Source organism: Mycobacterium sp. 1274756.6, assembly GCF_001668625.1.
Taxonomy (GTDB): Bacteria; Actinomycetota; Actinomycetes; order Mycobacteriales; family Mycobacteriaceae; genus Mycobacterium.
Genome location: NZ_LZLJ01000018.1, coordinates 1 through 56,860 on the forward strand (window position 1 = coordinate 1; position 56,860 = coordinate 56,860).

Annotated in this window: 52 protein-coding genes, 1 tRNA gene, 1 other RNA gene and 1 pseudogene (1 of these 55 cut by a window edge); 30 read left to right on the forward strand and 25 right to left on the reverse strand. The window is 70.5% G+C overall.

The window, feature by feature from the left end; all coding sequences use genetic code 11:
• On the reverse strand, positions 1-985 hold a 985-nt coding region (locus tag A5643_RS02525; protein ID WP_066851634.1), incomplete at its 3' end, for a PPE family protein.
• Positions 986-1,244: 259 nt separating this feature from the next.
• On the opposite strand from A5643_RS02525, the gene sucB reads away from it, so the two are divergent.
• Genes sucB through A5643_RS02550 form a run of 5 tightly spaced genes read left to right on the forward strand, consistent with a single transcriptional unit; the run spans position 1,245 to position 6,430 of the window.
• Positions 1,245-3,059: a 2-oxoglutarate dehydrogenase, E2 component, dihydrolipoamide succinyltransferase gene (sucB, locus tag A5643_RS02530; RefSeq protein WP_066851635.1), complete on the forward strand. Its 1,815-nt coding sequence runs from the start codon at positions 1,245-1,247 to the stop codon at positions 3,057-3,059.
• Between the two features lie 4 nt (positions 3,060-3,063).
• Positions 3,064-3,966 carry a TIGR01777 family oxidoreductase gene (locus A5643_RS02535; RefSeq protein WP_066851636.1) on the forward strand — a complete coding sequence of 301 codons (903 nt, stop codon included), beginning with the start codon at positions 3,064-3,066 and terminating at the stop codon, positions 3,964-3,966.
• A gap of 20 nt (positions 3,967-3,986) precedes the next feature.
• Positions 3,987-4,691 carry a lipoyl(octanoyl) transferase LipB gene (lipB, locus tag A5643_RS02540; protein WP_066851736.1) on the forward strand — a complete coding sequence of 235 codons (705 nt, stop codon included), beginning with the start codon at positions 3,987-3,989 and terminating at the stop codon, positions 4,689-4,691.
• Complete coding sequence (gene lipA, locus A5643_RS02545; RefSeq protein ID WP_066851637.1) at positions 4,688-5,623, forward strand: lipoyl synthase; 936 nt, start codon at positions 4,688-4,690, stop codon at positions 5,621-5,623. The genes lipB and lipA overlap by 4 nt, the downstream gene beginning before the upstream one ends.
• A 54-nt stretch (positions 5,624-5,677) precedes the next feature.
• Complete coding sequence (locus tag A5643_RS02550; protein WP_066851638.1) at positions 5,678-6,430, forward strand: DUF4191 domain-containing protein; 753 nt, start codon at positions 5,678-5,680, stop codon at positions 6,428-6,430.
• Positions 6,431-6,437: 7 nt separating this feature from the next.
• Here the strand turns inward: A5643_RS02550 and A5643_RS02555 are convergent, their stop codons facing one another.
• Entirely contained in the window at positions 6,438-6,896 is a 459-nt protein-coding gene (locus A5643_RS02555) for an RDD family protein (RefSeq protein WP_066851639.1), read from the reverse strand.
• 168 nt (positions 6,897-7,064) lie between these two features.
• Here A5643_RS02555 and glnA (A5643_RS02560) point away from each other — a divergent pair, with 168 nt between their 5' ends.
• On the forward strand, positions 7,065-8,501 hold the full coding sequence (gene glnA, locus A5643_RS02560) for a type I glutamate--ammonia ligase (protein ID WP_066851640.1): 1,437 nt from the start codon (positions 7,065-7,067) through the stop codon (positions 8,499-8,501).
• Between the two features lie 9 nt (positions 8,502-8,510).
• Here glnA (A5643_RS02560) and A5643_RS02565 read toward each other — a convergent pair whose 3' ends face one another.
• Positions 8,511-8,912, reverse strand: coding sequence for a hypothetical protein (locus A5643_RS02565; protein ID WP_156628464.1), 402 nt, complete (start codon positions 8,910-8,912; stop codon positions 8,511-8,513).
• A gap of 88 nt (positions 8,913-9,000) precedes the next feature.
• Between A5643_RS02565 and A5643_RS02570 the strand changes: the two genes are divergently transcribed.
• The 4 genes from A5643_RS02570 (at position 9,001) to A5643_RS02585 (ending at position 11,342) form a co-directional block, all read left to right on the forward strand.
• Positions 9,001-9,213, forward strand: coding sequence for a hypothetical protein (locus A5643_RS02570; protein ID WP_066851642.1), 213 nt, complete (start codon positions 9,001-9,003; stop codon positions 9,211-9,213).
• A gap of 82 nt (positions 9,214-9,295) precedes the next feature.
• Entirely contained in the window at positions 9,296-9,727 is a 432-nt protein-coding gene (dtd, locus tag A5643_RS02575) for a D-aminoacyl-tRNA deacylase (protein WP_066851643.1), read from the forward strand.
• 30 nt (positions 9,728-9,757) lie between these two features.
• A complete protein-coding gene (locus A5643_RS02580; protein WP_066851645.1) occupies positions 9,758-10,180 on the forward strand; it encodes a DoxX family protein in 423 nt (140 codons plus the stop codon).
• 10 nt (positions 10,181-10,190) lie between these two features.
• Positions 10,191-11,342: an acyl-CoA dehydrogenase family protein gene (locus A5643_RS02585; RefSeq protein WP_066851747.1), complete on the forward strand. Its 1,152-nt coding sequence runs from the start codon at positions 10,191-10,193 to the stop codon at positions 11,340-11,342.
• Between the two features lie 5 nt (positions 11,343-11,347).
• Here A5643_RS02585 and A5643_RS02590 read toward each other — a convergent pair whose 3' ends face one another.
• Genes A5643_RS02590 through A5643_RS02600 form a run of 3 tightly spaced genes read right to left on the reverse strand, consistent with a single transcriptional unit; the run spans position 11,348 to position 15,900 of the window.
• Positions 11,348-12,208: a TIGR03619 family F420-dependent LLM class oxidoreductase gene (locus A5643_RS02590; protein ID WP_066851654.1), complete on the reverse strand. Its 861-nt coding sequence runs from the start codon at positions 12,206-12,208 to the stop codon at positions 11,348-11,350.
• Positions 12,205-12,831 (reverse strand): hotdog domain-containing protein, encoded by a 627-nt coding sequence (locus A5643_RS02595; RefSeq protein WP_066851656.1) that lies wholly within the window; start codon positions 12,829-12,831, stop codon positions 12,205-12,207. Before A5643_RS02595 ends, A5643_RS02590 begins: the two co-directional genes overlap by 4 nt.
• Positions 12,832-12,879: 48 nt before the next feature.
• Positions 12,880-15,900, reverse strand: coding sequence for a bifunctional [glutamine synthetase] adenylyltransferase/[glutamine synthetase]-adenylyl-L-tyrosine phosphorylase (locus A5643_RS02600; RefSeq protein ID WP_231995422.1), 3,021 nt, complete (start codon positions 15,898-15,900; stop codon positions 12,880-12,882).
• Between the two features lie 93 nt (positions 15,901-15,993).
• Here A5643_RS02600 and A5643_RS02605 point away from each other — a divergent pair, with 93 nt between their 5' ends.
• Complete coding sequence (locus A5643_RS02605) at positions 15,994-16,344, forward strand: ectoine synthase (protein WP_066851749.1); 351 nt, start codon at positions 15,994-15,996, stop codon at positions 16,342-16,344.
• Between the two features lie 10 nt (positions 16,345-16,354).
• Here the strand turns inward: A5643_RS02605 and glnA (A5643_RS02610) are convergent, their stop codons facing one another.
• From glnA (A5643_RS02610) to A5643_RS02625, 4 genes are all read right to left on the reverse strand, one after another.
• Entirely contained in the window at positions 16,355-17,695 is a 1,341-nt protein-coding gene (gene glnA, locus A5643_RS02610) for a type I glutamate--ammonia ligase (RefSeq protein WP_066851660.1), read from the reverse strand.
• Between the two features lie 47 nt (positions 17,696-17,742).
• On the reverse strand, positions 17,743-19,269 hold the full coding sequence (locus tag A5643_RS02615; protein WP_066851662.1) for an alpha/beta hydrolase: 1,527 nt from the start codon (positions 19,267-19,269) through the stop codon (positions 17,743-17,745).
• Between the two features lie 68 nt (positions 19,270-19,337).
• Positions 19,338-20,882 (reverse strand): alpha/beta hydrolase, encoded by a 1,545-nt coding sequence (locus A5643_RS02620; RefSeq protein ID WP_066851664.1) that lies wholly within the window; start codon positions 20,880-20,882, stop codon positions 19,338-19,340.
• 49 nt (positions 20,883-20,931) lie between these two features.
• Positions 20,932-22,323, reverse strand: a complete 1,392-nt coding sequence (locus tag A5643_RS02625; protein WP_066851666.1) for a WS/DGAT/MGAT family O-acyltransferase — start codon at positions 22,321-22,323, stop codon at positions 20,932-20,934.
• A gap of 139 nt (positions 22,324-22,462) precedes the next feature.
• On the opposite strand from A5643_RS02625, the gene panB reads away from it, so the two are divergent.
• Both panB and A5643_RS02635 read left to right on the forward strand, forming a co-directional pair.
• Positions 22,463-23,293: a 3-methyl-2-oxobutanoate hydroxymethyltransferase gene (gene panB / locus A5643_RS02630; protein ID WP_066851668.1), complete on the forward strand. Its 831-nt coding sequence runs from the start codon at positions 22,463-22,465 to the stop codon at positions 23,291-23,293.
• Between the two features lie 12 nt (positions 23,294-23,305).
• A pseudogene (locus A5643_RS02635) lies at positions 23,306-24,745 on the forward strand (CYTH and CHAD domain-containing protein); the annotation flags it as partial.
• A gap of 2 nt (positions 24,746-24,747) precedes the next feature.
• Here A5643_RS02635 and rnpB read toward each other — a convergent pair.
• An RNA gene (rnpB, locus tag A5643_RS02640) (RNase P RNA component class A) lies at positions 24,748-25,146 on the reverse strand.
• 54 nt (positions 25,147-25,200) lie between these two features.
• Positions 25,201-26,487: an HNH endonuclease gene (locus tag A5643_RS02645; RefSeq protein WP_502686196.1), complete on the reverse strand. Its 1,287-nt coding sequence runs from the start codon at positions 26,485-26,487 to the stop codon at positions 25,201-25,203.
• Between the two features lie 99 nt (positions 26,488-26,586).
• Here A5643_RS02645 and A5643_RS02650 point away from each other — a divergent pair, with 99 nt between their 5' ends.
• The gene (locus A5643_RS02650; protein WP_197497621.1) at positions 26,587-27,303 is read left to right on the forward strand and encodes a 2OG-Fe(II) oxygenase; all 717 of its coding nucleotides are present in this window, start codon (positions 26,587-26,589) and stop codon (positions 27,301-27,303) included.
• 14 nt (positions 27,304-27,317) lie between these two features.
• On the opposite strand, the gene A5643_RS02655 is transcribed toward A5643_RS02650, so the two are convergent.
• Genes A5643_RS02655 through cobC form a run of 4 tightly spaced genes read right to left on the reverse strand, consistent with a single transcriptional unit; the run spans position 27,318 to position 31,309 of the window.
• Positions 27,318-28,406, reverse strand: coding sequence for a bifunctional RNase H/acid phosphatase (locus A5643_RS02655; RefSeq protein ID WP_066851670.1), 1,089 nt, complete (start codon positions 28,404-28,406; stop codon positions 27,318-27,320).
• Positions 28,403-29,140, reverse strand: a complete 738-nt coding sequence (locus A5643_RS02660; RefSeq protein WP_066851672.1) for a zinc ribbon domain-containing protein — start codon at positions 29,138-29,140, stop codon at positions 28,403-28,405. The genes A5643_RS02655 and A5643_RS02660 overlap by 4 nt, the downstream gene beginning before the upstream one ends.
• On the reverse strand, positions 29,130-30,275 hold the full coding sequence (locus A5643_RS02665; RefSeq protein ID WP_066851674.1) for a Nif3-like dinuclear metal center hexameric protein: 1,146 nt from the start codon (positions 30,273-30,275) through the stop codon (positions 29,130-29,132). Before A5643_RS02665 ends, A5643_RS02660 begins: the two co-directional genes overlap by 11 nt.
• Positions 30,272-31,309, reverse strand: coding sequence for an Rv2231c family histidinol phosphate aminotransferase CobC (gene cobC / locus A5643_RS17595; RefSeq protein WP_197497622.1), 1,038 nt, complete (start codon positions 31,307-31,309; stop codon positions 30,272-30,274). The genes A5643_RS02665 and cobC overlap by 4 nt, the downstream gene beginning before the upstream one ends.
• Positions 31,310-31,369: 60 nt before the next feature.
• Here cobC and A5643_RS18375 point away from each other — a divergent pair, with 60 nt between their 5' ends.
• Genes A5643_RS18375 through A5643_RS02685 form a run of 3 tightly spaced genes read left to right on the forward strand, consistent with a single transcriptional unit; the run spans position 31,370 to position 33,322 of the window.
• Positions 31,370-32,026 carry an HAD hydrolase-like protein gene (locus A5643_RS18375; protein WP_286143629.1) on the forward strand — a complete coding sequence of 219 codons (657 nt, stop codon included), beginning with the start codon at positions 31,370-31,372 and terminating at the stop codon, positions 32,024-32,026.
• A complete protein-coding gene (locus tag A5643_RS02680; RefSeq protein WP_066851678.1) occupies positions 32,010-32,513 on the forward strand; it encodes a low molecular weight protein-tyrosine-phosphatase in 504 nt (167 codons plus the stop codon). The genes A5643_RS18375 and A5643_RS02680 overlap by 17 nt, the downstream gene beginning before the upstream one ends.
• Positions 32,513-33,322, forward strand: a complete 810-nt coding sequence (locus A5643_RS02685) for an SURF1 family cytochrome oxidase biogenesis protein (RefSeq protein WP_066851681.1) — start codon at positions 32,513-32,515, stop codon at positions 33,320-33,322. The genes A5643_RS02680 and A5643_RS02685 overlap by 1 nt, the downstream gene beginning before the upstream one ends.
• On the opposite strand, the gene A5643_RS02690 is transcribed toward A5643_RS02685, so the two are convergent.
• The gene (locus tag A5643_RS02690; RefSeq protein WP_066851682.1) at positions 33,304-34,251 is read right to left on the reverse strand and encodes a cobalamin biosynthesis protein; all 948 of its coding nucleotides are present in this window, start codon (positions 34,249-34,251) and stop codon (positions 33,304-33,306) included. The genes A5643_RS02685 and A5643_RS02690 overlap by 19 nt on opposite strands.
• A gap of 49 nt (positions 34,252-34,300) precedes the next feature.
• Between A5643_RS02690 and A5643_RS02695 the strand changes: the two genes are divergently transcribed.
• Positions 34,301-35,113, forward strand: coding sequence for an oxygenase MpaB family protein (locus A5643_RS02695; protein ID WP_066851683.1), 813 nt, complete (start codon positions 34,301-34,303; stop codon positions 35,111-35,113).
• Between the two features lie 7 nt (positions 35,114-35,120).
• On the opposite strand, the gene A5643_RS02700 is transcribed toward A5643_RS02695, so the two are convergent.
• Complete coding sequence (locus tag A5643_RS02700; protein WP_066851684.1) at positions 35,121-36,284, reverse strand: hypothetical protein; 1,164 nt, start codon at positions 36,282-36,284, stop codon at positions 35,121-35,123.
• Between the two features lie 284 nt (positions 36,285-36,568).
• Between A5643_RS02700 and A5643_RS02705 the strand changes: the two genes are divergently transcribed.
• Genes A5643_RS02705 through ureC form a run of 3 tightly spaced genes read left to right on the forward strand, consistent with a single transcriptional unit; the run spans position 36,569 to position 39,036 of the window.
• Positions 36,569-36,871: an urease subunit gamma gene (locus tag A5643_RS02705; protein ID WP_066851756.1), complete on the forward strand. Its 303-nt coding sequence runs from the start codon at positions 36,569-36,571 to the stop codon at positions 36,869-36,871.
• A 42-nt stretch (positions 36,872-36,913) separates the two neighbouring features.
• Positions 36,914-37,321 (forward strand): urease subunit beta, encoded by a 408-nt coding sequence (locus tag A5643_RS02710; protein WP_066851686.1) that lies wholly within the window; start codon positions 36,914-36,916, stop codon positions 37,319-37,321.
• Positions 37,318-39,036: an urease subunit alpha gene (gene ureC, locus A5643_RS02715; protein ID WP_066851689.1), complete on the forward strand. Its 1,719-nt coding sequence runs from the start codon at positions 37,318-37,320 to the stop codon at positions 39,034-39,036. Before A5643_RS02710 ends, ureC begins: the two co-directional genes overlap by 4 nt.
• A gap of 13 nt (positions 39,037-39,049) precedes the next feature.
• On the opposite strand, the gene A5643_RS02720 is transcribed toward ureC, so the two are convergent.
• The 4 genes from A5643_RS02720 to A5643_RS02735 form a co-directional block, all read right to left on the reverse strand.
• On the reverse strand, positions 39,050-39,808 hold the full coding sequence (locus A5643_RS02720) for an MBL fold metallo-hydrolase (protein WP_066851691.1): 759 nt from the start codon (positions 39,806-39,808) through the stop codon (positions 39,050-39,052).
• Positions 39,809-39,886: 78 nt separating this feature from the next.
• A tRNA-Val gene (locus tag A5643_RS02725) sits at positions 39,887-39,958 on the reverse strand.
• A 49-nt stretch (positions 39,959-40,007) separates the two neighbouring features.
• On the reverse strand, positions 40,008-40,469 hold the full coding sequence (locus A5643_RS02730; protein ID WP_066851693.1) for a peroxiredoxin: 462 nt from the start codon (positions 40,467-40,469) through the stop codon (positions 40,008-40,010).
• Entirely contained in the window at positions 40,469-40,891 is a 423-nt protein-coding gene (locus tag A5643_RS02735) for a DUF3052 domain-containing protein (RefSeq protein ID WP_066851695.1), read from the reverse strand. Before A5643_RS02735 ends, A5643_RS02730 begins: the two co-directional genes overlap by 1 nt.
• 189 nt (positions 40,892-41,080) lie before the next feature.
• Here A5643_RS02735 and aceE point away from each other — a divergent pair, with 189 nt between their 5' ends.
• The 7 genes from aceE (at position 41,081) to A5643_RS02770 (ending at position 50,619) form a co-directional block, all read left to right on the forward strand.
• On the forward strand, positions 41,081-43,870 hold the full coding sequence (gene aceE, locus A5643_RS02740; protein WP_066851696.1) for a pyruvate dehydrogenase (acetyl-transferring), homodimeric type: 2,790 nt from the start codon (positions 41,081-41,083) through the stop codon (positions 43,868-43,870).
• 66 nt (positions 43,871-43,936) lie between these two features.
• On the forward strand, positions 43,937-45,181 hold the full coding sequence (locus A5643_RS02745) for a PucR family transcriptional regulator (protein WP_066851697.1): 1,245 nt from the start codon (positions 43,937-43,939) through the stop codon (positions 45,179-45,181).
• Positions 45,182-45,329: 148 nt separating this feature from the next.
• Entirely contained in the window at positions 45,330-46,238 is a 909-nt protein-coding gene (locus A5643_RS02750) for an ACP S-malonyltransferase (protein ID WP_082948688.1), read from the forward strand.
• Positions 46,239-46,315: 77 nt separating this feature from the next.
• A complete protein-coding gene (gene acpM, locus A5643_RS02755) occupies positions 46,316-46,618 on the forward strand; it encodes a meromycolate extension acyl carrier protein AcpM (RefSeq protein WP_066851699.1) in 303 nt (100 codons plus the stop codon).
• Positions 46,615-47,865 (forward strand): 3-oxoacyl-ACP synthase KasA, encoded by a 1,251-nt coding sequence (gene kasA, locus A5643_RS02760; protein WP_066851700.1) that lies wholly within the window; start codon positions 46,615-46,617, stop codon positions 47,863-47,865. Before acpM ends, kasA begins: the two co-directional genes overlap by 4 nt.
• A 14-nt stretch (positions 47,866-47,879) precedes the next feature.
• Positions 47,880-49,133, forward strand: a complete 1,254-nt coding sequence (gene kasB, locus A5643_RS02765; protein WP_066851705.1) for a 3-oxoacyl-ACP synthase KasB — start codon at positions 47,880-47,882, stop codon at positions 49,131-49,133.
• A 64-nt stretch (positions 49,134-49,197) separates the two neighbouring features.
• The gene (locus A5643_RS02770) at positions 49,198-50,619 is read left to right on the forward strand and encodes an acyl-CoA carboxylase subunit beta (RefSeq protein ID WP_066851706.1); all 1,422 of its coding nucleotides are present in this window, start codon (positions 49,198-49,200) and stop codon (positions 50,617-50,619) included.
• Between the two features lie 184 nt (positions 50,620-50,803).
• Here A5643_RS02770 and A5643_RS02775 read toward each other — a convergent pair whose 3' ends face one another.
• On the reverse strand, positions 50,804-51,553 hold the full coding sequence (locus tag A5643_RS02775; RefSeq protein WP_066851707.1) for an SDR family oxidoreductase: 750 nt from the start codon (positions 51,551-51,553) through the stop codon (positions 50,804-50,806).
• A 140-nt stretch (positions 51,554-51,693) separates the two neighbouring features.
• On the opposite strand from A5643_RS02775, the gene A5643_RS02780 reads away from it, so the two are divergent.
• The gene (locus A5643_RS02780) at positions 51,694-52,605 is read left to right on the forward strand and encodes a LysR family transcriptional regulator (protein ID WP_066851708.1); all 912 of its coding nucleotides are present in this window, start codon (positions 51,694-51,696) and stop codon (positions 52,603-52,605) included.
• Between the two features lie 25 nt (positions 52,606-52,630).
• Here A5643_RS02780 and A5643_RS02785 read toward each other — a convergent pair whose 3' ends face one another.
• Positions 52,631-54,232: an FAD-dependent monooxygenase gene (locus A5643_RS02785; protein ID WP_066851710.1), complete on the reverse strand. Its 1,602-nt coding sequence runs from the start codon at positions 54,230-54,232 to the stop codon at positions 52,631-52,633.
• Between the two features lie 143 nt (positions 54,233-54,375).
• Entirely contained in the window at positions 54,376-55,893 is a 1,518-nt protein-coding gene (locus A5643_RS02790; protein ID WP_156628467.1) for a glycerol-3-phosphate dehydrogenase/oxidase, read from the reverse strand.
• Between the two features lie 81 nt (positions 55,894-55,974).
• On the opposite strand from A5643_RS02790, the gene A5643_RS02795 reads away from it, so the two are divergent.
• Positions 55,975-56,860, forward strand: partial view of an FAD-binding oxidoreductase gene (locus A5643_RS02795; protein WP_066851758.1) — the 5' portion only. 695 nt of this gene lie beyond the right edge of the window; the window shows 886 of its 1,581 coding nt (coding positions 1-886); the start codon lies at positions 55,975-55,977; its stop codon lies off the right edge, out of view.

Below are 56,860 nucleotides of genomic sequence, written 5' to 3' on the forward strand. Positions count from 1 at the left end.
GTGCCACGGCCGCCGAGCAGGGCGCCGGGGGCGCTGCCGCGCCCGGTGCGCCGGCGGCCACCGGCGCGGGAACCCGGAGCGGTGCGGGCTCGACGGCCGGCGGGCCCCCGGGTGCGGGGGTGGGGGCCGGCGCCGCGGTGACGCCGGCCAGCCCGGCGAGCCCGGCCAGCCCGCCCAGGCTCGCGATCGACAGCATCAGCGCCGGCTGCAGCAGCGCGGGCGCGAACTGCAGTGCGGTGGAAAGCAATTGGGTGGCGTGGAAGGTCAGGTCCGCCATCACCATCGGCAGGTCGGTCAGCAGCGCCGCGGGGTTGGTGAACAGGTCGGTGAGCAGCAACTGGAAGTTCTTGAGCTGTTCGGAGCCGACGTCGATCCACCACCGCGGGTCGGTCGGGTTGAGATCCCCGCCGTGGGCGCCGTCGTCGTGGTCGTGGCCGTCGTGCTCGGCGTTGACGATGCGCGGCGCCGCCGGGGTGTGCGGGGTGGCGGCCAGGGCGCCCTGGCTGGTGGCGGCGTAGGTGGTCATCACGGTGGCGGCCTGGATCCACATCCGGGCGTAGTCGGCCTCGTTGAGGGCGATCGGGATGGTGTTGATGCCGAAGAAGTTGGTGGCCACCAGCACGCCGTGGACGGCGTGGTTGGCGGCGAGTTCGGCCAGGGTCGGCATCGCCGCGAGGGCGGCGGTGTAGGCGGCGGCGGCGGTCTCGTGCTGTGCGGCCGCGCCGGCCGCGTCGGTGCTCGCCCGGGTCAGCCAGGCCAGATAGGGCAGGTGGGCGGCGAGATAGCGGGCGGCGGACGGGCCCTGCCAGGCGCCGGCCTGGGTGGCGCCCAGCAGCGCGGTCAACTCCCCGGCGGCGTCGGCGTACTCGGCGCTCAGCGCCGACCACGCTCCCGCGGCCGCCTGCAGCGCGGCGGGGCCGGGCCCGCTGCTCAGCGCGCCGGAATGCACTTCCGGTGGCAGAGCCATCCAGACCGGCGCGGTCATCCACCCTCCCGACGATAATGACAATCGTTTTCGACAAGGACTACGGTAACCGGCCGGCACCCGATTTGAAAACCGTTTTCAACAGTGTCGCGGGATTCGGGGCGACCGCGCGCCCGGATCGCCGCCCCGCCGTGGCGCGTTGGGACGGCAGTGACAGGATGGTCGGCAGAATCGACCTCAGTTTCCGCCCCGATCCACAACGCTGTGGTAAGCCAGAGGTCGAGCCTGTGTTCAGCCGACCGATCGAGGAGTCCAGACGATGTCCTTCTCCGTGCAGATGCCGGCACTCGGCGAGAGCGTCACCGAAGGCACCGTCACCCGGTGGCTCAAAAAGGAGGGCGACACCGTCGAGGTCGACGAGCCGCTCCTGGAGGTCTCCACCGACAAGGTCGACACCGAGATCCCCTCACCGGCGGCGGGCGTGCTGACCCGGATCATCGCCGAGGAGGACGACACCGTCGAGGTGGGCGGCGAGTTGGCGGTGATCAGCGAGTCCGGTGAGGACACCGGCGGCGACACCGACAAGGACGCCGACGCCGACGCCGGCTCCGCCGACACCGACGGTGCCGACGAGCCCGCCGCCGACAGCGGCGCCGAGTCCGACGACTCGGCCGACGACTCGGGCGCGCAGTCCGGCGATTCCTCCGGCGACTCCTCCGGTGGCTCATCCGGTGCTGAGGGCCAGGCGGTGGTGATGCCGGAGTTGGGTGAATCGGTCACCGAGGGGACCGTGACCCGCTGGCTGAAACAGGTGGGCGATTCGGTCCAGGTCGACGAGCCGCTGGTGGAGGTCTCCACCGACAAGGTCGACACCGAGATCCCCTCGCCGGTCGCCGGGGTGCTGTTGTCGATCACCGCCGAGGAGGACGACACCGTCGAGGTCGGCGGCGAGCTGGCCCGGGTCGGCTCCGCCGGTGCGGGCGGCGGCGAGAAACCCGCACCGAAGTCCGAACCGAAGCCGGAACCGAAACCCGAACCGGAACCGGAACCGGAACCCGAGCCCGAACCGGAACCCGAGCCCGAGCCCGAGCCCGAACCGGAGCCGGAGAAGAAGCCCGAGCCCGCCCAACAGCGGGAGCCGGAGAAGAAGCCCGAACCGCAGGCGCCGCGGGAGAAGAAGTCGGCGGGCACGCCGCAATCCGGTGTCCCCTACGTCACCCCGCTGGTGCGCAAGCTGGCCACCGACCACGACGTCGACCTCAGCCAGGTCAAGGGCACCGGGGTGGGCGGCCGCATCCGCAAGCAGGATGTGCTCGAGGCGGCCGAACGCCAGAAGCAGCCCGCCGCCGAGCCGGCGGCCCCGTCGGAACCGGCCGCGTCGCGGCCCACCCCGGCGCCCGCCCTGGCCCACCTGCGCGGAACCACCAAGAAGGCCAACCGGATCCGGAAGCTCACCGCGAAGAAGACCCGCGAGTCGCTGCAGGCCACCGCGCAGCTGACCCAGACCCACGAGGTCGACATGACCCGGGTGGTGTCGCTGCGGGCCCGCGCCAAGGCCGACTTCGCCGAGCGGGAGGGCGTCAACCTCACCTACCTGCCGTTCATCGCCCGCGCGGTGATCGACGCGTTGAAGACCCACCCGAACGTCAACGCCAGCTACAACGAGGAAACCAACGAGATCACCTACTACGACGCCGAACACCTCGGCATCGCGGTCGACACCGAGCAGGGGCTGCTCTCCCCGGTGATCCACAACGCCGGCGACCTGTCGCTGGGCGGGCTGGCCCGGGCCATCGCCGACATCGCGGCGCGGGCCCGGTCGAACAACCTGCGCCCCGACGAGTTGTCCGGCGGCACGTTCACGATCACCAACATCGGCAGCCAGGGCGCCTTGATGGACACCCCGATCCTGGTGCCGCCGCAGGCGGCGATGCTGGGGACCGGCGCCATCGTCAAACGCCCGCGGGTCATCGTCGACGACGCCGGCAACGAGTCGATCGGTGTGCGGTCGGTTTGCTACCTGCCGCTGACCTACGACCACCGGCTCATCGACGGCGCCGACGCCGGGCGGTTCCTCACCACCGTCAAACAGCGGCTGGAAGAAGGGGCGTTCGAGGCCGACCTGGGGCTTTGACGAGGTGTCCGACGCCGTCATCGCGATCGCGGGCTCCTCGGGGCTGATCGGCACGGCCCTGGTCGCCGCGCTGCGCTCCGCGGACCAGCATGTGGTGCGGATCGTGCGACGCCCACCGGCCAACTCCGACGAGCTGTACTGGAACCCGGACAGCGGCGAGTTCGACAGCGGCGCGCTGGCCGGGGTCGACGCCGTGGTCAACCTGTGCGGCATCAACGTCAACCGGCGCCGGTGGTCGGGCAGCTTCAAACAGCAACTGCGCGACAGCCGGATCACCCCGACCGAGGTGCTGGCCACCGCGGTCGCCGAAGCGCAGGTCGGCGTGCTGGTCAACGCCAGCGCCGTCGGTTATTACGGCAACACCCGCAGCCGGGCGGTCGACGAGACCGACCCGGCCGGGGCGGGTTTCCTCGCCCAGCTCTGCCAGGACTGGGAGGCCGCGACCGGACCGGCCCGCGCGGCCGGCGCCCGGGTGGTGCTGGCCCGCACCGGGTTGGTGCTGGCCCCCTCCGGCGGCGCGCTCAAACCGCTGCGGCTGCTGTTCGGGCTCGGCGCCGGCGGCCGGCTGGGCAACGGCCGCCAGTACATGTCCTGGATCAGCCTGGAGGACCAGGTGCGGGCGGTGCTGTTCGCGCTGTCGCACGAGGAACTGGCCGGGCCGGTCAACTTCACCGGGCCGGCGCCGGTCACCAACGCCGAGTTCACCGCCGCCCTCGGTCGTGCCGTGGACCGGCCCAGCCGGCTGATGCTGCCCGGCTTCGCGGTGCGGGCCGCCATCGGCGAGTTCGCCGACGAGGGGCTGCTCATCGGCCAGCGGGTCATCCCGGCGGCGTTGGAGCGGACCGGATTCCAGTTCCACCACAACACCATCGGTGAGGCGTTGAGCTACGCCAACGCCCGGCACTGAGCACGGGTAGCGTCGCTGTGGTGAGCACCTCGATCCGATCCGGCGCCGCGCCGCTCGCCGTGCGCCAACTCGGCACCCTCGACTACCACGCCGGCTGGCAGCTGCAGCGCGAACTGCTCGAAGCGCGGGTGGCGGGCGGCCCGGACACCCTGTTGCTGCTGGAACACCCGGCGGTCTACACCGCCGGGCGACGCACCCTGGACCACGAACGGCCGACCGACGGCACGCCCGTCGTCGACACCGATCGGGGCGGCAAGATCACCTGGCACGGTCCCGGCCAGCTGGTGGGATATCCGATCGTCGGGCTCGCGGAACCGTTGGACGTGGTGAATTACGTTCGGCGCCTTGAGGAAGCCCTGCTGCGGGTCTGCGCCGACCTCGGTGTCGAGGCGATGCGGGTGGAGGGCCGCTCCGGGGTGTGGTGTCCCGGCGGCCCGGGCCGGCCGGCCCGCAAGATCGCCGCGATCGGGGTGCGGGTCTCCCACGCCACCACGCTGCACGGGTTCGCGCTGAACTGCGACTGCGACCTCGGCGCCTACGCGGCGATCGTGCCGTGCGGCATCACCGACGCCGGGGTGACGTCGCTCTCGGCCGAGCTGGGCCGACCGGTGCCGGTCGACGCGGTCCGCGAGCCGGTTGCCGCCGCGGTCGCCGACGCCTTGGACGGGCGACTGGCCCTGTCCTGGCGGCCGCCGGAGCCTGCTCGCGTAGCATCGCAGTCGTGAGTGTCGCTCCGGATGGCCGCAAACTGCTCCGGCTGGAAGCACGCAACGCGCAGACCCCCATCGAGCGCAAACCATCGTGGATCAAGACGCGCGCCAAGATGGGCCCGAACTACACCGATCTGAAAGGTCTGGTCCGCCGGGAGGGACTGCACACCGTCTGCGAGGAGGCCGGCTGCCCCAACATCTACGAGTGTTGGGAGGACCGCGAGGCCACCTTCCTCATCGGCGGTGAGGTCTGCACGCGCCGCTGTGCGTTCTGCCTGATCGACACCGGCAAGCCCAAACAGCTCGACCGCGACGAGCCGCGCCGGGTGGCCGAGAGCGTGCAGACGATGGGGCTGCGCTACTCCACCGTCACCGGCGTGACCCGCGACGACCTGCCCGACGAGGGCGCCTGGCTCTACGCCGAGACGGTGCGGGCGATCAAAGCGCTCAACCCCGAGACCGGCGTGGAGCTGCTGATCCCGGACTTCAGCGGGAAGCCGGAGCTGCTCACCGAGGTGTTCGAGTCCCGCCCGGAGGTGCTGGCCCACAACGTCGAGACGGTGCCGCGCATCTTCAAGATCATCCGCCCGGCGTTCAACTACCAGCGCAGCCTCGACGTGTTGACCCGGGCCCGCGACTTCGGGCTGGTGACCAAGAGCAACCTGATCCTGGGGATGGGCGAGACCGCCGAGGAGATCCGGTCGGCGTTGACCGACCTCTACGAGGCGGGCGCCGAGCTGGTGACCATCACCCAGTACCTGCGGCCGTCGGCGCGACACCATCCGATCGACCGGTGGGTCAAACCCCAGGAGTTCGTCGAACACGCCCGCTTCGCCGAGGAACTCGGCTTCGCCGGGGTGATGTCGGGCCCGCTGGTGCGGTCCTCCTACCGGGCGGGCCGGCTCTACCAGCAGGCCATGGAGCGCCGCGCGGCCGCGCGCAACTAGACCACCTCGCGGCTGGTCTCGGTGCCGTCGCGCACCTAAGTATCCTTGGGTGCTATGCCGAAACGTCGTTCTGCCGCCGAAACGAAAGCCGCCCGCGCCGAGGCCAAGGCCGCCCGCAAGGCCGCCGCCCGCCAACGCCGCAGCCAGCTGTGGCAGGCGTTCAACCTGCAGCGCAAAGAGGACAAGCGGCTGCTGCCGTACATGATCGGCGCGTTCGTGTTGATCGTGGGCGCGTCGGTCGCGCTGGGGTTCGCCGGCGGCACCTTCTCGCGGGTGACGATGATCCCGCTGGGCGTGGTGCTCGGCGGTCTGGTCGCGTTCATCATCTTCGGTCGCCGTGCCCAGCGTTCGGTCTATCAGAAGGCCGACGGCCAGATCGGGGCGGCGGCCTGGGCGCTGGACAACCTGCGCGGCAAATGGCGGGTCACCCCGACGGTGTCGGGCACCGGCAACTTCGACGCCGTGCACCGGGTGTTGGGCCGCCCCGGGGTGATCCTGGTCGCCGAAGGCTCCCCCAGCCGGGTCAAGCCGCTGCTGGCCCAGGAGAAGAAACGCACCGCCCGGCTGGTCGGCGACGTGCCGATCTACGACATCATCGTCGGCAACGACGAGGGCCAGGTCCCGCTGGCGAAGCTGGAACGGTATCTGAACAAGCTGCCGGCCAACATTCCGGTCAAGCAGATCGACGCGCTGGAGTCCCGGATGGCGGCGCTCGGTTCGCGGATGGGTCCGGCCGCGATGCCCAAGGGGCCGCTGCCGCCCGGCGCGAAGCTGCGCGGCGTGCAGCGCACCGTGCGCCGCAAGTAGTAGTCGCTCAGCGCCGGACCACCGCGGTGGCGGTCAGCCGGTCCTGGAAACCGCGGCCGTCGAGGTCGGTGAACAGCGCCGGGAAGACCAGCGCGATCAGCGCCCCCCGCGACAGCGCGCGCCCGATCCCGACGTGTTTGCGCCCGTCCACCGAGGCCACCCGCAGGCCCACCGCCAGCTGTCCGGGGCTGAACCCGTAGAGCCGTACCGACACCGCGCCCACCAGCAGCCAGGCCACCAGCACCGCCAGGGACAGCTGCGGCTGGCCGATCAAGCCGGCGGTCATGGCCAGCGCCGCCAGCCCGTAGCCGATCAGCCAGTCGACGATCAGCGCCAGCAGCCGCCGCCCCATCCCGGCCAGTGCGCCCGATCCGTCCTCCGGCAGCCCCAGCGACTGGCCACGGTATGCGTCGTCGTTGTCCGGCCCGACCGGCCCGGACAACCAGGAGGAGCTGCTACGGGTCATGGGTCCCACAGTAGGCGGCCGGGTGCGGGCGGGTGGCGGCGCGCCCGGCTCGGCCGCTCGGTGCGGGCCGAGGACCGTTGCGTAACGTCTGTGAAACATCCGGTTAAACGCTGAGAAATATGCTCTTCTTAGCGTCAGCCGGAGACGACGCTAAGGAGACTCCCTTCCGTGACTGATAAGACGGCGGACGACATCATCAAGCTCATCGCCGACGAGAATGTCGAATACGTCGACGTCCGGTTCTGCGACCTGCCGGGCACCATGCAGCACTTCTCGATCCCGGCGTCGGCGTTGGAGGCGGAGGTCTTCGAAGACGGGCTGGCGTTCGACGGGTCGTCCATCCGCGGGTTCCAGTCGATCCACGAATCCGACATGATCCTGCTGCCCGACCCGAACACCGCGCTGATCGACCCGTTCCGGGCCGCCAGAACCCTGAACATGAACTTCTTCGTCCACGACCCGTTCACCCGCGAGCCCTACTCGCGCGACCCGCGCAACGTGGCCCGCAAAGCCGAGAAGTACCTGGCCAGCACCGGAATCGCCGACATCGCCTACTTCGGCGCGGAGGCCGAGTTCTACATCTTCGACTCGGTGGCGTTCGATTCGCGCACCAACGGCTCGTTCTACGAGGTCGACTCCCGCTCCGGATGGTGGAACACCGGCAACCGCACCGAGGCCGACGGCAGTCCCAACCTGGGCTACAAGACCCGGCTCAAGGGCGGCTACTTCCCGGTCGCACCCAACGACCAGTACGTGGACCTGCGCGACGAGATGACCACCGCCTTGATCAACTCCGGGTTCACCCTGGAGCGCGGCCACCACGAGGTGGGCAGCGGGGGTCAGGCCGAGATCAACTACAAGTTCAACACGTTGCTGCACGCCGCCGACGACCTGATGCTGTTCAAATACATCATCAAGAACACCGCCTGGCAGCGCGGCAAGACCGTCACGTTCATGCCCAAACCACTGGTGGGTGACAACGGTTCGGGCATGCACGCCCACCAATCACTGTGGAAGAACGGCGAACCGCTGTTCTACGACGAGGCCGGCTACGCGGGGCTGTCGGACATCGCGCGGCATTACATCGGCGGCATCCTGCATCACGCCCCCAGCCTGCTGGCGTTCACCAACCCCACGATCAACTCCTACAAGCGGCTGGTGCCCGGCTACGAGGCGCCGATCAACCTGGTCTACTCGCAGCGCAACCGGTCGGCCTGCGTCCGGATCCCGATCACCGGGAACAACCCGAAGGCCAAGCGGATGGAGTTCCGCTGCCCGGACTCCTCGGGCAACCCGTATCTGGCGTTCGCGGCGATGCTGATGGCCGGCATCGACGGGGTCAAGAACAAGATCGAGCCGATGGCGCCGGTGGACAAGGACCTCTACGAACTGCCGCCGGACGAGGCCAAGGAGATCCCGCAGGCGCCCACCCAACTGGCCGAGGTGATCGACCGGCTGGAGGCCGACCACGAATACCTCACCGAGGGTGGGGTGTTCACCGAGGATCTGATCGAGACCTGGATCCACTACAAGCGCAGCACCGAGATCGAGCCGCTCAACCTGCGGCCGCACCCCTACGAGTTCGCGCTCTACTACGACTGCTGAGCCGGCCGGTCACACCTGCTGGCGGGCCTTGAGCTCAAGGAAGACCGGCACCATCCGGTCCCGCTCGACCGCGCTGAGGTCGGTCAGTTCCAGCCCGTAACCGGTGGGCGGTTCGCTCTGCCGCTGCCCGAGCAGCCGGTCTCGCTCGACCGTGGCCAGCCCGGCCCACCAGTGCTCGAGCTGAAGCTGCTCCTCCTCCAGCAGGGCCACCCCGGGGGCGGCGAGGGCGGCCGGGCCGTGGCCGGCCTCGATCCAGTAGCTGCCCAGCGCCCCCTGAAGCTGGCGGGAGGCGCTGCTGCGCGCGCCCGCGTCCACCGAGAACTCGGAATCGGGGTTGGCGAGCAACCACACCTTGTCGTCCATGGACAGGCTGTGAAACCACTCGAGGAACTGACTGATGCCTGTTGTCATGACTCGACGCTAGTCGGGTTGGGCGCGCCGCGAAACCGAACGCCACCTTCGAGTCACTGATAGGCGCCTGCGTGGCAGGCTCGGCGCCATGGCATTCACCGTCTATCTCAACGAACCCAAACGCCCCAACGAGCCCGAAGTCCCGGCCGACCGGTACCAAAGCGACGCCATCTACCACTTCCACGAGGGCGGCGTGCTCGGGGTGCGGCGCAGGTCCGGGGCGATGACCTACTACGCGCCGTACCGCTGGCTGTCCATCCAGGCCGATCCGGGCCACGGACCCGGCCAGATCAGCGGTTGATCCCGACGACCAGTCGGCGGCCAACCCAACTGTGGACAACCGCTCCCCCGTCCGCCCCGGCGCCCGTGGCAGTATCGCGGCCATGCGTGTTCTGCTCCAACGCGTCACCGCGGCGCGGGTGCTCGTCGAGGGCGCCGTCGTCGGCGCCATCGACCCGCGGCCCCAAGGCCTGCTGGCGCTGGTCGGGGTCACCCATGACGACACCGCCGACATCGCACGGCGACTCGCCGAGAAACTGTGGCGGTTGCGCATCCTCGACGATCAGCGTTCGGCCGCCGAGGTGGACGCACCGGTGCTGGTGGTCAGCCAGTTCACCCTCTACGCCGACACCGTCAAGGGCCGGCGGCCGTCCTGGAACGCCGCCGCGCCGCGGGAGTTCGCCGAGCCGCTGGTGGCCGCGTTCACCGCGGCGCTCCGCGACCTGGGCGCGACCGTGCAGACCGGTGAGTTCGGGGCACACATGCAGGTCGAGTCGGTCAACGACGGCCCGGTGACCCTGCTGCTGGAGAACTGAGCCCAACCGGGCACTGGGTAACCTCAGCGCATGACAACCGATCTCGAGGCGCGGCTGACCGGTTACAGCCCGGCAGCGCTGAGCGTGTTCCGGGTGGTATTCGGGTTGCTGTACTGCGCGCACGGCACCGCGAAACTCTTCGACTGGCCGGTCACCATGAACCTGCCGACCGGCCATTGGCCGTACTGGTGGGCCGGGCTCATCGAGTTCGTCGCCGGACTGCTGATCCTGACCGGGCTGTTCACCCGCGCGGCGGCCTTCGTCGCGTCCGGGCAGATGGCGGTCGCCTACTTCTGGGAGCATCAGCCGTTGGCGCTGTGGCCGATCGACCCGGCCCAGGGCGGCCACGGCGGCGGTGAGCCGTCGGTGCTGTACTGCTTCGGGTTCCTGCTGCTGGTGTTCACCGGCGGCGGCAGCTACGCACTGGATCGGCTGCGCAACCGCCCCCAGTAGGGTGCAGTTCATGACGATCAAGCGGCAACCGTCCTGGTACGACGACGAGGTCCGGGCGCTCTACGAGCTGGCGTCGGGGTTCTTCGAGCGGGAGGTGGTGGCCCACGTCGAGAAGTGGGACGCCCAGCGCCACATCGACCGCGAGGTGTGGCTCAAAGCCGGCGAGCTGGGGCTGCTGCTGTGCTCGATCCCGGCCGAATACGGCGGCGGCGGTGGCACATTCGCCCACGACCTCGCCGTCTTCGACGCGCAGGGCTACTCCGGTGACCTGTCGCTGGGCATCGCGGTGCACAGCGGGATCGTGCCGCACTACATCGCCGCCTACGGCACCGAGGAGCAGAAGCAGACCTGGCTGCCGCCCATGGCGCGCGGGGAGGTGCTCGGCGCGATCGGGATGAGCGAGCCGGAGGCCGGCTCGGACCTCAAGGCGCTGCGGACCACGGCGGTGCGCCGCGGCGACGAGTACGTGGTCAACGGCTCCAAGACGTTCATCACCAACGGCGGCTCGGCCGACATGGTGGTCCTGGCGGTCAAGACCGACCCCAAGGCCGGCGCCCGCGGCATCTCGCTGCTGATCGTCGATCTGCGGGACACCCCCGGCTACCAGGTGACCCGGGTGCTCGACAAGGTGGGCCAGCACGGCGCCGACACCGCCGAATGGTCGTTCACCGATGTGGTGGTGCCGGCGTCGAACCTGCTGGGCCCCGAGGAGGGCAAGGGTTTCGGTCAGATGCTGACCCAGCTCGCCCAGGAGCGGCTGATCGTCGGCGCCCAGGCCGTCGGCGGCACCGAACGCGCCGTCGACGAGACCGTCGCCTACACCCGGTCGCGAAAGGCGTTCGGCCAGAGCCTGTTCGAGTTTCAGAACACCGCGTTCGAGCTTGCCGAGTGCGCCACCCTGGCCCGGGTCAGCCGCACCTTCCTGGACAGCTGCATCGAGGCGCACCTGCGCGGCGAGCTGGATGCGACCGACGCGGCGATGGCCAAGTACTGGCTCACCGACCAGCAGTGCGCGGTGATCGACCGGTGCGTGCAGCTGCACGGCGGCTACGGCTACATGCGCGAATACCTGATCGCGCGGATGTATGAGGACGCCCGGGTGCAGCGCATCTACGCCGGGGCCAACGAGGTGATGAAGCAGATCATCGCCCGGTCCCTCTAGGACTCTCAGCCGTCGAGGCGGTAGTCGGCGCGGAAGCGTTTCATCCCCTCGACCTTCTCGGCCAGGCTGGCCTGCGGGCCGGTGTAGAACATCCACGGCATGGTCAGGATCCCGGTGATGCCGGCCGCCTCGGCGCGCTGGTAGTCCTCGATCCGCAGCGCGTCGGTGAGCGGGGTGAGGATCGTGAAATCCTCGACCGGCAGGCCGTTTTCGGCACGCAGTTCGCGCAGCCGGCCGGCGACTTCGATGGCGCGGTCGGTTTTGATCAGGTCACCGATCCAGCCGTCGTTGCGGGCGGCGCGCCGCAACGCGATGTCGCTGAGACCGCCCACGTAGACGGGGATCGGCGGCGGCGTCGGCGTCATCTCCAGTTTCGGCGTGGTGTAGAACTCGCCGTCGAACTCCGTCCAGCCCGGCTCCCAGAGCTTGCGCATCAGCGCCAGCATCTCGTCGGTGCGCCGCCCGCGGCGGTCGAACCGCTGGCCCATCAAGGTGAACTCCTCTTCACACCAGCCGACGCCCACCCCCAGTTCCACCCGCCCGGCCGCCAGGTGGGCGGCGGTGCCGATGGATTTGGCCGCCGAATAGGGGTCGCGCATCGCCGGGATGTAGACCGTGGTGACGAACTTCAGCCGCTCGGTCACCTGGGCCAGCGCCCCGACCAGCACCCACGGGTCGGGCCAGTCGGTGAACGGCTGCCAGCGGCGCTGGCCGTCGCGGGTGTAGGGGTAGGGCGTCTGCAGGGTCTCCAGGTTCACCACGTGGTCGGGGATGCCGACCCCGTCGTAGCCGAGTTCGTCGGCGGCGCGGGCGACTTCGACGATCTCGCGGGTCTCCAGGAAGGCGGTGGAGATGTAGTACTTCACCGGGCCTCCCGCGCCCAGGCCGGCATGACGAACACGCCCTCGGCTTCCACGGTGATCCCCTCGGCGTCGCTGAGGGTCCCCCGGGCGAACGCCTTGATGCCCTCGGTGCGTTCGATGTCGGCGTCGACGCGCACCCGCCCCAGCGGGGTGCCGCGCCGGTACCGGCAGGTCAGCGTGCCGGTGAAGTACGGCTTGTTCAGGCCCTCGCTGACCGCCTCGCCGAGCACGTGGTCCAGGATCAGCGCGCAGATCCCGCCGTGCACCCAGCCGGGCGGGCCTTCGTAGGCGACACCGAGGTCGAATTCGCTCCAGCAGTGGCCGCCCTCGTGGTGGATCAGCACCGGCGGCGCGATCGGGTTGCGGGTTCCCACCACCGGGTTGCCCCAGGCCACCGGCAGGCCGGTCTCGGCTTGGCGCAGGGTGCGGGTACCGTTGCGGCGGGTGCGGCCCAGCGCCCGGTTGACGGCCTCGATCGCGGCTTGCGCGTCGCGCACCGTGGCCTCGTCGGCGTCGGTGTGGATGGCGGTGTCGATCAGCTCGCGGATCGCCTGGGTCAACGGGTTGTGCAGCGCCTGCAGCCGGTCGAGTTCGTCGGCGGCGATGGCGTCGAAGGGGAACTCCACCCGTCCTTACTAACACCACCGCCCGCCGCGGCCGCCGCCCGGTGGTGGTTACTCGTCGAACACCCGACGCACCACCGTCTTGGCGCGCCGGGTCACCCGAAGGTAGTGGTCCAGGAATTCGCCGCCGTCGCCGTTGTGCCAGCCGGCGGCCGCTGCGACCGCGTTGAGCTGGCGCCCGGGTCCGGGCAGCTGGTCGGTGGGTTTGCCGCGCACCAGCACCAGCGCGTTGCGGGCCCGGGTCGCGGTGAGCCAGGCCTGCCGCAGCAGCTCCGCCTCCTCGGCGGGCAGCAGGTCGGCCGCCGCGATCGCGTCCAACGACTCCAGGGTGGAGGTGTTGTGCAGCGCCGGGACGCGGTGGGCGTGGCGCAGCTGCAGCAGCTGGACGGTCCACTCCACGTCGGCCAGCCCGCCGCGGCCGAGTTTGGTGTGGGTGTTGGGGTCGGCGCCGCGGGGCAGTCGCTCGGCGTCCACTCGGGCCTTGATCCGGCGGATCTCACGCACCGCCTGCTCGGAGACACCGTCCGGGGGGTAGCGCGTCTGGTCGATCATCAGCAGGAACCGGTGTCCCAGGTCGGCGTCACCGGCCACGGTGTGGGCGCGCAGCAGCGCCTGGATCTCCCAGGGCTGCGCCCACTGGGCGTAGTAGGCGGCGTAGGAGCCCAGGGTGCGCACCAGCGGTCCCGAGCGGCCCTCGGGCCGTAGGTCGATGTCGATGTCCAGGGGCGGGTCGACGCTGGGGGTGCTCAGCAGGGCCCGCACCTGCTCGGCCATCGACGCCGCCCAGCGCACGGCGGTGGAGTCCTCGACGCCGGCGACCGGTTCGCAGACGAACATCACGTCGGCGTCGGAGCCATAGCCGAGCTCGCGGCCGCCGAGACGGCCCATCCCGATCACCGCGATGCGGGCCGGCGGCTCCTCGCCGCCGGTGAGGTTGGCCCGGACCACCACGTTGAGAGCGGCCTGCAGCACCGCCGCCCACACCGAGGTCAGCGCCGCGCACACCTCCCGCACATCGAGCAGGCCGAGCAGGTCGGCGGAGCCGATGCGGGCCAGTTCGTGGCGGCGCAGCGCCCGCGCGGTGGCGATCGCCCGCACCGGATCGGCGTAGCGTCCCGCCGAGCGGATCAGCGCCCCGAACACCGCCTCCGGGTCGGTGTCGAGCAGTTTCGGGCCGTCCGGGCCGTCGCCGTAGGCCTGCAGCACGTCCGGGGCGCGCATCAGCAGTTCCGGGACATAGGCGGAGGTGCCCAGCACCCGCATGAGCCGTTTGGCCACCGCGCTCTCGTCGCGCAGGGTCGCCAGATACCAGTGCAGGTTGCTGAGCGTCTCGCTGAGCCGGCGGTAGGCCAACAGCCCGGTGTCGGGGTCGGGGGTGTCTGAGAGCCAGTCCAGCAGCCCGGGCAGCAACACCGCCTGCACGGTGCCGCGCCGCCCGCTCTGGTTGATCAGGGCGTCGAGATGGGTCAGCGCGCTCTGCGGCGCCTCATAGCCCAGCGCGGCCAGTTGTCGTTCGGCCGCCTCGGCGGTCAGGCCGTCGGTGAACTGCAGTTCGGTGCGCGCGACCAGCTCCAGCAGCGGCTGGTAGAAGAGTTTGGCGTGCAGCCGCGACACCCGCAGGTTCTGCCGTCGGATCTCCGCGCGCAGCACACCCAGGGCGTCGCGGCGGCCCTCCGGGCGGATGTGGGCGGCCCGGGCCAGCCAGCGCAGCGCCTCGTCGTCGTCCAGGGCGGGCAGCAGGTGGGTGCGTTTGAGCCGCTGCAGCTGCAGGCGGTGCTCCAGCAGGCGCAGGAACTCGTAGGAGGCCGCCAGGTTGGCGGTGTCGTCGCGGCCGACGTAGCCGCGGGCGCCGAGCGCGGCGAGGGCGTCCATGGTCGACGCCACGTGCAAGGATTCGTCGGTGCGGCCGTGCACCAGTTGCAGCAGCTGCACGGCGAACTCCACGTCGCGCAGCCCGCCGGTGCCCAGTTTGATCTCGCGGGCCCGCACGTCGGCCGGCACCAGCCGCTCCACCCGCCGTCGCATCGCCTGCACCTCGGCGACGAAATCGGGGCGCTCGGAGGCGGTCCACACCATCGGCCGCAGCGCCGCCAGGTACTGCTCCCCCAGTTCGGCGTCGCCGACGGCCGCCCGCGCCTTCAGCAGCGCCTGGAACTCCCAGGTCTTGGCCCAGCGCTGGTAGTAGGCGATGTGGGAGTCCAGGGTGCGGACCAACTCGCCCTGCTTGCCCTCTGGGCGCAGCCCGGCGTCGACGGCGAAGAACGTCTCGGAGGCCAGCCGCATCATCTCCCCGGCCACCCGCGCGGCCACGCTGTCGGCGTGTTCGGCGACGAAGATGACGTCGACGTCGCTGACGTAGTTCGGTTCCCGCCCACCGCATTTGCCCATCGCGATCACGGCCAGCCGCGGGCGGGGCCGGTCACCGCAGACCGTCTCCTCGGCCAGCAGCAGCGCCGCGGCCAGCGCCGCGTCGGCCATGTCGGCCAGGTGCGCGCCGACCGCGGTGAACGGCACCACCGGTTCGTCCTCGACCACCGAGGCCAGATCCAACGCCGCGAGCACCAGCAGCCGATCCAGGTACAGCAGCCGCAGCCGCTCCAGCCGAGTCTCGACATCACCGCCGGAGCCGGCGCAGTCGGTGAATGCCGTCCGCAACTCGTCGCGGGTGGGCAGCGCGACCGGCCCGCGCAGCAGTCGCCACGATCCGGGGTGGGCCACCAGGTGGTCGCCGAGCGCCAGCGAGGACCCGCAGACCGCGAACAACCGGCCGCGCAGACTGCGGTCGCTCGACAGGGCGTCGTCGAGTTCGGCCCAGTCCGCGCCGAGGGTTTCGGCCAGCCGGACCATGGCCAGCAGCGCCGCGTCCGCGTCGGGCGCGCGCGACAGCGACCACAACAGGTCGACGTGGGTGCCGGTGTTCCATCCCAGCCGGGCCAGGTCGGCCTCCGCGGTGGGGTGGACCAGCCCGAGCCGACCCACGCCGGGGACCGCGCGGCGGGCATCGGCAGGTCTGGTCACGACTAGTACGGTACCGGCGCAATTGCGGCGTTGCGCACGGTCTTCGGGCCGCAGCGATCGGTGCGGGCGTTTAGCGCACCGCCGCGCGGGTACGACCGTGGGTACGGGCTATGTGCCCGAGTGTTCCTACGACGGATGGGTTTGATCATGATCGTGCGTACGACCGACGAGATCACCGGCACCGACCGCGAGGTCAGCGGCGACAACTGGGTGTCCAAGCGCATCATTCTCGCCGACGACGACGTCGGCTTCTCCTACCACGAGACGACGGTGCGGGCCGGGACCCAAACCCCGCTGCACTACCCGGATTACATCGAGGCGGTGTGGCTGATCGAGGGTCACGGCAGGCTGATCGACCGGGAGAACGACAAGGAGTACCCGCTCAAACCGGGCACCATGTATCTGCTCGACGGTCACGAGCGGCACACCATCGTCGCCGACGAGCAACTGCGGATGTACTGCGTGTTCGCGCCGGCGGTGCCGCCCGGCAGCGACTGAGCTTTCGGCGTTACAGCGACAGGTAGGTGCGCAGCTCGTAGGGGGTCACGTGGCTGCGGTAGTTGGCCCACTCGGCCCGCTTGTTGCGCAGGAAGAAGTCGAATACCTGCTCCCCCAACGCTTCTGCCACCAGCTCGGAGTCCTCCATCGCGTGCAGCGCCCGGTCCAGGCTGCCGGGCAGTTCCCGGTAGCCCATCGCCCGGCGCTCCCCGGGGGTCAGGTCCCAGACGTTGTCCTCGGCTTGCGGGCCCAGCACGTAGTTCTTCTCCACGCCGCGCAGTCCGGCGGCCAGCAGCACCGCGAAGGTCAGGTAGGGGTTGCACGCCGAGTCGGGGCTGCGCACCTCGATCCGTCGCGACGACGTCTTGTGCGGGCTGTACATCGGCACCCGCACCAGCGCTGAGCGGTTGGACGCCCCCCACGACGCCGCGGTCGGCGCTTCCCCGCCGTGCACCAGCCGCTTGTAGGAGTTCACCCACTGGTTGGTGACCGCGCTGATCTCGTGGGCGTGTTCGAGGATGCCGGCGATGAACGACTTGCCGATGTCGGAGAGCTGCAGCGGGTCGTCGGGGCTGTGGAAGGCGTTGACCTCCCCTTCGAACAGGCTCATGTGGGTGTGCATCGCCGATCCCGCGTACTGCCCGAACGGTTTGGGCATGAACGTCGCCCGCACGCCCTCGTCGATGGCGACCTCTTTGATCAGGTAGCGAAACGTCATGACGTTGTCGGCCATCGACAGGGCGTCGGCGTAGCGCAGGTCGATCTCCTGCTGACCGGGCGCGGTCTCGTGGTGGCTGTACTCCACCGAGATGCCCATCGACTCCAGCGCCTCGATGGCGTGCCGACGGAAGCCGGACGCGGAGTCGTGCACGGCCTGGTCGAAGTAGCCGGCGTCGTCGGCCGGGACCGGCTCGGAGCCGTCGTCGGGGCCGGGCTGGAGCAGGAAGAACTCGATCTCGGGGTGCACGTAGCAGGTGAACCCCAGGTCGCCGGCCTTGGCCAACTGCCTGCGCAGCACGTGCCGGGGGTCCGCCCAGGCCGGGGAGCCGTCGGGCATGGTGATGTCGCAGAAGATGCGCGCCGAGTGCGGTTGGCCGGCGTGGTCGGTCCACGGCAGCACCTGGAAGGTGGACGGGTCGGGGCGGGCGACCATGTCGGACTCGAAGACCCGCGCGAAACCCTCGATGGAGGACCCGTCGAAGCCGACCCCTTCCTCGAAGGCGCCCTCAAGTTCGGTGGGGGCGATGGCCACCGACTTGAGATAGCCGAGTACGTCGGTGAACCAGAGGCGGACGAAGCGGATGTCGCGTTCCTCCAGGGTGCGGAGCACGAACTCCTTCTGCCGATCCATGGGGGAAGCGTATGTCACCGGCTGTTAAATCGGCGTTACGAACGCGGTCAGCAGGCCAACTGCGCCGGCGGCACCACACCGTTGATCAGGTACCGCAGTACGGCGGTGTCCACGCAGCGGTTTCCGTTGAACACCACGGTGTGCTGGGTGCCCTGGTAGCTGATCAGCGGGGCGCCGAGTTGGCGGGCCAGGCTCACCCCCGCCGCGTACGGGGTGGCCGGGTCGTGGGTGGTGGAGACGACGACCACCTTGCCGGGCGCGGCCGGGCCGACGGTGTGCGGCGCCGCGCCGGCGGGCACCGGCCACAGCGCGCAGATGTCGCGCGGTGCGTAGCCGGTGAAGCTGCCGTAGCTGAGAAACGGTGCCTGCTGCCGGATCTGGCGGTCGGCGGCCACCCAGGGCGCGGGGTCGGTGGGCGCTTGGGCGTCCACGCAGCGCACCGCGTTGAAGGTGTCCTGGATGTTGCCGTAGTGGCCGGTCTTGTCGCGTTCGTGGTAGTCGTCGGCGAGCAACAACAGCTCATCGGCCGGGGCGCCGGTGGCCAGCGCGGTCAGGCCGCCGGTCAGGTACTTCCAGAACTGCGGCGTGTACAGGGCGTTGAAGGTGCCGGTCATCGCGTCGGCGTAGCTGAGCCCGCGCGGGTCCCTGGTCGGGGCCGGGGTGGCGACCAGTGGGTCGACCAGCGCCCGGAAGCGGGCGACGGACCGGGCCGGGTCGGTGCCCAGCGGGCACGAGGCCGAGCGCGCGCAGTCGGTGGCGTAGTCGTTGAAGGCGACCTGGAAGCCGGCCATCTGGGTGACGTAGCCCTCGACCGGCCCGACACTGGGATCCACCGCGCCGTCGAGGACCATGGTGCGCACCCGGTCGCCGAAGTGCTCCAGGTAGGTCGCCCCCAGTTGGGTGCCGTAGCTGTAGCCGAGGTAGTTGATCTGTTCGTCGCCGAGCAACCGGCGGACCATGTCCATGTCGCGCGCGGCGGCGACGGTGCCCATGTTGGCCAGGAAGTCGGCGCCCATCCGGTCGAGACAGCGCTGCGCGATCTGGCTCAGGCGTTGCTCGATGCGCGCCACGCCGGCCTGGCTGTAGTCGACCATCGGGTCGCGCCGGAAGTCGTCGAACTCGGCGTCGGTGCGGCAGCGCACCTGCGGGGTGGAGTGGCCCACGCCGCGGGGGTCGAACCCGACCACGTCGAAGTGCTCGGTCACCGGAGTGTCGGCCAGCGCCGCGCCCATGCTCGCCGCGGCATCGACCGCCGAGGCGCCGGGCCCGCCCGGGTTGATCAGCAGCGCCCCGAGCCGCTTGCCGGTGGCCGGGATGCGCAGCACCGCGATATCGGCTTGCGTTCCATCGGGTTTGGTGTAGTCCACCGGGACGGGCAGCATCGTGCAGCGCGCCGTCGGGATGGCGCGGGCATCGCCGATCAGCCCGCCGCAGTCCGCCCAGTCAACCTGCGCGCTGCGGGCGTCGCGGGCTTGTCCGGCACCGGAATCCGGGGCGGCCGCGGCCGGTGGCGCCGTGCCTGCCAGCAATGCGATGGCGAACAGCGTTGTACCCCATCGCCTCGCACGACCCATGGTTTGTGATCGTGGCAGACCAACGCTGCGAAACGATCACGCCCGGGTTGGTTTGCTGTAACGGTGGTTCAGCTGCCGGCGCAGCGGGCGTCCTCCGGCGGCATCGTGCCGTCGATCAGGTAGTCGCCGGCCATCTCGTCGATGCACTCGTCACCCTGGAACACCACCGTGTGCTGGGTGCCCTCGTAGGTGATCAGCCCGCCGCCCAGCTGTTCGGCCAGGTCGACCCCGGCCTGGTACGGGGTCGCCGGGTCGCCGGTGGTGGAGACCACGACGACCGGGGGCAGGCCGGGCGCGGAGATGGTGTGCGGTTCGCTGGTCGGCGGCACCGGCCAGAACGCGCAGGTGCCCAGCGGTGCGTCACCGGTGAACTCGCCGTAGCTCATGAACGGCGCCACCTCGCGGGCCCGCCGGTCCTGCTCGATCACCTTCTCCCGATCGGTGATCGGCGGCTTGTCGACGCAGTTGACCGCCACCCGCGCATCGGTGGCGTTGGTGTAGTGGCCGTTCTTGTCCCGGTTCATGTACAGGTCCGACAGCAGCAGCAGGGTGTCGCCCTTGCCCTCGACCAGTTCGTTGAGCCCGTCGGTCAGGTGCGTCCAGAACGCCGGGGAGTACAGCGACAGGATGGTGCCGACCACCGCGTCGTTGTAGCTCAGGCCGCGGGGGTCGCGGGTTTTGGCCGGCTTGTCGACCAGCGGTTCGACCAGGCTGAGGTAGACGTCGACCGACTTGGCCGGGTCGTCGCCCAGCGGGCACGCCGGTCCGGCCGCGCAGTCGGCGGCGTAGTCGTTGAACGCGTTCTGGAAGGCCTCCAGCTGCCGCAGGTCGGCCTCCAGCGGGTCGGCGTTGGGGTCGACCGCGCCGTCGAGGATCATCGCCCGCACGCGGTCGGGGAACGCCTCGGCGTAGGCCGAGCCGATCCGGGTCCCGTACGAGTAGCCCAGGTAGGTCAGCTTGTCGTCGCCGAGCGCGTCGCGGATGGCGTCGAGGTCACGCGCCACGTTGACGGTGCCGACGTTGGCCAGGAACTCCTCGCCCACCTTGTCCACGCAGCGCTGGACGTACTCCTTGGTCTCGTCCTCGATCTTTTTGACCCCTTCGGGGCTGTAATCGACCTGCGGTTCGGCGCGCAGCCGGTCGTTGTCGGCGTCGGAGTTGCACCACACCGCCGGCCGCGAGGAGGCCACGCCGCGCGGGTCGAAGCCGACCAGGTCGAACCGCTGGCGGACCCGGTCGGGAATGGACTCGAGCAGGCTGACCGCGGCCTGGACCCCGGATTCCCCGGGGCCGCCCGGGTTGATCAGCAGGGAGCCGATCTTGTCGCCGGTGGCGGGGAACCGGATCAGTGCCAGGGTGGCGACGCCGGCGTCGGGGTCGTCGTAGTCGACCGGGACGGCCACCTCGCCGCATTCGGCGCCGGCCGGCAGTTTCGCCGCCGTTCCCGCCGAGACGCGGCAGCGGTCCCATTTCACCTTCTCGCCGATCTTCGGCGAGCCGGGCACCGCCTGGCCGTCGACGACGCGCACACAGCCGCCCAGCAACAACCCGACGGCGACCAGCACGGTCCAGACCAGCATGGTGCGCCCAACCCCGGCGCGATGGCTCCTCATGGGCGTCCATGCTGCCATGAACGCGCCGGGGGGCCGGGTCGCCGGGTGGTCAGCGGGTCGCGGCGAGCAGTTCGTCGAGCGCGGGCGCGAAGCCGTCGGCCAACTCCCACAGGTCCGGCAGCAGCTCCGGGCAGCCGATCAGGCCGACGTTGAGTTTGCCGTCCAGCGACATCACGGTGATGTTGAGTCCCGAGCCGTGGAAGATCGGTCCGATCGGGTACATCGCCCGGATCTCGCAGCCCAGGAAGTACAGCGGCTCCTGCGGGCCGGGCACGTTGGAGATCACCAGGTTGTGCACCGGGCGGCTGCTGGTCAGCCGGGTGCGGGCGTACAGCCGCATGGCGGCGCCGAAGACGGCCGGCCCGGCGAACTGCGACCAGTCCTGCAGCAGGGTCGCGCTGATCGCCGAGCTGTGCTCCTTGGCCACCGAGTTGGCCTCGGCGATCGCTTCCAGCCGGTTGACCGGGTCGGCGATCTGGGTCTCCAGCGGGGAGAACATCCCGGAGACCTGGTTGCGGCCGGGCCGGTCGGACTTGCCGTGCACCGACACCGGCACCATCGCGACCATCGAGGAGGCCGGCAGCTGGCCGCGGTCGAGCATGAAGCGCCGCAGCACCCCGGAGACCAGCGCCATCACCACATCGTTGACCTTGACGTCGAAGTGGTCCTTGACCGTCTTGACGTCTTCGAGGTCGAGCTGGGTGAACGCGATGTTGCGGTGCGCGGTGATGCTGGCGTTGAACGGGGTGCGCGGGGCGGCGAACGGCCGCGCCATGGTCAACCCGGTGCGGGCCCGGTCGAGGGTGTTGACCACCGAGGACACCGTGGACGGCAGCATGCCGAGCAGGTTCAACGGGCGGGAGGCGAATCGCATCAGCCCGCCGGCGGCGATCTCGAGTGCGGTGGCGCCGCCGACGCCCTGCTCCGGCGGCGGGGCGGGCGTGTCGGGCTCCAGGCTGCACAACGTGGACATCAGGTTGGAGCCGGTCACTCCGTCCACCGCGGCGTGGTGCACCTTGGTCATCACCGCCAGCCGGCCGCCCTTGCCGGCCTCGACGCCGTCGATGCCCTCGATGACCCAGGTCTCCCACAGCGGCCGGCTGCGGTCCAACGGCAGGCCCGCGAGGTGCCCGCAGATCTGGGCGAGCTCGTCGCGGCCGCCGGGCGGTGGTAGCCCGATGCGGTGCAGGTGGCGCGAGACGTCGAATTCGGTGTCCTCCACCCACACCGGGTGGTCGAGGTTCAGCGCCGTGTTGGCCAGCTTCTCCCGGAACTGCGGCATCGCCGCCATCCGTTCCGCCAGCGCGTCGCGGAACGCCTCGAAGCTGTATCCGCCCGGCATCGTGGCGGTGTCCAGGTCGAGGATCGAGCAGACGTGCAAGGGTTGGGTGGAGGTCTCCAGGTAGAGAAAACTGGCGTCGAGTCCGCTGAGCCGCTGCATCCGCCGATCGTATGTGAGAAATTCCACTGGAGCTCACGGTTCAGTCCCGTTGCGATAAATGGCACACTGGCAGCGTCCGACGAACCCGGGGACCCGCCAGGGCCTCGAAGATCGTACCGATGATCGTTGAAGGACAGTGATGTCTGAGCACACCGTGTACGGCGGGACGGCTCCGCGTACCCAGACCCGCACCCACCACCTGCAGAAGATGAAGGCCGAAGGGCGGAAGTGGGCGATGCTCACCGCCTACGACTACTCCACGGCCCGCGCATTCGACGACGCCGGCATCCCGGTGCTGCTGGTCGGCGACTCGGCGGCCAACGTCGTCTACGGCTACGACACGACGGTGCCGATCTCGGTCGACGAGTTGATCCCGTTGGTGCGCGGCGTGGTGCGCGGTGCGCCGCACGCCCTGGTCGTCGCCGACCTGCCGTTCGGCAGCTACGAGGCCGGCCCCGCCGCGGCGTTGGCCGCCGCGACCCGCTTCATGAAGGAGGCCGGGGCGCACGCGGTGAAGCTGGAGGGCGGCGAACGGGTCGCCGAGCAGATCGCGACGTTGAGCGCGGCCGGAATCCCGGTGATGGCCCACATCGGCTTCACCCCGCAGAGCGTGAACACGTTGGGCGGCTTCCGGGTTCAGGGCCGAGGCGATGCCGGCGAGCAGACCGTCATCGACGCGATCGCGGTCGCCGAGGCCGGTGCGTTCTCGGTGGTGATGGAGATGGTGCCCGCCGAGCTGGCCACCCAGATCACCGGGAAGCTGACCATTCCGACGATCGGGATCGGTGCGGGCCCGAACTGCGACGGGCAGGTGCTGGTCTGGCAGGACATGGCCGGCCTCACCACCGGGAAGACCGCCCGGTTCGTCAAGCGGTTCGGCGCTGTCGGCGACGAATTGCGGCGTGCTGCAAGCCAGTACGCCGCCGAGGTGGCCAGCGGCGAGTTCCCCGCCGAGGAGCACTGCTTCTAAAGGCGCCCACCCGTGCCCGACGCCGCCGGGCCGCAGCCCGCACAACAGTTGGAGATCGAGCGGAAATTCGACGTCGATCCCGCTACCGCCGTGCCGAGCTTCGTCGCGGTCGGCCCGGTCGCCCGGATCACGGAACCACCGGCGCAGCTGCTGGACGCGGTGTATTTCGACACCCCGAGCCACGACCTGGCGGCTCGCCGCATCACCCTGCGCCGCCGCAGCGGCGGCGCAGACGCCGGCTGGCATCTGAAACTGCCTGCCGGCGCGGACGCGCGCACCGAGGTGCACGCCCCGTCCGGTGACAGCGCGCCCGGCGAGGAGGTGCCCGCCGCGCTGCGCGACCTGGTGCTCGCGATCGTGCGGGACCGTCCGTTGCTGCCGGTCGCCCACATCACGACCACCCGTGCCGTTCAGGTGCTCTACGACGCCGACGATGTGTTGCTCGCGGAGTTCTGCGACGACCGGGTGACCGCCTCCGCGCCGGACGCCGCGACCGGGCCGCACCGCTGGCGGGAGTGGGAGCTGGAGCTAGCGGCCGGGGATGTGGCGCTGCTGGATCAGCTCACCCGCCGGGTGCGCGACGCGGGTGCGACACCGGCGGCGCACGGCTCCAAGCTCGCCCGCGTTCTCGGGCAGGCCGCTCCCCCGCCGTGCCACGACGCCGACCCGATCCGCGCCGCGGTGGCCGAGCAGGTCGAGCATCTTTTGGCCTGCGATCGCGACGTGCGCACCGGTGGTGACGACGCGGTGCACCAGATGCGGGTGGCCATCCGCCGGCTGCGCAGCCTGCTGCGGGCACAACTCGGCGAGCCGGAGCGGTGGCTGCTGACCGAACTGCGGCAGCTCGCGGCCGTGCTGGGGCGGGCCCGCGACGCGCAGGTCCTCGCCGAGCGCTATCGCGCGGCGCTCGACCGGCTGGCGCCGGAGGTGGTGCGCGGGCCGGTGCGCCAACGCCTGGTCGACGCCGCGGTACAGCGCTACGACGAGGGGTGGCGGGAATCGCTGGCGCTCATGCGCTCGCCGCGCTATTTCCGGTTGCTCGACGGCCTTGAGGACCTGCTCACCGGAGCGTCGGTCTTCGACGGGAGCCCGCCGGATCTCACCGCGGCGCGGCGGCGGGTCACCAAGGCCGCCAAGGCCGCACGCCACACCTCCGGGGCCGACCGCGACGTCGCGTTGCATCGGGTTCGCAAGGCCGCCAAGCGGTTACGTTATCTCGCGGACGCCGCCGGAGCCGATTCGCCGGCCCGCGAGGCCAAGGCGGTGCAGAGCCTGCTCGGCGATCATCAGGACAGCGTGGTCAGCCGGGGCAATCTGCTTGAGCAGGCGGCGGCCGCCCACCGCGCCGGGGAGGACACCTTCACCTACGGGATCCTCTACCAGCAGGAGGACGAACTGGCCCGACGGCGTCGGGCCCAGATGGGCCCGGCGCTGGCGCGGCTGCGCCGGGCGGGCGAACGAGTTGGCCTGTAAGCCGGATTCTGTTCCGCGCCCCCGCAATACGGTGGCGCGGCGGCGACCATCCATCTGGACACACCGTCGCCGGGTGCCTCAAGCGGCCTACCCGCAGACTCGGGCGAGCAACCCTCGAACGTCTGCGCGACCGCAGCCAGGCTGCGGCCTTCTTGGCCTTGCTTCGGGTGGGGTTTGCCAAGCCATCCCGGTCACCCGGAATGCTGGTGCGCTCTTACCGCACCGTTTCACCCTTACTACCAGGTAGCGGTCTGTTTTCTGTGGCACTTTCCCGCGGGTCACCCCGGATTGCCGTTAGCAATCACCCTGCTCTGTGAAGTCCGGACTTTCCTCGACCCGGCTGGTTGACCAGCGTGGGCCGCGGCCGCCCGGCCAACTCGTCCGCGCTGCATACCGTACCCGCTGCACCGGGTTCCGGCCAGTGTCGGCGGTGGCTATGCCGCGCGCATCTCGATCAGCGCGGCGTGCAACGCCTGTTCCATTTCGCTGAGCTCCGGTGGCGGTCCGGTCGACACCGGCGGCGCGGTGCTCCGGTAGTACGCGCCGGTCGGGGTGACGTATTCGGCGCGGTGCCGCCCGGTGGCCGCGTCGGTGCCGGCGCTGACCCGCCAGCCGTCGGCCTCCTTGGTCTGGTTGCACCGCTCGCACAGCCCCAGGCCGTTCTCGGCGGTGGTCGGCCCGCCGCGCCGGTGTGGTTCGGCGTGGTCGCGGTGGCGGATCGGCGCATCGCAGTAGGGAGTACGGCAGCTCTGGTCGCGCAGCCCGATGAAGTCGGACAGCCCGCGGGGAAACAGCCTGGCTCGCGACTCCAGCGCCACCAGCGCACCCGAGGCGGGGTTGGCGTAGAGACGTCGCAGGGTCGCCCGCGAGCGCTTGTCGCTGAGCGCCGCGTCGATCATCCGCTCGGCGATCGCGACCGGGATCGGCCCGTATCCGGTGAGGACGGCCGAGCCGGGCGCCCCGGCGAGCAGCACCTCATCGGAGATCACCAGGTTCACCGCGACCGACGCGGGCTCGGTGGCCGCACGCCCGGTCACCCGCTCGATCAACGTGTCGGCCATGACCTGACCGCGCGAGCGCCCGTCGCCGCAGGTGTCGGCGGCACGACGCAGCGCGGCATACACCGAAACTCCCTGCGCGACCGGCAACAGCGCCGTCAGATAGGTCATGGTGTCCGGTGCGGGCCGGATCGTGACCCGCCGGTCCGCTTCGGCTTTTGCGCACCGGCCGACGACCGCGTGCGGATCCAGCCGGTAGGCGATCGCCTTGGCAGCCGCGGCCAACCGGGCGTCACCGACGCCCTCCAGCGCGGCCACGTCCGCACACAGCTCGCTATCCAATTGGCGCCGGTCGGCCACCTCCAGGCAGGCCGATTCACGCACCACGATGGTGGCCCGCCATTCCGAGAGGGCACCGGCCTCCAGCGCCGCGAGGGTGTGCGGCATCTCGTGGACGAGCGCTTTGGCGAACCCGAGATGCCGGCTCCCGCGGGCCGGGGAATCGTGCCGCGCCAGCGCCACTTCGGCGGCCACTCCCCGACCGCGCCGGGCCGACGGCACCCCGGCCTGGGCCTGCGCCGACCGCCGGGCGGCATCCAGCGCGGCCGCGGCCCGCGCCTGACCGGCCGCCGCCGCGGCCTTGACCCGCTCCAGCACCGCGATGCGCTCGACCAGATCGCGTTCGCCGAGCCCCGCCTCGACCGCCGCCATCTCGGTCGAGATGCTGCTCATGGTGGCCGAATCGATCATGGTGCAACCCTATGTTGGGGGTCGGACATCTAGCCTTTGAGCGAGTCCGCGACCGCGCGAAGGAGACCGGCGATGACGGTGACACGGTGGCGCAAACGAGTCGACGGCGCGGATTGGCCGGCCGTCGCCGCCGCACTCGACGCCGACGGCGGCGCGGTGCTGCCCCGGCTGGTCACCGCCGCCGAGGCGGCGCGGCTGCGTCGTCTCTACGACCGGGACGAGCTTTTCCGCAGCACCGTCGACATGGACCGACACCGCTACGGCGCCGGCCAGTACCGCTACTTCGACGCCCCGCACCCCGAGCCCGTCGACGCGCTCAAGGCCGCGCTGTACCCGCGGCTGCTGCCGATCGCCCGCGACTGGTGGACCAAGCTGGGGCGCGCGACCCCCTGGCCGGACGACCTCGACGATTGGCTGGCGACCTGTCACGCCGCCGGACAGACGAAATCCACCGCGCTGCTGTTGCGCTACCACGCCGGTGGCTGGAATGCGCTGCACCGGGATCTCTACGGCGACTTGGTGTTTCCGTTGCAGGTGGTGATCAATCTCAGCAACCCGGATAGCGATTACACCGGCGGGGAGTTCCTGCTCGTCGAGCAGCGGATGCGCGCCCAGTCTCGCGGCACCGCCACCCAGATCCCGTTCGGGCACGGCTACGTCTTCACCACCCGCGAACGGCCGATGCGGTCCCAGCGCGGTTGGTCAGCGGCGCCGGTGCGGCACGGAGTGTCGACGGTGCGCAGCGGCGAGCGGCTCACGCTGGGCCTGATCTTCCACGACGCGGCCTGACCACCCCGGACCGCTCACAAGTAGGCGGTCTGGTTGACCAGCCGCACCGCCGCGCCCCCGTCGGGGAAGAACTCCGCGATGCTCAGCGACGCCAAATCCAGGTGCAACCGGTAGAGGATCCCCGGGCCGGCGTCCAGGGCCATCCGCAGCAGCGTCTTGATCGGCGTGACGTGGGAGACCACCAGCACCGTGGCGCCCCCGTGCTCGGCGATCAGGCGGGTGCGGGCCCGCCGGACGCGGTGGGCCACCGCGTCGAAACTCTCCCCGTCCGGCGGTGTCGTCGCGGTGTCCGCCAGCCAGGTGCGGTGCAGCTCCGGGTCGCGTTCGGCGGCTTCGAGGAAGGTCAGCCCCTCCCAGGCGCCGAAATCGGTCTCGGTGAGGTCCTCGTCGACGGTGACCTCCAGGCCCAGCGCGTCGGCGGCGACGGCGGCGGTGTCGCGGCACCGCTGCAGCGGTGAGCTGACCACCGCGGCGATGCCGCCGCGCTGCGCGAGGTAGCGGGCTGCCGCGTCGGCCTGCTGGCGTCCCACCTCGGTCAGCGGCGGGTTGCCGCGGCCGGAGTAGCGCCGCTGCACCGACAGTTCGGTCTGCCCGTGGCGCAACAGCAGCAGCCGGGTGGGGGTGCCGCGGGCCCCGGTCCAGCCCGGCGCGACGGGTTTCTCGGCGGGTTTCGCCGCGGGTCGGTCCGGCGCCGCACCGGCGGCTGCGGCGTCCATCGCCTCGTTGGCCAGCCGGTCGGCATGGGAGTTCTTCTCCCGCGGAATCCAGGTGTAGCGGATGTGGTCGAAGCCGTCGGCCAGCGCACGCGCCTGCCGGTGGAGTTCGGCCAGGTCGGGATGCTTGACCCGCCAGCGCCCCGCCATCTGTTCGACGACCAGCTTGGAGTCCATCAGCACCGCGACCTCGGTGGCACCCAGTTCGGTGGCCTCCTGCAGCCCGGCAATCAGACCGCGGTATTCGGCAACGTTGTTGGTGGCCCGGCCGATGGCCTGCTTGGTCTCGGCCAGCACCGTCGACCGGTCCTCGGTCCAAACGACGGCGCCGTAGCCGGCCGGACCGGGATTACCCCGCGAGCCACCGTCGGCCTCGACGATCACCTTCACGCGCCGGCACCCTTGGCCCGCAACAGGATCGCCCCGCATTCCGGGCAGCGCACCACGTCGTCGTCGGCGGCCGCCGCGATCCGGGCCAACTCGCCGCGGTCGATCTCGATGCGGCACGCTCCGCAGCGCGGCCCCTGCAAGGGTCCGGCCCCCACGCCGGTGCGGCTGCGCTGCCGCTCGTACAGGGCGAGCAGCGCCTCATCCAGCCCGGCGCTGACGGTGTCCCGCCGAGCGCGGCGCTCGGCGCGGGTCCGGTCGAGTTCGGCGACGGCGCCATCGAGCGCGCTCTGCGCCTGGGCCAGCTCCGATCCGAACGCGTCCCGGGTCTTCTCCTCGGCGTCGGCCTGCTCCTGCAGTTCCTCCCGCCGTTCCATGACGGCCAGCAGCGAGTCCTCCAGGGACTGGCGGCGCCGCTGCAGGGTCTCCAGTTCGTGCTGCAAGTCGGTGAGCTGTTTGGCGTCGATCGTGCCGGAGTCCAGCAGCCTGCGGTCCCGGTCTTCGCGCTGGCGCACCCCGTCGACGTCGGACTCGAACCGGGAGATCTCGCTGTCCAGGTCGTCCAGAGCGAGGCGCAACGCACCCAGCCGGTCTTCGGCGGCGCTGTGCTCGGCGCCGATCCGGTCTCGCTCCGCCTGCTCGGGCAGGTGTGCCGCACGGTGGTCGAGGCGCGCGAGCTCGGCGTCGAGTTCGGCGACTTCGGACAGGGAGCGCTGTTGCGCCACTTCAGCTTTCATGGCTCTCCTTCTGCGGCTCGGCCTCGACATTCCACGGGTCGGTCCGGGTCGCGCTGACCCGCACCGGCAGCCGGTCACTGAACTCGGCGCGCAATATCTCGGCGGCTTGGTGGCACCAGGGGTACTCACTGGCCCAGTGTGCGACATCGACCAACGCCACCGGCGAGGCGCGGCGGTGTTCGTCGGCCGGGTGGTGGCGCAGGTCCGCGGTGACGTAGGCGTGAACCCCGGCGGCGTCCACCGCGTCGAGCAGCGAGTCACCGGCGCCGCCGCAGACCGCCACCCGCTCGACCGGGGCGTCCGGGTCGCCGGCGGCCCGCACCCCCCAGGAGGTGGCGGGCAGGCGGGAGCGGACCCGGGCGACGAACCGCGCCAGCGGCTCGGGTTCGGGCAGTACGGCGATGCGGCCCAGCCCGACGTCCGCCGGCGCGGGCACCAGGCTGAAGATGTCGAACGCCGGTTCTTCGTACGGGTGCGCCGCGCGCAGCGCCGCCAGCACCCGGCCCCGGATGCGGGCCGGTGCGATCGCCTCCACGCGGTCCTCGGTGACCTGTTCGACCGAGCCGACGCTGCCGATCGCGGGGTCGGCGCCCTCGTGCGGCAGGAACTGCCCGGTGCCGGTCACACTCCAGCTGCAGTGCGAGTAGTCGCCGATGCGGCCCGCACCCGCGGCGAACACCGCTTCGCGGACCGCGTCGGCGTTCTCCCGCGGCACGTAGATCACCCATTTCTCGGTGTCGGGGTCGGCGGGTGCGGGCTGCAGCACCCCTTCGACGGTCAGCCCGAGGGTGTCGGCCAGCGCGTCGGAGACTCCCGGCGCGGCCGAGTCGGCGTTGGTGTGCGCGGTGAACAGCGCCCGGCCGGTGCGGATCAGGCGGTGCACCAGCGCGCCCTTCGGCGTGCTGGCCGCCACCGTGTCCACCCCGCGCAGCAGCAGCGGATGGTGCGCCAGCAGCAGGGACCGATCGGGCACCTCGTCGACCACCGCCGCGGTGGCGTCCACCGCGACCAGCACCGAGTCCAGCAGATCGTCGGGATCGCCGCAGACCAGCCCCACCGAATCCCACGCCTGGGCCAGCTGCGGCGGGTAGGCCCGCTCCAGCGCGCCGATCACGTCGGCCAACCGCACCGTCACGAAATCGCTCTCCTTTCCGGCATCTCCGCCAACGCGGCCACCAGCTGCGGCCACTCGGGGCGGACCGCCGCCCTCAGGTAGTCGCCGTCGAGGCCGACGAAGGTGTCGCAGCGGCGCACCGCGATGTCGCGGGCCGCCAGATGCGCGCGCGCCCGCGTCGCATCCCTCACCTTGAACAGTACGAACGGCGCCGCGCCGGCCACCACCGCATGGCCGGCCGCCTGCAACCCGGCGACCATCTGCCGGCGCAATCCGACCAGCCGCTCGGCCTCCGCCGCCGCTTCGGCCACCGCATGCGGTGCGCAGCAGGCGGCGACGGCGGCGAGTTGCAGCGTGCCCAGCGGCCAGTGCGGGCGGCGGGCCGCGAGCCGGGCCAGCACCGCGGGTGGGCCGAGCGCGTAGCCGACCCGCAGCCCGGCCAGCCCCCAGGTCTTGGTGAGACTGCGCAGCACCACCACGTCGGGCAGCGACATCTCGGCCAGCGAGTCCGGCTCGCCGGGGATGGCGTCGGCGAACGCCTCGTCGACCACCACGATCCGGCCCGGCCGCCGCAGCGCCAGCAGCTGCGCGCGGCGATGGGCCACTGCGGTCGGGTTGGTCGGGTTGCCGATGACCACCAGGTCGGCGTCGTCGGGGACCACCGCGCCCGGCAGGGTGAACGGCGGCGCCAACACGACGTGGCGGTAGGGCACCCCGGCCGCGTCGAACACGGCTTGCGGTTCGGTGAAAGACGGGGCGACCAGCGCGGCCAGCCGCGGGTCGAGCTGCGGCAGCAGGGCGAACCCTTCGGCCGCCCCGGCCAGCAACAGCACCTCGTCGGGGTCGCGGCGGTGCCGGGCGGCGACGGCCGCCACGGCGGCCCGCTGTTCGGCCTCGCCCGGGTAGCGGGCCAGCTCCGGCAGCCGGTCGGCCAGCCGGTCGAGCAGCCAGGCCGGGGGCCGGCGGCGTCGCACGTTGACGGCGAAGTCCAGCATTCCGGGCGTGACGGCCTGATCACCGTGGTAGCGCGGCGCGCTCACATCCAGACTCGCCACACCCGCAAACATAGTGCTCCTGGCAGCGGGCCGGTCGGGCACATCGGGGAGAATGGGCACGTGACGCGCCCGCACTTGGTCATCTTCGATCTGGATGGCACCCTCACCGACTCCGCCGCCGGGGTGGTGTCGAGCTTCCGGCATGCGCTGGACCACGTCGGGGCCGCCGTCCCGGCCGGGGATCTGGCGGGCGCGCTGGTCGGCCCGCCGATGCACCACACCCTGACCGCGATGGGCCTGGGGGCGCGCACCGACGCCGCGATCGCCGCGTATCGCGCCGACTACTCGCGCCGGGGCTGGGCGATCAACCGCGTCTTCGACGGGATCGAACCGCTGCTGGCCGACCTGCGGGCGGTCGGGGTGCGGCTGGCGCTCGCCACCTCCAAGGCCGAGCCGACCGCGCGGCGGGTTTTGGAGCATTTCGAGCTGGACCACTATTTCGAGGTGGTCGCCGGGGCCAGCCCGGACGGGTCCCGCGCCGTCAAGGCCGACGTGGTGGCCCACGCGTTGGCTCAGCTGGCCCCGCTGCCGGACCGGATCGTGATGGTCGGTGACCGGCGGCACGATGTGGACGGTGCCGCCGCCCACGGCATCGACACCGTCGTCGTGGAGTGGGGTTACGGGCAGTCGGATGTCTTCGGCGACTCCCCCTTCGTCGCGACACGTGTCGCGACGGTCGCCGAGCTACGGGAGGTACTCGATGTCACAGGCCGCTGATCGGCGTCTGCACGTCACGTTCATCTGCACGGGCAACATCTGCCGCTCGCCGATGGCCGAGAAGATGTTCGCCCACCAGATCAGCCAACGCGGCTTGCACGACGTCGTGCGGATCTCCAGCGCCGGGACCGCCGACTGGCATGTCGGCAAGGGCGCCGACGAACGCACCAACCAGGTGTTGCGCGCCCGGGGCTACCCCACCGAGCACCGGGCCGCCCACGTCGGCGCCGACCACCTGGCCGCCGACCTGCTGGTGGCGGCCGGACGCAACCATGTCCGGCTGCTCCACCAACTCGGCGCCGCGACCGGCCGGGTCAAAATGCTGCGGTCGTTCGACCCGCGGTCGGGCGCGGTGGCGCTCGACGTCGAGGACCCCTACTACGGGGACCTGACCGATTTCGAGGAGGCGTTCACCGTCATCGAAGCGGCGCTGCCGGGGCTGCACCGCTGGGTCGACCAGCGACTCACCGACGGCGAGGGGGGTTGATGCGGCGGTTGGGATTCCTACTGCGGCCGGGCTGGCTGGCCCTGGGTGTGGTGGTGGTCGCGTTCACCTATCTGGCGTTCACCGTGCTCGCGCCGTGGCAGCTGGGCAAGAACACCGAGACGTCGCGGGAGAACAGCCAGATCGCGCACTCGCTGACCGCCGATCCCGTCCCGGTGACCACGCTGCTGCCCGAGCAGGATTCGGCCGCACCCGAGGAACGCTGGCGGCGGGTGACGGCTACCGGCCATTACCTGCCCGACAAGCAGGTGCTGGTGCGGATGCGGGTCATCGACGGCCAGCCCGCCTTCGAGGTGCTGACCCCGTTCGTGGTCGACGCCGGCCCGACCGTGCTGGTCAACCGCGGCTTCGTGCGCCCCGAGCAGGGCTCGCAGGTGCCGCCGATCCCGGCGCCCCCGGCGCAGACCGTGTCGATCACCGCGCGGCTGCGCAACCCCGAGGGGGTGGCGCCCGGGAAGGAGCCGCTGGTCGGCGACGGGTTTCCGCAGGTGTACACCATCGACACCGGGCAGGTCGGGGAGCTCACCGGGGTGCCGCTGGCCGGCTCGTATCTGCAGCTCGTCGACGACCAGCCCGGCGGCCTGGGGGTGCTGAGCCTGCCGCAGCTGGACGCCGGGCCGTTCCTGTCCTACGGCATCCAGTGGATCGCGTTCGGGATTTTCGCACCGATCGCGTTGGGCTACTTCGCCTATGCCGAGCTGCGGGCGCGTCGCCGCGAGCGGGCGGCCGCCGCCGCGCCGCCGCAGACGGTGGAGGAGAAACTGGCCGACCGCTACGGCCGTCGGCGCTGAGCCGCCAGCGCACCGGCGATCAGCACGGCCGCGGCCTGCACCGCCCGGGACAACCGCACCGCCCGCCGCAGATCGGTCACCTGCGGGGCGGGCCCGTCGCCGAGGGTGGGCCGGATCTCCAGCCCGTAGCGGTACGGGGTGGGGCCCCCCAGCCGGATGTCCAGCGCTCCGGCGAACGCGGCCTCCACCACCCCGGCGTTCGGGCTGGGATGACGTGCCGCGTCCGACCGCCAGACGGCGAACGCGGCGCCGGACCGCCCGTCCACGATCGGCGCGCACACCGCGGTGAGCACGGCGGTCACCCGGGCGGCCAGATGGTTGGCGAGGTCGTCGAGACGTGCTGCCGCCCAACCGAATCGAGCGTAACGCGGGGAGCGGTGCCCGATCATCGCGTCCAGCGTGTTGATGCCGCGGTAGGCCAGCACGGCGGGCACCCCGCCGAGCGCGGCCCACAGCAGCGGCGCCACGTGCGCGTCGGCGGTGTTCTCCGCCACCGACTCCACCGCCGCCCGGGCCAGCCCTGCGGCGTCGAGGGCCGCCGGGTCGCGGCCGCACAGGGATGGCAGCAGCCGGCGGGCGGCGTCGAGGTCGCCGGCGTCGAGCAGGTCGGCCATCACCAGTCCGGTGTTGCCCAGCGTGGTGCCGCCCAGGGCCACCCAGGTCGCCGCGGCGGTGGCGATCAACTGGCCGGCGGCCGTCGGCCGGGCCCGCCCGACAGCCCAGCCCAGCCCGGCCAGGCCGCCGATCAGGACGGCGACGTGCGCCGCACCCGCGAGCCGGTTGTCACGGTAGGTCGCGCGTTCCAGCACCGCGGCGACCTGCCCGAATCCGGCGACCGGGTGACCGCGTCGGGGGTCGCCGACCGCCGCGTCGAGCAGGTAGCCGAGGGCGATCCCGGCCGCCCGCGGTTGCTGTTTGGGCGCAAACACCCCGGCAGCGTCTCATATTTGATGTACTCGGGATCGTGGAGCGACGTCGATGACGACGACCGCCACCAGGGTCGTCGACCTGCTCACGCCGGCCGGGCTGCTGTTGCCCGCGGCGAACGTGATCATGCAGTTGTCGCTGCCGGCCGTCGGCTACGGGGTGCAGGAGAGCCGGGTCGACAGCGGCAACGTCTACCTGCATCCGTTCAAGCGGGCGCGTACCACCGGCACCTATCTGGCGGTCGCCACCCTGGGTAGCGACGCCGAGCGAAACCGTTACCGCGAAGCGGTCGACGTGGTGCACCGCGAGGTGCGTTCCACCCCGCAGAGTCCGGTGCGCTACAACGCCTTCGATCCCAAACTGCAGCTGTGGGTGGCGGCGTGCCTCTACCGCTTCTTCGTCGACCAGTACGAGACGCTGCACGGCCCGCTCGACGCGGCCACCGCCGACGCGGTCTACGCCGACGCGCAGCATCTGGGGACCACCTTGCAGGTGCGTCCGGAGATGTGGCCGGCGGATCGGGCGGCGTTCGAGGAGTACTGGCAGCGGACGCTGGCCGACCTGCGCATCGACCCGCCGGTGCGCGACCATCTGCGCGGGGTGGCCGCGATGGTGTTCTTGCCCTGGCCGCTGCGGCTGCTCGGCCCGTTCAACCTCTTCGCGACAACCGGGTTTCTGCCGCCGGCGTTCCGGGAGATGATGGCGCTGGACTGGACGCCCGCCCAGCAACGCCGCTTCGAGTGGCTGGTGACCGCACTGCGGCTGGCCGACCGGGTCATCCCCCGCAAGGCGTGGCTGGTGAGCTACCACGCGTTCCTGTGGGACATGCGGCTGCGCAGGCGGCTGGGCCTGCCGCTGGTGTGATCACGCGTCACCCGGCGGTGCGGGGCGGCAGCGGCGCGATCGCGGTCACCGCATCGGCGATATGGGTGCGGTGGCCCTCCGCGTCGATGAAGACCAGGGTGCCGTGCGGCACCTCGCCGGGCCGGCCGTCCGGGGCCACGACCGCAAGCCGGCCGCCGGCCAGCGGAAGGGCGAGGATCGCCGGGCCGCCGGTGTCCAGTTGGGACCAGCTGCCGTCCTGGTAGGCCCAGACCGACGGGGGTGGGCCGTCGTCGCCGTGGTCGGTGCCGCACCGGGTGGGTGTGTAGGCGACGTAGGCGGTGCCGTTGTTGCCCCACCACGCGCGGGTGGCGCGCAGGTGATCTCGCGGGTCGGGTGCCGGCGGGTGGATGCGGGTGGTCTGCGCGGAGGGCAGGTCGATCAGGTCCACCGGCGCGTAGCCGGGGGCTGCGGCGCAGCCGCCGGGCTGGCCGGCCGGCGCTACGCCGTTGAGCACCACCCGGTCGCCGTCGGGGTTCAGCACCGCCCAGACGTCGATCGCCCGGTCGAATCCGCCGTATCGGCCCAGGCCGGTGGTGGTCCCGTCCAGCCGCGCCCGGAACAGCGTCTGGGGGTGCGCCCACGGTTGCCCGTCGACCGGGATTTCCGGGTCGAGACCGAAGAAGAGGTACTCCCCCGGCGCGGCGTCGAGGAAATAGGAGTACGGGGTGGCCCGCGGTTCGGCCGGAGGCGGCTGGGGCAGCTGAATCCACCCGAGGGTGCGCAGCGTCGGCTCGGGTGCGGCGAGATCGATCGCGCGTACCTCGGCCCGCTCGGCCTGCCCGCCGTCGGGGTCGGCGGCGAACCAGCCGATCAGGCTGGCGCCCAGCGCGACCGGCGCACACGGAGCGGTACACGGAATCTCACGGTGGTGCAGGCTTCGGGTGTCGAGCACCGAGATCGAGGAAGTCCCCGCCGCGTAGAGGAACCGGCCGTCTTTGGTGAGCGGGATCCGGTCGGCGCCGGTCCCGGTGGATTCGCGCTGCAGGCGCGCGACCACGGTGACGCCGTCGACGACGACGAGTTCGCGGTCGGTTTGGAACACGAATCGGTCGGTGCCGTCCGCCGGTCCCGGGCGATCCCTGTCCTGGCAGCCGACCAGGCTCGCGGCCGCCAGCAACAGCGTCACCGCCAGCCGCAGCCACACCGTCACCCCGAGATCATCGCATCACCGGCGACGCGCTCATGCCGCATCGCCGGAAGCGAGCCGGCAACCGGCGCGCGGGCCGAATATCCGATCGGTTGACGAAGGTTTACCGCCGGAGACCTCGGGTATGTCCCGCGCACAGCCAGTTCCGACCAAGCCCTTCCGCCCGTTCGGGGCGGGCAGGGGAATGGAGGCGTCCGGTGGCGAGAAAACAGGACAAGTCGAAGAAATCCGGGAACTCCACCATGGAGACGGCGTCGACCCCGGCGACCGAGACGTGGGTGTCATCGATGATGCTGACCCCACGCGAGACCGAGAAACTGATCATCTACCAGGTGGCCGAGTTAGCGCGCCGGCGCAAGGAGCGCGGCACCAAACTCAACCTGCCCGAGTCGATCGCGTTGATCTGTGAGGCGCTGTTGGAGTCGGCTCGCGACGGCGCGTCGCTGGCCGACACCCAGGAACTCGGCAAACGGATCCTCACCCGCGACGATGTGATGCCCGGCGTGCCGGAGATGGCGACGCTGGTTCAGGTGGAAGCCACCTTCTTGACCGGAACCCAACTGATTTCGGTGCAAAACCCCATCTCTTGACCGCTCGCCGGCAGGAGTTTCCCCGCTATTGGAGGCCACGACATGATCCCTGGTGAATGGTTGCTCTCCGACGAGCCCGTCGAGATCAACGCGGGGCGCCCCACGGTGTCCCTGACTGTCCACAACACCAGCGAACGCTCGGTTCAGATCGGTTCGCACTACCACTTCTTCGAGGTCAACAAGGCGTTGGACTTCGACCGCGACCAGGCGTTGGGCAAGCGGCTGAACGTTCCGGCCGGTCAGGCCGTCCGGTTCGAGCCCGGGGAGACCAAGGAGGTCGAGCTGGTCGACTACGGCGGTGCGCGCCGCATCGTCGGGTTCAACGGGCTGGTCGGCGGATCGACCGTCGGGCACCACGTCCGAGCACGCGCCCACCGCAAGGCGGCCGAACTCGGCTTCCTGGGTGTGCAGGACCCGAGCACCGCCGACACCACGAAGGAGTCGAAATGAGTTCGCTGGAACGGAAAACCTACGCCAAGCTGTACGGCCCGACCGCCGGGGACCGCTTCCGGTTGGCCGACACCGACTTGCTCGCGTTGGTCGAGCGCAGTCTGCTCACCCCGGGCGAGGAGTTGGTGTTCGGGGGCGGCAAATCGGTGCGTGACGGCATGGGTCAGGTGGCCGGGGTCCGCAACGTCGACGGGGCGCTGGACATGGTGATCACCTCGGTGATCGTGATGGACCCGGTGATCGGGATCGTCAAGGCCGACCTGGGCATCAAAGACGGCCGCATCGCCGGCATCGGGCAGGCCGGCAACCCGTTCGTACAGGCCGGTGTCGATCCGAACATGGTCGTCGGCGCGGGCACCCAGGTGATGTCGGGCGAAGGACTGGTGGCCACCCCCGGCGGCGTCGACACCCACACCCACTTCATCTCCCCGCAGCAGGTCGGCCACGGGCTGTCCAACGGGATCACCACGCTGGTCGGCGGGGGCACCGGCCCCGACGACGGGTCGCGGGGAACCAACTGCACACCGGGCACCGGCAACCTGACGCGGATGCTGCAGGCCACCCGCGACTACCCGGTCAACATCGCGTTGCAGGGCAAGGGCAACAGCAGCATCCCCGAATCGCTGGTCGAGCAGCTGGAGGCCGGCGCGTGCGGGTTCAAGGTGCACGAGGACTGGGGCTCCACCCCGGCGGTCATCGACAGCGCGCTGAGCGTGGCCGATCACCACGACGTGCAGGTGGCCATCCACACCGACTCGCTCAACGAGTCCGGCGACGTCGACGACACCATCGACGCGATCAACGGCCGGGCGATCCACGCCTACCACATCGAGGGCGCCGGCGGCGGCCACGCACCCGACGTGATGCGGATGGCCAGCCTGCCCAACGTGATGCCGTCGTCGACCAACCCGACCCGGCCCTACACCACCGACACCGCCGACAACCTGTTCTACATGACCACGGTCACCCACCATCTGGACCCGGACAGCCCGATCGACAGCGCCTTCGCGAAGTCGCGGATCCGCACCAGAACGCAGGCCGCCGAGGACGTGCTCAACGACCTGGGGGCCATCTCGATCTACAACTCCGACTCCCAGGCCATGGGCCGCATCGGCGAGGTCACCACCGCCGCCTGGCGCAGCGCCGACAAGATGAAGCGGATCCTCGGCCCGCTGGACGGTGACACCGCCGAGCACGACAACAACCGGATTCTGCGCTACCTGGCGAAGTTCACCATCAACCCGGCCATGACCCACGGCATCGGTCACGTGTGCGGGTCGCTGGAGCCGGGCAAGATCGCCGATATCGTCATCTGGCCGACCAACACCTTCGGGGTGAAGCCCAAATTCGTCATCAAGGGCGGCATCGTGGCGTGGGCGTCGCTGGGCGACCCCAACGCGTCGATCCCGCCGCCGGAGCCGACGCTGATGCGGCCGATGTACGGCAGCGAGCCGCTGGCGGCGCGGCACACCTCGATCACCTTCATGGCCCACGCCGCGGTGGAGGCGGGTGTGCCCGAGCGGATCGGCCTGGACCGCTGGGTGGAGCCGGTGCGCGGTTGCCGCAGCATCGCCAAGCACCACATGGTGCGCAACAACGCCACCCCCGACATCCAGGTCGATCTGGAGACCCACGACGTCTACGTCGACGGCGAACTCGCGTCCGTCGAGCCGGCCGACCGGGTGCCGATGTCGCAGCTGTACTACGTGGTGTGAGCCCGGCCGCCGGTCAGTGCGCGCCGCAGCGGCGGGCGAGGGTGACGGCTTCGTCGATGCCGTGGTCCCAGCACCGGCCGTGGCCGGGCAGCACGTGTTTGACGCCGGTGGCCCGCAACGTCTCCAGCGACCGCAGTGCCTCCGGGCTGTCGGAGGTGGCCGCACCGGAGATGATCTGCGGGCCGCGCTGTCCGCTGTAGAGGTCCAGGGTGACCAGGGCGTCGCCGGTGATCACCGCGTCGCGGTCGGGGAAGTGAAATGCGGTGTGGCCGAAGGTGTGCCCCGGCGTGAACAGCGGTCGCGGCCGGCCGGGAACATCCAGCGGGCCCCCGTTGCCGAACACCTCGACGTCGTCGACGCCCTTGACGAACAGGGCGCCGGCCAGCGTCGCCCGCGCCAGTATCGGCCAGGAACGCGGATGGCGCAGCGGCACCGCCAGCCGGTTGTGCTCGTGCTGGTAGCTGTAGGGCCGGGCCGCCAGCTCGGCGTCCTTGCGGTGCACCCACACCGGGATCCGCCAGTCCCCACGTAGCTTGTGCGCCGCCCCGACGTGGTCATAGTGGGCATGGGTCAGGATCAGTGCGCGCACCCGTTCGGGCGCGGCGCCCACGTCGGCCAGAACCGCCGTCAGCTGCGGCCAGACCGCGGGGAAGCCCGCGTCGACGATGGTGATGTCCCCGTCGTCGCCTTCCACCAGATACAGGTTCACGAACGCGTGGTCGACCCGGTGAATCCCGGGAGCGACGTCGCGCTCGACGGTGGCTGTACGCATGCCGATCCCCCACTCGTCGTCGGATGGGGGCCGCCTACCCGCCGAGGCCCGGGGTAAACACCGGCCGGAGGTGTCCGGTGGGCGCGGACGGTATCGAACCGCCGACCGCTGGTGTGTAAAACCAGAGCTCTACCACTGAGCTACGCGCCCCTGCGTGGGGCAGGTTACCCGGCGCGGTGGCGCGCCCCCAAAACGCCGGTCAGCTCTCCGCGGCGGCCAGCGCGTCGACCCACACCTGCTGGTCGCGGGCTTCGCCGGGTTGCTTCATCTCCGCGAAGCGGACGATGCCGGTGCGGTCGACCAGGAAGGTGCCGCGGTTGGCGAAACCGGTGTCGGCGTTGAACACCCCGTAGGCCTGGCTGACCGCTCCGTGCGGCCAGAAATCCGAGAGCACCGGGAACAGGAAGCCGCTGTCGGCGGCCCACACCTTGTGCGTCGGCGGCGGGCCGACCGAGATTGCCAGCACCGCCCGGTCGTCGTTTTCGTACCGGGGCAGGTTGTCCCGGATCTCGTCGAGTTCGCCCTGGCAGATCCCGGTGAACGCGAGCGGGAAGAACACCAGCAGCACGTTCTTGCTGCCGCGGAAGTCGGTGAGGCTCACCGGCTGCTGGTTCTGGTCGCGCAGCGTGAAGTCCGGAGCGGCGGCACCCACCGCCAGCATCAGCGCTTCCCGGGCCGCGACTTCGGCTGCACCAGCCGGCTGGCGCTCCACTCACCCAGGTTGACCGACGAGGTCGGCATCAGCCCGGCGGTCGGCGCCGACTCGGCGATCTCGGCGGGCTGGACGTGGCCGGGCCGGCCGGTCTTGGGCGTCACCACCCAGATCACCCCGTCGTTGGCCAACGCGGTGATGGCGTCCATCAGCGTGTCCACGAGGTCGCCGTCGGTGTCGCGCCACCACAGCAGCACCACGTCGACCACCTCATCGGTGTCCTCGTCCAGCAGGTCGTTGCCGCACGCCTCTTCGACAGCGGCACGGATGGCCTCGTCGATGTCCTCGTCCCAGCCCCATTCCTGGATTATCTGGTCTTTCTGGATGCCCAGCTTGCGGGCGTAGTTCGAGGCGTCGTCCGCCGCGACCACCTGGGACCTCCTTCACCTGTCAACGCGATCTGCACCATCGTTGCACAACCCACCCCATCTCCTCGCCTCACCTCGCCGATACCCGGGCGCGTCACCGCTGGGGCACGATGGAGGAAGATGGCAGATGACCGGTGACCGGGACATGGCCGCCGGGCTATCCGAGATCGACCGCCAAACGAGGAGCGGAAGTTGACTACCGAGTTCGTGCGCCAAGACCTGGCGAAAAACTCAATCGGCTCAACCGAATCCGACCGGGTTCGGGTGATTCGTGAAGGAGTTGCGTCCTACCTGCCCGACATCGACCCCGAGGAGACATCGGAGTGGCTCGAGTCGTTCGACGCGATGCTGGACCGCTCCGGACCGTCCCGGGCCCGCTACCTGATCCTTCGGCTGCTGGAACGCGCCGGGGATCAGCGGGTGTCGATCCCGGCGCTGACCTCCACCGACTACGTCAACACCATTCCCACCGAATCCGAACCGTGGTTCCCCGGCGACGAGGACGTCGAACGGCGCTACCGCGCCTGGATCCGCTGGAACGCCGCGGTGATGGTGCACCGCGCCCAGCGGCCCGGGGTCGGCGTCGGCGGGCATATCTCGACCTACGCCTCCTCGGCGTCGCTGTACGAGGTGGGGTTCAACCACTTCTTCCGCGGCAAGTCCGACCCCGGCGGCGGTGACCACATCTTCATCCAGGGCCACGCCTCCCCGGGCATCTACGCGCGGGCCTTCCTGGAGGGCCGGCTGTCGGTGCACCAGCTCGACGGGTTCCGCCAGGAGCACAGCCACCCCGGCGGCGGTCTGCCGTCCTACCCGCACCCGCGGCTGATGCCGGACTTCTGGGAGTTCCCCACCGTGTCGATGGGGCTGGGCCCGATGAACGCGATCTATCAGGCGCGGTTCAACCACTACCTGAAAGACCGCGGCATCAAGGACACCTCCGATCAGCACGTGTGGTGCTTCCTCGGCGACGGCGAGATGGACGAGCCGGAGAGCCGCGGTCTGCTGCACGTGGCCGCGTTGGAGGGTTTGGACAACCTGACCTTCGTGATCAACTGCAACCTGCAGCGCCTCGACGGCCCGGTGCGCGGCAACGGCAAGATCATCCAGGAACTGGAGTCGTTCTTCCGGGGCGCGGGCTGGAACGTGATCAAGGTGGTCTGGGGCCGCGAATGGGACGCGTTGCTGCACGCCGACAAGGACGGCGCGCTGGTCAACCTGATGAACGCGACACCCGACGGGGACTACCAGACCTACAAGGCCAACGACGGCGGCTATGTGCGCCAGCACTTCTTCGGGCGCGACCCGCGGACCAAGGCGCTGGTGGAGCACCTCACCGACGACGAGATCTGGAGCCTCAAGCGCGGCGGTCACGACTACCGCAAGATCTATGCGGCCTATCGCGCGGCGCTGGACCATCAGGGCCAGCCGACGGTCATCCTGGCCAAGACGATCAAGGGCTACAGTCTCGGCTCCTACTTCGCGGCGCGGAATGCGACGCATCAGATGAAGAAGTTCCGGATGAACGACCTCAAGGAGTTCCGGGACAGCATGCGCATCCCGATCTCCGACGCCGAACTCGACGAGAACCCGTATCTGCCGCCCTACTACCACCCCGGCGAGGACTCCCCCGAGATCCGCTACCTGCTGGATCGCCGGCACAGCCTGGGCGGGTTCGTGCCCGAACGGCGCACCACGAGCAAGGTGTTGACGCTGCCGCCGAGCAAGGTCTACCAGCCGGTCAAGGACGGTTCGGGAACCCAGGAGGTCGCCACCACGATGGCGACGGTCCGGGTGTTCAAAGAGTTGTTGCGCGACAAGGAGATCGGACCGCGGATCGTGCCGATCATCCCCGACGAGGCACGCACGTTCGGGATGGACTCCTGGTTCCCGTCGCTGAAGATCTACAACCCCAACGGCCAGCTGTACACGTCGGTGGACGCCGAGCTGATGCTGGCCTACAAGGAGAGTGAAGTCGGCCAGATCCTGCACGAGGGCATCAACGAAGCCGGCGCCGCCGCCAGCTTCATCGCCACCGGCACCTCCTATTCCACCCACGACGTGCCGATGATCCCGGTCTACATCTTCTATTCGATGTTCGGCTTCCAGCGCACCGGCGACGAGCTGTGGGCCGCCGGTGACCAGATGACCCGCGGGTTCCTGCTGGGCGCCACCGCCGGGCGCACCACCCTGACCGGGGAGGGACTGCAGCACGCCGACGGGCATTCGCTGCTGCTGGCCAGCACCAACCCGGCGGTGGTCGCCTACGACCCGGCGTTCGCCTACGAGATCGCCCACATCATCGAAAGCGGGCTCGCCCGGATGTACGGCGAGGACCCGGAGAACGTCTACTTCTACCTGACGATCTACAACGAGCCCTACGTGCAGCCGGCCGAGCCGGAGAACCTCGACACCGAGGGTCTGTTGCGCGGCATCTACCGCTACCAGGCCGCGCCGGAAGACCGTCGTCACCGCGCCCAGCTGCTGGCCTCCGGCGTGGCGATGCCGTGGGCGCTGCGCGCCGCGGAGCTGCTGGCCGACGAGTGGGACGTCGCTGCCGACGTGTGGTCGGTGACCAGCTGGAGTGAGCTGCACCGCGACGGTGTCGACATCGAGCGGGAGCGGCTGCGCCACCCCGATCAGCAGGCCGCCGTCCCCTACGTCGAGCAGGCGCTGGCCGATGCGAGCGGGCCGGTGGTGGCGGTGTCGGACTGGATGCGTGCGGTGCCCGAGCAGATCCGGCCGTGGGTGCCGGGCCGCTACGTCACCCTCGGCGCCGACGGGTTCGGGTTCTCCGACACCCGCCCGGCGGCGCGGCGGTTCTTCAACATCGACGCGGAGTCGCAGGTGGTCGCGGTGCTCGAGGCGCTGGCCCGCGACGGCGAGATCGACCCGTCGGTGCCGGCCGAAGCGGCACGCAAGTACCGGATCGACGATGTGCTCGCGGCGCCCGAACAGACCTCGGACTCCGGGGTGGCGTAGGACGCGCGGCCACCCGCGCACCCACGTTTAGGGAGAATCGCCAGAAACCCCGCGTATCTTTTAGGGATGCCCGACAAACCGCTGGCGGCTGCTCGCTCCCCGCTGGTCCTGCTGGACACCGTGCCCGACTCGCTGCTGCGCCGGCTGAAGCAGTACTCGGGCCGGCTGGCCACCGAGGCGGTGACCACGATGGGCGACCGGCTGCCGTTCTTCGCCGACCTGGAGGCCTCCCAGCGCGCCAGCGTGGCGCTGGTCGTGCAGACCGCGGTGGTGCAGTTCGTCGAATGGATGCGCAATCCCACCGACGGCGTGGGCTACACCGCGCAGGCCTTCGAGCTGGTGCCCCAGGACCTGACCCGCCGGATCGCGTTGCGCGACACCGTCGACATGGTGCGGGTCACCATGGAGTACTTCGAGGAGGTGGTGCCCGCGCTGGCGCGCTCGGAGGAGCAGCTCACCGCGCTGACCGTCGGGATCCTCAAGTACAGTCGGGATCTCGCGTTCGCGGCGGCCTCGGCCTACGCCGACGCCGCCGAGGCCCGCGGCACCTGGGACAGCCGGATGGAGGCCAGCGTCGTCGACGCCGTCGTGCGCGGCGATATCGGGCCCGAACTGCTGTCCCGGGCGGCCGCGCTGAACTGGGACACCACCGGGGCGGCCACCGTGGTGGTGGGCACCCCCGCACCCGGGCGCGACGAGGCGCCGGACCCGCACGCCAGTCAGGAGGTGCGCGACGCGGCGGCGCGGCACGGGCGTGCCGTCCTCAGCGACATCCACGGCACCTGGCTGGTGGCGATCGTCTCGGGCAAGCTCTCCCCCACCGAGCGGTTCCTCGCCGACCTGCTCGCCGCCTTCTCCGACGGCCCGGTGGTGATCGGCCCCACCGCACCGATGCTCACCGCCGCCCACCACAGCGCCACCGAGGCGATCGCGGGCATGAACGCGGTCGCGGGCTGGTCCGGGGCGCCGCGCCCGGTGCTCGCCCGCGATCTGCTGCCCGAACGCGCGCTGATGGGCGACCAGGCGGCGGTGGCGGCGCTGCACACCGATGTGATGCGCCCACTGGCCGATGCCGGGCCGGCTTTGACCGAGACCCTCGACGCCTACCTGGACTGCGGCGGGGCCATTGAGGCGTGCGCCAGGAAGTTGTTCGTTCATCCAAATACCGTCCGCTACCGGCTCAAGCGCATCACCGACTTCACCGGACACGATCCGACCCAGCCGCGCGACGCCTACATCCTGCGCATCGCGTCCACGGTGGGCCGACTCACCGTCCGACCTCCTAAAATCGAGGTCGCACCCGGCCCGTGAGGCGATTCGTGCAGCCGGTCAATATTGCGGCACGATCTCAGCAACGTTGCATCACGAGCCCTTTTGTGGAATCTCCACAAAAGCATAAGATGAGGTTTATGTTCTGTTACACCGCGCAAACCCGTCTTCACAGTGTTCTCTTAAACACGTGATTGCTTTGCTCGCACCCGGGCAGGGTTCCCAGACCCCCGGGATGCTGTCGCCCTGGCTGGAACTGCCCGGCGCCGCCGACCTGATCGCCTCGTGGTCGACGGTCAGCGGGCTGGATCTGGCCCGCCTCGGCACCACCGCGGCAGCCGAAGAGCTGACCGACACCGCGGTCACCCAGCCGCTGGTCGTGGCCGCGACGCTGCTCGCCCACCGGGAGCTGACCCGTCGCGGCCTGCTCGCCGACGCCGAGCTGGTGACCGCCGGACACTCCGTCGGCGAGATCGCCGCCTACGCGATCGCCGGGGTGTTCTCGTCCGATGACGCGGTGAAGCTGGCCGCCACCCGCGGCGCGGAGATGGCCAAGGCCTGCGCCAAGGAGCCGACCGGCATGTCCGCGGTGCTCGGCGGCGACGAGGCCGAGGTGCTCGCGCGCCTCGAGCAACTCGATCTCGTCCCGGCCAACCGCAACGCCGCCGGCCAGATCGTCGCCGCGGGCGCGCTGGCCGCGCTGGAGAAGCTGGCCGAGGACCCGCCCGCCAAGGCCCGGGTGCGCGCCCTGGACGTCGCCGGCGCGTTCCACACCCACTACATGGCGTCGGCGCTGGACGGCTATGCCGCCGCGGCCGCGGCCATCACCCCCGGCGAGCCGACCATCACGCTGCTCTCCAACTCCGACGGACAGCCGGTCACCAGCGGGGCCGAGGCGATGGAGAAGCTGGTCGCCCAGCTGACCCGCCCGGTGCGCTGGGACCTGTGCACCACGACCCTGCGCGAACGCGGCGTTACCGCGCTCGCGGAGTTCCCCCCGGCGGGCACCCTCACCGGTATCGCCAAGCGGGAGTTGCGGGGTGTCCCCGCACGCGCCATCAAGGCGCCCTCAGACCTGGACGAGGTGGGGCAGCTCTAAGCCGACTCTCGCCAGTTACAACCACATAAGTACGTCCAGTTAGTAACCAACCGAACGAAAACGAAGGGAGCCACACTGTGGCCGCCAGCCAGGAAGAAATCATTGCCGGTCTCGCCGAGATCATCGAAGAGGTCACCGGGATCGAGCCGTCCGAGGTGACCGTCGAGAAGTCGTTCGTCGACGACCTGGACATCGACTCGCTGTCGATGGTCGAGATCGCGGTGCAGACCGAGGACAAGTACGGCGTGAAGATCCCCGACGAGGACCTGGCCGGTCTGCGGACCGTCGGTGACGTCGTCGCCTACATCCAGAAGCTGGAAGCGGAGAACCCCGAAGCCGCCGCCGCGCTGCGCGAGAAGTTCGCCTCGGAGAACCAGTGACCAAGCCGTCCACTGCCAACGGCGGTTACCCCAATGTTGTGGTGACCGCCGTTGAGGCGACCACATCGTTGGCAGCGGATATCGACACCACCTGGAAGAGCCTGCTGGCCGGTGAGAGCGGCATCCACGTCCTCAAGGGCGAGTTCACCGAGAAGTGGGACCTGGCGGTCAAGATCGGCGGCCAGCTCAAGGATCCCGTCGACGACCACATGGGCCGGCTGGACATCCGACGGATGTCGTACGTCCAGCGGATGTCCAAGCTGCTCAGCGGGCGGCTGTGGGAGAAAGCCGGCAGCCCCGAGGTCGACAAGGACCGGCTCGCGGTCGTCATCGGCACCGGCCTGGGTGGCGGCGAGAAGATCGTCGAGACCTACGACCTGATGAACGAGGGCGGCCCGCGCAAGGTGTCGCCGCTGGCCGTGCAGATGATCATGCCCAACGGCGCCGCCGCGGTCGCCGGGCTGCAACTCGGCGCCCGCGCCGGGGTCATCACGCCGGTGTCGGCCTGTTCCTCGGGCTCCGAGGCGATCGCGCACGCGTGGCGCCAGATCGTCATGGGTGACGCGGACATGGTGGTCTGCGGTGGCGTCGAGGGCGGTATTGAGGCGCTGCCGATCGCGGCGTTCTCGATGATGCGCGCGATGTCGACCCGCAACGACGAGCCGGAGAAGGCCTCGCGGCCGTTCGACAAGGACCGTGACGGCTTCGTGTTCGGCGAGGCCGGTGCGCTGATGATCATCGAGACCGAGGAGCACGCCAAGGCGCGCGGGGCTAAACCGTTGGCCCGGCTGATGGGCGCCGGCATCACCTCCGACGCCTTCCACATGGTGGCCCCCGGCCCGGACGGTGTGCGGGCTGGTCGGGCGATGACCCGGGCGCTGGAGTTGGCCGGCTTGTCCGCCAAGGACATCGACCACATCAACGCCCACGGCACCGCCACACCGATCGGCGACACCGCCGAGGCGAACGCGATCCGCGTAGCGGGTTGTGAGAGCGCCGCGGTCTACGCGCCGAAGTCGGCACTCGGTCACTCCATCGGAGCGGTCGGTGCGCTGGAGTCGGTGCTGACGGTGCTCACGCTGCGTGACGGGGTCATCCCGCCGACGCTGAACTACGAGACGCCGGACCCGGAGATCGACCTCGACGTCGTCGCGGGCGAGCCGCGCTACGGCGACTACCAGTACGCGATCAACAACTCATTTGGATTCGGCGGGCACAACGTCGCGCTCGCGTTCGGAAAATACTGAACGAAAGGTCCCGAATGGCAGCGTTGGCCACGGGGAACGGTTTCCCCAATGTCGTTGTCACTGGCATTGCCATGTCCACTGCTTTGGCAACCAACGCGGAAGACACCTGGAAACTGCTGCTCGAAGGCAAGAGCGGGATTCGCAAGCTCGAGGATCCCTTCGTCGAGCAGTACGACCTGCCGGTCCGGATCGGCGGTCACCTGCTGGAGGATTTCGAGGACGAGCTGAGCCGCATCGAGTTGCGGCGACTGTCCTACCTGCAGCGGATGTCGACGATCCTCAGCCGGCGGGCGTGGGAGAACGCCGGCTCGCCCGAGGTGGACACCCGGCGGCTGATGATCTCTATCGGCACCGGGCTCGGGTCGACCGAGGAACTGGTGTGGGGCTACGACGCCATGCGCGAACGCGGCATCAAGGCGGTCTCCCCGTTGGGTGTGCAGAAGTACATGCCCAACGCCGCCGCCGCCGCGGTCGGGCTGGAGCGCAAGGCCCGCGGCGGGGTGCTGACCCCCGTCTCGGCGTGCGCGTCCGGCTCGGAGGGCATCGCCCAGGCCTGGCGGCAGATCGTTCTGGGCGAGGCGGATATCGCGATCTGCGGTGGGGTGGAGACCAAGATCGAGGCGGTGCCGATCGCGGCGTTCGCCCAGATGCGCATCGTGTTGTCGACCACCAACGACGATCCCGCCGGTGCCTGTCGGCCTTTCGACAAGGACCGCAACGGTTTCGTGTTCGGCGAGGGCGGCGCACTGCTGGTCATCGAGACCGAGGAGCACGCCAAGGCCCGGGGCGCCACCCCGCTGGCCCGGCTGATGGGGGCGGCGGTCACCTCCGACGGCTTCCACATGGTGGCTCCGGACCCCAACGGTGAGCAGGCCGGCTACGCGATGACGCGGGCGATCCAGTTGGCGGGGCTGCAGCCCACCGACATCGACCACGTCAACGCGCACGCCACCGGCACCCAGGTCGGCGACGTCGCCGAGGGGAAGGCCATCAACAACGCGATGGGCGACCACCGGCCGGCGGTCTACGCGCCGAAGTCGGCGCTGGGTCACTCGGTCGGGGCGGTCGGTGCGGTGGAGGGCATCCTCACGATGCTGGCGCTGCGCGACGGCATCATCCCGCCGACTCTGAACCTGGCCAACCTGGACCCCGAGATCGACCTCGACGTGGTGGCCGACAAGCCGCGCCAGGGTGACTTCCGGTACGCAGTGAACAACTCGTTCGGCTTCGGTGGCCACAACGTCGCCACCGTGTTCGGACGGTACTAAGCGGAGGAATCGCAGCCGGCGCGGGCACACCCGCTCAGCAATTACAGGAGACGGAGACACGGAGATGACCATCACCGCACCCGAGACAGTTGACGAGTCCGTGGACCCGCGCGACCCGCTGCTGCGGCTCTCCGCCTTCTTCGACGACGGCAGCATCGAGTTGCTGCACGAGCGCGACCGCTCCGGGGTGCTGGCCGCGGCCGGCACCGTCAACGGAGTGCGCACCATCGCGTTCTGCACCGACGGCACCGTGATGGGCGGCGCGATGGGTATCGAGGGCTGCCGCCACATCGTCGACGCCTACGACACCGCTATCGGCGAGCAGAGCCCGATCGTGGGTATCTGGCACTCCGGCGGGGCGCGACTGGCCGAGGGCGTCAAGGCGCTGCACGCGGTCGGGCTGGTGTTCGAGGCGATGATCCGGGCCTCCGGGTACATCCCGCAGATCTCGGTGGTGGTCGGGTTCGCCGCCGGGGGCGCCGCCTACGGTCCGGCGCTGACCGACGTGATCGTCATGGCGCCGGATTCGCGAGTCTTCGTGACCGGTCCCGACGTGGTGCGCAGCGTCACCGGTGAGGACGTCGACATGGCGTCCCTCGGCGGCCCGGACACCCACCACAAGAAGTCCGGGGTGTGCCACATCGTCGCCGACGACGAGGTCGACGCCTACGAGCGCGGCCGTCGGCTGGTCGGGCTGTTCTCCCAGCAGGGCCATTTCAACCGCTCCAAGGCGGAGGCCGAGGAGATCGACCTGCAGGCGCTGCTGCCGGAGTCGCCGCGGCGGGCCTACGAGGTGCGTCCCCTCGTCGACGCGCTGCTCGACGACGACACCCCCTTCGAGGAGTTCCAGGCCCGGTGGGCGCCGTCGATGGTGGTCGGCCTCGGCCGGCTCTCCGGGCGCACCGTCGGGGTGCTCGCCAACAACCCGCTGCGGCTGGGCGGGTGTCTGAACTCCGAGAGCGCGGAGAAGGCGGCGCGCTTCGTGCGGCTCTGCGACGCGTTCGGGATCCCGCTGGTGGTCATCGTCGACGTGCCGGGGTATCTGCCCGGCGTCGACCAGGAATGGGGCGGGGTGGTGCGCCGCGGCGCCAAGCTGCTGCACGCCTTCGGTGAGGCCTCCGTCCCGCGGGTGACCCTGGTGACCCGCAAGATCTACGGCGGGGCCTACATCGCGATGAACTCCCGTTCGCTGGGCGCCACCAAGGTGTTCGCCTGGCCGGACGCCGAGGTCGCCGTGATGGGCGCCAAGGCCGCTGTCGGCATCCTGCACAAGCGCAAGCTGGCCGCCGCCCCCGAGGAGGAGCGGGAGGCGCTGCACGACGAGTTGGCCGCCGAGCACGAGCGCATCGCCGGCGGGGTGGACGCCGCGATCGACATCGGGGTGGTCGACGAGAAGATCGACCCGGCCCACACCCGCTCGAAGATCACCGAGGCGCTGGCCGAGGCGCCCGCCCGGCGCGGACGCCACAAGAACATCCCGCTGTAGCGGTCCGCGGGCCGCGGGCGGTGCGCGGGTCGCGGGCGGTGCGCCGGTCGCGCCGAGCGTGCGTCGCGTAGCCCCGCGCCCAACGTGCACGCACTGCGAAAAATCGCGCCGGATCTCGCAGTGGGTGCACGCTGGACGAGGCGAGCCAGCGAGCCGGGCTAGCCGGCTGGGCTAGCGGGCTGGGCTAGCGGGTCGTGTAGCCGCCGTTGGCGAACAGGGTCTGCCCGGTGATCCAATGCCCGTCGCCGAGCAGGAACACCACCAGCGGCGCGATGTCCTCGATCTCGGTCAGCCGGTTGCCCATCCCCTGCGACTTGTGGAACTCCACCCGTTCGGGGGTTTCCTGCGGGTAGAAGAACGGAGTGTCCATCGGCCCGGGTGCGACGCTGTTGACGTTGATGCCCCGAGTCCCGAATTCCTTGGCGGCTGCCCGGGTGAAGTGCTCCACCGGGCTCTTGGACCCGGCGTAGGTGGAGTAGCCGTCGGTGAACGCCGCGAGCAGTGCGGTCACGATCGTGACGACCGATCCGTTGTCGGCCAACCGCTTGCCCGCCTCCTGCAAGAAGAAGTAGGCGGCCTTGGCGTTGATGTCGAACATCGAATCGTATTCGGCTTCGGTGGTTTCCAGGATCGGCTTGCGCAGCACCTTGCCGACGGTGTTGACCGCGAAGTCCACGCTGCCGAAGGCTTCGGTCGCGGTGTCGAACAGCGCTGTCACGTTGGCGGGCTTGGTGAGGTCACCCGAGGCGGTGATCGCTTTGACACCGGCGTCCCGGACCGCGGCGGCGGTCTTCTCGGCGTCGGCTTCGCTGCTCGGGCTGTGGTAGTGCACGGCGACGTTGACGCCCCGTTCGGCGAGCGTGGTGCTGATCAGTCCGCCCAGGTTCTTGGCGCCCGCGGCCACCACCGCGGATTTTCCGGCCAGGTCCGTCATCGCGGGGTCCCTCCTTCACTTCTGTTTTCGACGCCGCTCTGCGCCGCCCTGTGCTGCCGAAGCTACGCCCGCTCTGCACAAATGAACAACACATAACGACGCGCTATCAACAAATAACGTTTGTGGATAGTCTGGGCGGCATGCCGGACGTGCCTGCCCTCGCCCCTGACCTGCGTCGGTTGGGTTACTTCGTCACGGTCGTGGACGCCGGCGGGTTCACCGCGGCCGCCGCCGGGCTGCATCTGAGCCAGCAGGCCCTCTCCAGCGCGATCCGGCAGTTGGAGAAGGAGATGGGCACCACGCTGCTGGCGCGTAGCGGGCGACGGATCGCGTTGACCAGCGCAGGCCAAACTCTGTACGACGAGGGACGCATTCTGCTGGCCGCCGCGGACACCGTCACCCGACATACCCGGGCGGCCGCGAACTCACAGCCCGACCGGTTCGTCGTCGGGCACTCCCCCGCGATCAGCAGCGCCGACGTCTATACCGTGCTCGCGCCGGCCATCACGGCCTCCCCGGACACCTCCTTCACGGTGATGCAGCTCTTCCCCGACCGGCTGGTCGACGGGGTGCGCGACGGCAGCGTGCAGCTGGGGCTGCGCCGCGGGGTGGCGCCACAAGAGCGGTTGGCCACCGCGATCGCCGGCTATGACCGGATTCGCATCGCCGTGCGCAGCGATCATCCGCTGGCCGCCCGCCCGCGCATCGACATCGCCGAACTGGCCGACACCCCGATCGCGCTGTGGGCACCGCCGGGCGCCTCCTTCTACAGCGATTTCCTGGTCAACGCCTGCCGGCGGGCCGGGTTCGAGCTCCAATACCGGGTCAGCCGGGTCCAGGGGTGCCCGCCGGAGGTCGCCGCGCTCACCGAGGACGCCGCCGCCTTCGTCACCGCCCCGGCGGGCCCGGCGGTCGGCGGGGCGGTCACCGTCGTCGAACTCGACGGCCCTCTGCTGGTGCCGATCCAAGCACTGTGGCAGCCGCATACCCGCTCGGCGGTGCGGGATCTGATCCTGACCGAACCGGGCGCCAGCGGTTTGGCGCAGGCTTGATCGCAGTGCCGAATTCAGTCCCTGCTCATTCCCGGCCGAGAATCTGACACAACACCCGCCTGAGGTCGGTTTCCGGTGCGCGCGGCAAGGCTTCGGCGCGCCAGGCGACGAAGTCATCCGGGCGAACGAGCAGCGCGGCATCGGGCCCCAGGCCGGTCAGTTCGGTCCAACGGCGCGCGTCCTCCGCACCGATGACACGCACGTCGATCGCGACACCCAACGCCGCGGATATCCGCGCGGCCGCGCTCGTCCATGCCCTGCCTGCCGGCCCGGTGAACACCGTGAAGCCGGGCCCGACCAGGTCCAGAGTGGAGAGCCGCCCTCCGTCGTGCCGCACCCAGATATGCGGGACTCGGGTGCCGGGTTGTCCCCGCAGTTCCGCCACCAGTTGCACGGTGTCGGGGCCGGCTGGTGCCGGGTCATCGGTCACCACCGCTGCCGAGCGGTACCGGTAGCCGGCCAACAGCGCGAACATCGGCGCCTCTTCGGCCACCCGCAGCCGTGGGCGGTTGTCCTCCAACCGCAGGAAGTCCAACGCCGGACCCGTCAGCGACTGGCGGGCATTGAAGCGCCCGACCGGGTGCCGCTCGGTGTGGTAGGTAGCCAGTAGGGCGGGCTCGGCAGTTCCGGCTATGACGGCGGCCAGCTTCCACGCCAAGTTGTGCGCGCTCTGGATGGCGGTGTTGGCGCCGCCGGTCTTGAACGGCGGCATGGTGTGGGCCGAGTCGCCGACGAGAAAGACCCGGCCGCTTTGAAATTGGTCTGCGACCTGCTCGTAGGGCTGCCACGGCGCGACATCGATGACGTCGACGTCGATCGGCTCGCCGACCGCTTTGATGAGCAGGTCGCGGCAGTACCGCGGAGTGAACTGTGCGGCCGCCTCCCCGCTGCCCGGAAAGTACGTGGTGATGAACATGCCGAGGCCGTCGCGGACCGGCAGAAAGATGCCGTCGACCTCCGGGTTCTTGATCTGCACGGCGTCACCGTCGCCGAGCTGCGGGACGAATCGCCGCCACGGGGCACGAAAGTAGATGAACACCACATAGATCGGCAGCGCCCCGTAGCCGGCGGTCGCCACACCGAGCGCGTTGCGGACCGGACTGTGGACGCCGTCGGCAGCGACGAGGTAATCGGCACGCACCGTCTGTGATGTGCCCGAATCACGGTCCCGCACTAGGGCGGTGACGCCGCGGTCGTCCTGTTCGAACGAGGACAGTTCGGTGTTGTAGTGCACCTGACTGCCGTGGCCCCGGATGTGGTCCAGCAAGATCGGTTCGAATGCGCTCTGTGGGCAGTACTGCCCGGCGGGCTCGGGGCTCAGTTTGTCGAACGGCGCGAAGATCTCGTCGATGTCGATCGCCCGCTCGGCGTCGTCGCGGTTCAGTGCTGACTTGGTGATCATCTCGCTGACGCCCGCGGCCACCGCGTGCACCTCGTCGGCGACGCCCAGACCGCGCAGGATCTCCAGGCTGCGAAAGCTCAAGTTGCGCGCTTTCGGGTAGATGAACACTTCGCGCCGCCTCTCGACCAGCAGCGAGCGGACTCCGTGCCGGGCGAGCAGCGCCGCGGTGGCCAGCCCGGCCGCGCCGGCACCGACGATCAGTACCGGCACCCGCTTGATCGTCATCGCCGTCTCCGTTCGATACGGAACTCACCAGTTCCGTATGACCACGGTGGCACCGTTCGGCCGCGCCCGCAGCGGATCGGCTGGGCGTTTTCGGCTGCCTCCGCCGTCCTCGGCGATACCGGATCTGATCCTGCGTTGACGGGTCAGCCCACGAACTGCTCGGCCACCCCGATCACCCGCTCCCGGTCGGCGGGCACCAACCCGATGCGGGTTCGGCGGTCCACGATGTCGGCGACGGTGAGCGCGCCCTCGTGGCTCACCGCGTACTCGAACTCCGCGCGCAGCACGTCGATCCCCGCGGCCACCGGTTCGGTCGGCCGCGAACAGGTCGCGGCAGCCAGCACCGCCGGCGCCTCGGCACCGAACCGGGCGACCAACGCCCGGGGCAGTCCGCCGGGCACCCGTTCCAGGCCGGTGGCGCCCACCAGCGGGAGGTCCTGGGTCCGGCACGGCCCGGCCCGCAGCCCGCGCAGCGTGACCGCCCGGTCGAGGGTGTCCTGGGCCATGTAGCGGTACTCGGTGAGTTTGCCGCCGATGACGCTGATGACCCCGGAGTCAGCCTCGATGACCGCATGGTCGCGGGAGATGTCGGCGCTGCGGCCCTCCCCCGCATCGACCAGCGGCCGCAGCCCGGCATAGGAGCCGATCACGTCGTCGGCGGTCAACGCCGCACCCAGGGCGGTGTTGACCACGCTGAGCAGGAACTCGATCTCTCCCGACGTCGGTTGCGGCACATCGGGAATCGGACCCGGCGCCTCCTCGTCGGTCAGCCCCAGATACACCCGGCCGAGTTGTTGGGGCATGGCGAAGACGAAGCGGTTCAGCTCGCCGGGGATCGGCACCGTCAGCGCCGCGGCGGGGTTGCCGAAGGCGGCGGCGTCGAAGACCAGGTGGGTGCCGCGGCTGGGCCGCAACCGCAGCCCGGTGTCGATCTCGCCGGCCCACACCCCGGTCGCATTGATCACCGCGTGCGCGCGCACCTCGAACGTCTCGCCGGTTCGGGTGTCGGTGAGCCGCGCCGAACGCCCGGTCGCTTCCGACGCGGCCACATAGGTGAGGATCTTCGCACCCAGCCCGGCCGCGGTGCGGGCCACCGCTAAGACCAGCCGGGCGTCGTCGACCAGCTGCCCGTCGTGGGCCAGCAGGCCACCGTCGAGACCGTCGCGGCGCACGGTGGGCGCCAGCGCCACGGCCCGCTCCGCGCCGATGCGCCGCGACCGGGGCAACACCGACGGGGGCGTGCCGGCCAGCCGGCGCAGCACATCCCCGGCGAGGAAACCGGCGCGCACCAGCGCCCGGTCCCGCCGGCGCATCGAGGCCAGCAGCGGCACCAACTGCGGCATTGCGTGCACCAGATGCGGGGCGGTGCGGGTCATCAGGATGCCGCGTTCGACCGCGCTGCGCCGCGCGATGCCGACGTTGCCGGTGGCCAGGTAGCGCAGGCCCCCGTGCACCAGCTTGGAGCTCCACCGGCTGGTGCCGAACGCCAGGTCGTGCTTCTCCACCAGCGCCACGCTCAACCCGCGTGCGGCCGCATCCAGCGCGATCCCCACTCCGGTGATGCCGCCGCCGATGACCAGGACATCGACTGCGGGGCCGTCGGCCAGCGCGGACAGCTCCGCGGCGCGCCGTACCGCGGTCAAGGCGGTGGCATCGGACATCACGGGTATCCGTTCGGTCGCTGGGTGGCCATACTGTAAGCCATGACGGCAGCCGACGACGATGCCCACCTGCGCCCGCCGATGAAGTGGAACGCCTGGGGCGACCCGGCTGCTGCCACCCCGCTCTCCGAGAGCATCCGCGGACTGCTCAAACAGGCTCTCGGCGTGGAGGATTCGCCTACCACCGCGCCCGACGCCGGGGAGGCGCGGCTGACCGCTTCGGCGCTCACCGACGCTCACCGCACCGGCCTTTCCGGCATCGTCGGCGACCGCTATTGCCGCACCGACGATCACAGCCGGCTGCTGTACGCCGGCGGCAAGTCCACCCTGGACCTGTTGCGCCGCCGCAGCACCGAAGCGCAGGACGCCCCCGACGCGGTGCTGCTGCCCGGCGCCGAGGACGAGATCGCCGCGATCCTCGACTACTGCGGCCGCAACCGGATCGCGGTCGTGCCGTTCGGCGGCGGCACCAGCGTGGTGGGCGGTCTGGATCCGCTGCGCGGTGCGTTCACCGCGGTGGTGTCGCTGGATCTGCGGCGCTTCGACCGGTTGCTGGAACTCGACGAAATCTCCGGGGAAGCCGAACTGGAGGCCGGGGTGACCGGGCCGGCGGCCGAGGATCTGCTCGGCGCGCAGGGCTTTTCGCTCGGGCATTTCCCGCAGAGCTTCCAGTTCGCCACCATCGGCGGGTTTGCCGCCACCCGGTCCTCGGGGCAGAACTCGGCCGGCTACGGACGTTTCGACGACATGGTGTGCGGCCTGCGGGTGATCACCCCCGCCGGGGCGTTGGAGGTGGGCCGTGCCCCGGCCTCGGCGGCCGGACCGGATCTGCGCCAGCTCATGCTGGGTTCGGAAGGGCTGTTCGGGGTGATCACCCGGGTGCGGGTGCGGGTGCATCCCGTCCCGGCCAGCAGCCGCTATCAAGCGTGGTCGTTTCCCGATTTCGCCACCGGCACCGAAGCGCTGC

Excerpts from the sequence above, each read along its gene's own strand:
- A5643_RS02565 (WP_156628464.1), bottom strand. The coding sequence starts at position 8,912 with ATGACAACAGGCATCAGTCAGTTCCTCGAGTGGTTTCACAGCCTGTCC.
- A5643_RS02660 (WP_066851672.1), bottom strand. The coding sequence starts at position 29,140 with ATGAAAGCTGAAGTGGCGCAACAGCGCTCCCTGTCCGAAGTCGCCGAA.
- A5643_RS02705 (WP_066851756.1), top strand. The coding sequence starts at position 36,569 with ATGATGCTGACCCCACGCGAGACCGAGAAACTGATCATCTACCAGGTG.
- A5643_RS02680 (WP_066851678.1), top strand. The coding sequence starts at position 32,010 with ATGTCACAGGCCGCTGATCGGCGTCTGCACGTCACGTTCATCTGCACG.
- A5643_RS02550 (WP_066851638.1), top strand. The coding sequence starts at position 5,678 with ATGCCGAAACGTCGTTCTGCCGCCGAAACGAAAGCCGCCCGCGCCGAG.
- A5643_RS02650 (WP_197497621.1), top strand. The coding sequence starts at position 26,587 with ATGACGGTGACACGGTGGCGCAAACGAGTCGACGGCGCGGATTGGCCG.
- A5643_RS02580 (WP_066851645.1), top strand. The coding sequence starts at position 9,758 with ATGACAACCGATCTCGAGGCGCGGCTGACCGGTTACAGCCCGGCAGCG.
- A5643_RS02570 (WP_066851642.1), top strand. The coding sequence starts at position 9,001 with ATGGCATTCACCGTCTATCTCAACGAACCCAAACGCCCCAACGAGCCC.
- A5643_RS02785 (WP_066851710.1), bottom strand. The coding sequence starts at position 54,232 with ATGACGATCAAGCGGGTGCCGGTACTGATCGTCGGTGCCGGCGCGGCC.
- dtd (WP_066851643.1), top strand. The coding sequence starts at position 9,296 with ATGCGTGTTCTGCTCCAACGCGTCACCGCGGCGCGGGTGCTCGTCGAG.
- A5643_RS02745 (WP_066851697.1), top strand. The coding sequence starts at position 43,937 with ATGCCCGACAAACCGCTGGCGGCTGCTCGCTCCCCGCTGGTCCTGCTG.
- A5643_RS02730 (WP_066851693.1), bottom strand. The coding sequence starts at position 40,469 with ATGCTGGCGGTGGGTGCCGCCGCTCCGGACTTCACGCTGCGCGACCAG.
- A5643_RS02685 (WP_066851681.1), top strand. The coding sequence starts at position 32,513 with ATGCGGCGGTTGGGATTCCTACTGCGGCCGGGCTGGCTGGCCCTGGGT.
- glnA (WP_066851660.1), bottom strand. The coding sequence starts at position 17,695 with ATGGATCGGCAGAAGGAGTTCGTGCTCCGCACCCTGGAGGAACGCGAC.
- A5643_RS02695 (WP_066851683.1), top strand. The coding sequence starts at position 34,301 with ATGACGACGACCGCCACCAGGGTCGTCGACCTGCTCACGCCGGCCGGG.
- panB (WP_066851668.1), top strand. The coding sequence starts at position 22,463 with ATGTCTGAGCACACCGTGTACGGCGGGACGGCTCCGCGTACCCAGACC.
- A5643_RS02780 (WP_066851708.1), top strand. The coding sequence starts at position 51,694 with ATGCCGGACGTGCCTGCCCTCGCCCCTGACCTGCGTCGGTTGGGTTAC.
- kasB (WP_066851705.1), top strand. The coding sequence starts at position 47,880 with ATGGCAGCGTTGGCCACGGGGAACGGTTTCCCCAATGTCGTTGTCACT.
- ureC (WP_066851689.1), top strand. The coding sequence starts at position 37,318 with ATGAGTTCGCTGGAACGGAAAACCTACGCCAAGCTGTACGGCCCGACC.
- A5643_RS02720 (WP_066851691.1), bottom strand. The coding sequence starts at position 39,808 with ATGCGTACAGCCACCGTCGAGCGCGACGTCGCTCCCGGGATTCACCGG.
- A5643_RS02605 (WP_066851749.1), top strand. The coding sequence starts at position 15,994 with ATGATCGTGCGTACGACCGACGAGATCACCGGCACCGACCGCGAGGTC.
- A5643_RS02775 (WP_066851707.1), bottom strand. The coding sequence starts at position 51,553 with ATGACGGACCTGGCCGGAAAATCCGCGGTGGTGGCCGCGGGCGCCAAG.
- sucB (WP_066851635.1), top strand. The coding sequence starts at position 1,245 with ATGTCCTTCTCCGTGCAGATGCCGGCACTCGGCGAGAGCGTCACCGAA.
- A5643_RS02710 (WP_066851686.1), top strand. The coding sequence starts at position 36,914 with ATGATCCCTGGTGAATGGTTGCTCTCCGACGAGCCCGTCGAGATCAAC.
- A5643_RS02620 (WP_066851664.1), bottom strand. The coding sequence starts at position 20,882 with ATGAGGAGCCATCGCGCCGGGGTTGGGCGCACCATGCTGGTCTGGACC.
- A5643_RS02585 (WP_066851747.1), top strand. The coding sequence starts at position 10,191 with ATGACGATCAAGCGGCAACCGTCCTGGTACGACGACGAGGTCCGGGCG.
- A5643_RS02615 (WP_066851662.1), bottom strand. The coding sequence starts at position 19,269 with ATGGGTCGTGCGAGGCGATGGGGTACAACGCTGTTCGCCATCGCATTG.
- A5643_RS02625 (WP_066851666.1), bottom strand. The coding sequence starts at position 22,323 with ATGCAGCGGCTCAGCGGACTCGACGCCAGTTTTCTCTACCTGGAGACC.
- A5643_RS02770 (WP_066851706.1), top strand. The coding sequence starts at position 49,198 with ATGACCATCACCGCACCCGAGACAGTTGACGAGTCCGTGGACCCGCGC.
- A5643_RS02555 (WP_066851639.1), bottom strand. The coding sequence starts at position 6,896 with ATGACCCGTAGCAGCTCCTCCTGGTTGTCCGGGCCGGTCGGGCCGGAC.
- A5643_RS02790 (WP_156628467.1), bottom strand. The coding sequence starts at position 55,893 with ATGTCCGATGCCACCGCCTTGACCGCGGTACGGCGCGCCGCGGAGCTG.